The organism is Paralimibaculum aggregatum, assembly GCF_030270585.1.
Taxonomy (GTDB): domain Bacteria; phylum Pseudomonadota; class Alphaproteobacteria; order Rhodobacterales; family Rhodobacteraceae; genus Thermohalobaculum; species Thermohalobaculum aggregatum.
In genome coordinates this window covers 55,881-112,988 of the sequence record NZ_BSYI01000016.1, presented here as the reverse complement: position 1 = coordinate 112,988, position 57,108 = coordinate 55,881, and the positions used below count along the sequence as shown (strand labels likewise).

At 71.6% G+C, this 57,108-nt stretch carries 47 protein-coding genes (2 of these 47 running past the window's edge); 25 read left to right on the top strand and 22 right to left on the bottom strand.

What is annotated here, in order from left to right; genetic code table 11:
- Together QSJ97_RS11860 and lhpI are read right to left on the bottom strand one after the other, a co-directional pair.
- Window positions 1-991: part of a DEAD/DEAH box helicase coding region (locus QSJ97_RS11860; RefSeq protein ID WP_285671980.1), annotated on the bottom strand (this coding region is incomplete at its 3' end). The annotated region extends 639 nt beyond the left edge of the window; the window shows 991 of its 1,630 annotated nt.
- A 561-nt stretch (window positions 992-1,552) separates the two neighbouring features.
- Window positions 1,553-3,262 carry a cis-3-hydroxy-L-proline dehydratase gene (lhpI, locus tag QSJ97_RS11855; RefSeq protein ID WP_285671979.1) on the bottom strand — a complete coding sequence of 570 codons (1,710 nt, stop codon included), beginning with the start codon at window positions 3,260-3,262 and terminating at the stop codon, window positions 1,553-1,555.
- Between the two features lie 132 nt (window positions 3,263-3,394).
- On the opposite strand from lhpI, the gene QSJ97_RS11850 reads away from it, so the two are divergent.
- From QSJ97_RS11850 to QSJ97_RS24995, 6 genes are all read left to right on the top strand, one after another.
- Window positions 3,395-4,207 (top strand): transporter substrate-binding domain-containing protein, encoded by an 813-nt coding sequence (locus QSJ97_RS11850; RefSeq protein ID WP_285671978.1) that lies wholly within the window; start codon window positions 3,395-3,397, stop codon window positions 4,205-4,207.
- A gap of 59 nt (window positions 4,208-4,266) precedes the next feature.
- The gene (locus QSJ97_RS11845; protein WP_285671977.1) at window positions 4,267-4,929 is read left to right on the top strand and encodes an amino acid ABC transporter permease; all 663 of its coding nucleotides are present in this window, start codon (window positions 4,267-4,269) and stop codon (window positions 4,927-4,929) included.
- 10 nt (window positions 4,930-4,939) lie between these two features.
- On the top strand, window positions 4,940-5,602 hold the full coding sequence (locus QSJ97_RS11840) for an amino acid ABC transporter permease (protein WP_285671976.1): 663 nt from the start codon (window positions 4,940-4,942) through the stop codon (window positions 5,600-5,602).
- Complete coding sequence (locus QSJ97_RS11835; protein WP_285671975.1) at window positions 5,599-6,321, top strand: amino acid ABC transporter ATP-binding protein; 723 nt, start codon at window positions 5,599-5,601, stop codon at window positions 6,319-6,321. The genes QSJ97_RS11840 and QSJ97_RS11835 overlap by 4 nt, the downstream gene beginning before the upstream one ends.
- Window positions 6,322-6,330: 9 nt before the next feature.
- Window positions 6,331-7,362, top strand: coding sequence for a trans-3-hydroxy-L-proline dehydratase (locus QSJ97_RS11830; protein ID WP_285671974.1), 1,032 nt, complete (start codon window positions 6,331-6,333; stop codon window positions 7,360-7,362).
- Window positions 7,363-7,541: 179 nt separating this feature from the next.
- Window positions 7,542-8,534 (top strand): glycosyltransferase family 2 protein, encoded by a 993-nt coding sequence (locus QSJ97_RS24995; protein ID WP_352231080.1) that lies wholly within the window; start codon window positions 7,542-7,544, stop codon window positions 8,532-8,534.
- 730 nt (window positions 8,535-9,264) lie between these two features.
- Here QSJ97_RS24995 and QSJ97_RS11815 read toward each other — a convergent pair.
- From QSJ97_RS11815 to QSJ97_RS11790, 6 genes are all read right to left on the bottom strand, one after another.
- Entirely contained in the window at window positions 9,265-9,984 is a 720-nt protein-coding gene (locus QSJ97_RS11815) for a class I SAM-dependent methyltransferase (protein WP_285671972.1), read from the bottom strand.
- Window positions 9,985-9,994: 10 nt separating this feature from the next.
- Window positions 9,995-11,515, bottom strand: coding sequence for a lipopolysaccharide biosynthesis protein (locus QSJ97_RS11810; protein WP_285671971.1), 1,521 nt, complete (start codon window positions 11,513-11,515; stop codon window positions 9,995-9,997).
- 1,641 nt (window positions 11,516-13,156) lie between these two features.
- Complete coding sequence (locus tag QSJ97_RS11805) at window positions 13,157-13,372, bottom strand: hypothetical protein (RefSeq protein WP_285671970.1); 216 nt, start codon at window positions 13,370-13,372, stop codon at window positions 13,157-13,159.
- 1,251 nt (window positions 13,373-14,623) lie between these two features.
- A complete protein-coding gene (locus tag QSJ97_RS11800; protein ID WP_285671969.1) occupies window positions 14,624-15,844 on the bottom strand; it encodes an NAD(P)/FAD-dependent oxidoreductase in 1,221 nt (406 codons plus the stop codon).
- A 114-nt stretch (window positions 15,845-15,958) separates the two neighbouring features.
- Complete coding sequence (locus QSJ97_RS11795; RefSeq protein WP_285671968.1) at window positions 15,959-16,396, bottom strand: hypothetical protein; 438 nt, start codon at window positions 16,394-16,396, stop codon at window positions 15,959-15,961.
- A gap of 1,151 nt (window positions 16,397-17,547) precedes the next feature.
- Window positions 17,548-18,258: a 3-methyl-2-oxobutanoate hydroxymethyltransferase gene (locus tag QSJ97_RS11790; RefSeq protein ID WP_285671982.1), complete on the bottom strand. Its 711-nt coding sequence runs from the start codon at window positions 18,256-18,258 to the stop codon at window positions 17,548-17,550.
- A 266-nt stretch (window positions 18,259-18,524) separates the two neighbouring features.
- On the opposite strand from QSJ97_RS11790, the gene QSJ97_RS11785 reads away from it, so the two are divergent.
- The 4 genes from QSJ97_RS11785 (at window position 18,525) to QSJ97_RS11770 (ending at window position 24,674) form a co-directional block, all read left to right on the top strand.
- Complete coding sequence (locus QSJ97_RS11785) at window positions 18,525-18,689, top strand: hypothetical protein (protein WP_285671967.1); 165 nt, start codon at window positions 18,525-18,527, stop codon at window positions 18,687-18,689.
- Window positions 18,690-18,972: 283 nt separating this feature from the next.
- The gene (locus tag QSJ97_RS11780; protein WP_285671966.1) at window positions 18,973-19,458 is read left to right on the top strand and encodes a hypothetical protein; all 486 of its coding nucleotides are present in this window, start codon (window positions 18,973-18,975) and stop codon (window positions 19,456-19,458) included.
- Between the two features lie 2,581 nt (window positions 19,459-22,039).
- Complete coding sequence (locus QSJ97_RS11775; RefSeq protein WP_285671965.1) at window positions 22,040-22,678, top strand: cysteine hydrolase family protein; 639 nt, start codon at window positions 22,040-22,042, stop codon at window positions 22,676-22,678.
- Window positions 22,679-22,784: 106 nt separating this feature from the next.
- Window positions 22,785-24,674 carry a sigma-54-dependent Fis family transcriptional regulator gene (locus tag QSJ97_RS11770; RefSeq protein WP_285671964.1) on the top strand — a complete coding sequence of 630 codons (1,890 nt, stop codon included), beginning with the start codon at window positions 22,785-22,787 and terminating at the stop codon, window positions 24,672-24,674.
- A gap of 158 nt (window positions 24,675-24,832) precedes the next feature.
- Here the strand turns inward: QSJ97_RS11770 and QSJ97_RS11765 are convergent, their stop codons facing one another.
- The 10 genes from QSJ97_RS11765 to QSJ97_RS11720 all read right to left on the bottom strand — a co-directional run bounded on the left by QSJ97_RS11765 (window position 24,833) and on the right by QSJ97_RS11720 (window position 32,520).
- Complete coding sequence (locus QSJ97_RS11765) at window positions 24,833-25,135, bottom strand: DUF1330 domain-containing protein (RefSeq protein WP_285671963.1); 303 nt, start codon at window positions 25,133-25,135, stop codon at window positions 24,833-24,835.
- Between the two features lie 34 nt (window positions 25,136-25,169).
- Window positions 25,170-25,826 carry a VOC family protein gene (locus QSJ97_RS11760; protein ID WP_285671962.1) on the bottom strand — a complete coding sequence of 219 codons (657 nt, stop codon included), beginning with the start codon at window positions 25,824-25,826 and terminating at the stop codon, window positions 25,170-25,172.
- 99 nt (window positions 25,827-25,925) lie between these two features.
- Window positions 25,926-26,516, bottom strand: coding sequence for a VOC family protein (locus tag QSJ97_RS11755; protein ID WP_285671961.1), 591 nt, complete (start codon window positions 26,514-26,516; stop codon window positions 25,926-25,928).
- A 64-nt stretch (window positions 26,517-26,580) separates the two neighbouring features.
- The gene (locus QSJ97_RS11750; RefSeq protein WP_285671960.1) at window positions 26,581-28,158 is read right to left on the bottom strand and encodes a GMC family oxidoreductase; all 1,578 of its coding nucleotides are present in this window, start codon (window positions 28,156-28,158) and stop codon (window positions 26,581-26,583) included.
- A 13-nt stretch (window positions 28,159-28,171) separates the two neighbouring features.
- Window positions 28,172-28,762 carry a hypothetical protein gene (locus QSJ97_RS11745; RefSeq protein ID WP_285671959.1) on the bottom strand — a complete coding sequence of 197 codons (591 nt, stop codon included), beginning with the start codon at window positions 28,760-28,762 and terminating at the stop codon, window positions 28,172-28,174.
- A 32-nt stretch (window positions 28,763-28,794) separates the two neighbouring features.
- On the bottom strand, window positions 28,795-29,487 hold the full coding sequence (locus tag QSJ97_RS11740; protein WP_285671958.1) for a lipoyl protein ligase domain-containing protein: 693 nt from the start codon (window positions 29,485-29,487) through the stop codon (window positions 28,795-28,797).
- Entirely contained in the window at window positions 29,484-30,191 is a 708-nt protein-coding gene (locus tag QSJ97_RS11735) for a 2-oxo acid dehydrogenase subunit E2 (RefSeq protein WP_285671957.1), read from the bottom strand. Before QSJ97_RS11735 ends, QSJ97_RS11740 begins: the two co-directional genes overlap by 4 nt.
- Window positions 30,188-30,421 (bottom strand): biotin/lipoyl-containing protein, encoded by a 234-nt coding sequence (locus QSJ97_RS11730; protein WP_285671956.1) that lies wholly within the window; start codon window positions 30,419-30,421, stop codon window positions 30,188-30,190. The genes QSJ97_RS11735 and QSJ97_RS11730 overlap by 4 nt, the downstream gene beginning before the upstream one ends.
- 72 nt (window positions 30,422-30,493) lie before the next feature.
- The gene (locus QSJ97_RS11725; protein ID WP_285671955.1) at window positions 30,494-31,513 is read right to left on the bottom strand and encodes an alpha-ketoacid dehydrogenase subunit beta; all 1,020 of its coding nucleotides are present in this window, start codon (window positions 31,511-31,513) and stop codon (window positions 30,494-30,496) included.
- Between the two features lie 17 nt (window positions 31,514-31,530).
- A complete protein-coding gene (locus QSJ97_RS11720) occupies window positions 31,531-32,520 on the bottom strand; it encodes a thiamine pyrophosphate-dependent dehydrogenase E1 component subunit alpha (protein ID WP_285671954.1) in 990 nt (329 codons plus the stop codon).
- A gap of 927 nt (window positions 32,521-33,447) precedes the next feature.
- Here QSJ97_RS11720 and QSJ97_RS11715 point away from each other — a divergent pair.
- From QSJ97_RS11715 to QSJ97_RS11675, 9 genes are all read left to right on the top strand, one after another.
- Window positions 33,448-34,509, top strand: a complete 1,062-nt coding sequence (locus QSJ97_RS11715) for a Gfo/Idh/MocA family protein (RefSeq protein ID WP_285671953.1) — start codon at window positions 33,448-33,450, stop codon at window positions 34,507-34,509.
- A 10-nt stretch (window positions 34,510-34,519) separates the two neighbouring features.
- Window positions 34,520-35,389: an NAD-dependent epimerase/dehydratase family protein gene (locus tag QSJ97_RS11710; protein WP_285671952.1), complete on the top strand. Its 870-nt coding sequence runs from the start codon at window positions 34,520-34,522 to the stop codon at window positions 35,387-35,389.
- Window positions 35,390-35,474: 85 nt separating this feature from the next.
- Complete coding sequence (locus QSJ97_RS11705; RefSeq protein WP_285671951.1) at window positions 35,475-36,332, top strand: sugar phosphate isomerase/epimerase family protein; 858 nt, start codon at window positions 35,475-35,477, stop codon at window positions 36,330-36,332.
- The gene (locus QSJ97_RS11700; RefSeq protein ID WP_285671950.1) at window positions 36,329-38,116 is read left to right on the top strand and encodes a thiamine pyrophosphate-binding protein; all 1,788 of its coding nucleotides are present in this window, start codon (window positions 36,329-36,331) and stop codon (window positions 38,114-38,116) included. The genes QSJ97_RS11705 and QSJ97_RS11700 overlap by 4 nt, the downstream gene beginning before the upstream one ends.
- Window positions 38,113-39,552, top strand: coding sequence for an aldehyde dehydrogenase family protein (locus tag QSJ97_RS11695; RefSeq protein ID WP_285671949.1), 1,440 nt, complete (start codon window positions 38,113-38,115; stop codon window positions 39,550-39,552). Before QSJ97_RS11700 ends, QSJ97_RS11695 begins: the two co-directional genes overlap by 4 nt.
- A gap of 76 nt (window positions 39,553-39,628) precedes the next feature.
- Complete coding sequence (locus tag QSJ97_RS11690) at window positions 39,629-40,474, top strand: IclR family transcriptional regulator (protein ID WP_285671948.1); 846 nt, start codon at window positions 39,629-39,631, stop codon at window positions 40,472-40,474.
- A 120-nt stretch (window positions 40,475-40,594) separates the two neighbouring features.
- Window positions 40,595-41,593, top strand: a complete 999-nt coding sequence (locus tag QSJ97_RS11685; RefSeq protein ID WP_285671947.1) for a tripartite tricarboxylate transporter substrate binding protein — start codon at window positions 40,595-40,597, stop codon at window positions 41,591-41,593.
- A 64-nt stretch (window positions 41,594-41,657) separates the two neighbouring features.
- Window positions 41,658-42,182, top strand: coding sequence for a tripartite tricarboxylate transporter TctB family protein (locus tag QSJ97_RS11680; RefSeq protein ID WP_285671946.1), 525 nt, complete (start codon window positions 41,658-41,660; stop codon window positions 42,180-42,182).
- 28 nt (window positions 42,183-42,210) lie between these two features.
- Window positions 42,211-43,737, top strand: coding sequence for a tripartite tricarboxylate transporter permease (locus tag QSJ97_RS11675; RefSeq protein ID WP_285671944.1), 1,527 nt, complete (start codon window positions 42,211-42,213; stop codon window positions 43,735-43,737).
- Window positions 43,738-43,766: 29 nt separating this feature from the next.
- On the opposite strand, the gene QSJ97_RS11670 is transcribed toward QSJ97_RS11675, so the two are convergent.
- Window positions 43,767-44,780, bottom strand: coding sequence for a LacI family DNA-binding transcriptional regulator (locus QSJ97_RS11670; RefSeq protein ID WP_285671942.1), 1,014 nt, complete (start codon window positions 44,778-44,780; stop codon window positions 43,767-43,769).
- Window positions 44,781-44,931: 151 nt separating this feature from the next.
- Here QSJ97_RS11670 and QSJ97_RS11665 point away from each other — a divergent pair, with 151 nt between their 5' ends.
- Genes QSJ97_RS11665 through QSJ97_RS11650 form a run of 4 tightly spaced genes read left to right on the top strand, consistent with a single transcriptional unit; the run spans window position 44,932 to window position 51,127 of the window.
- Window positions 44,932-47,259 (top strand): DUF1989 domain-containing protein, encoded by a 2,328-nt coding sequence (locus QSJ97_RS11665; protein WP_285671941.1) that lies wholly within the window; start codon window positions 44,932-44,934, stop codon window positions 47,257-47,259.
- Complete coding sequence (locus QSJ97_RS11660) at window positions 47,256-48,311, top strand: quaternary amine ABC transporter ATP-binding protein (RefSeq protein ID WP_285671940.1); 1,056 nt, start codon at window positions 47,256-47,258, stop codon at window positions 48,309-48,311. The genes QSJ97_RS11665 and QSJ97_RS11660 overlap by 4 nt, the downstream gene beginning before the upstream one ends.
- Entirely contained in the window at window positions 48,308-50,131 is a 1,824-nt protein-coding gene (locus QSJ97_RS11655) for an ABC transporter permease (protein WP_285671938.1), read from the top strand. Before QSJ97_RS11660 ends, QSJ97_RS11655 begins: the two co-directional genes overlap by 4 nt.
- A gap of 45 nt (window positions 50,132-50,176) precedes the next feature.
- Window positions 50,177-51,127 (top strand): ABC transporter substrate-binding protein, encoded by a 951-nt coding sequence (locus QSJ97_RS11650; RefSeq protein WP_285671937.1) that lies wholly within the window; start codon window positions 50,177-50,179, stop codon window positions 51,125-51,127.
- A 67-nt stretch (window positions 51,128-51,194) separates the two neighbouring features.
- Here the strand turns inward: QSJ97_RS11650 and cysN are convergent, their stop codons facing one another.
- The 3 genes from cysN to QSJ97_RS11635 form a co-directional block, all read right to left on the bottom strand.
- Window positions 51,195-53,096 (bottom strand): sulfate adenylyltransferase subunit CysN, encoded by a 1,902-nt coding sequence (cysN, locus tag QSJ97_RS11645; protein WP_285671936.1) that lies wholly within the window; start codon window positions 53,094-53,096, stop codon window positions 51,195-51,197.
- A complete protein-coding gene (gene cysD, locus QSJ97_RS11640; RefSeq protein WP_285671935.1) occupies window positions 53,096-54,052 on the bottom strand; it encodes a sulfate adenylyltransferase subunit CysD in 957 nt (318 codons plus the stop codon). The genes cysN and cysD overlap by 1 nt, the downstream gene beginning before the upstream one ends.
- A gap of 368 nt (window positions 54,053-54,420) precedes the next feature.
- A complete protein-coding gene (locus QSJ97_RS11635) occupies window positions 54,421-55,437 on the bottom strand; it encodes a zinc-binding alcohol dehydrogenase family protein (RefSeq protein ID WP_434220911.1) in 1,017 nt (338 codons plus the stop codon).
- A gap of 133 nt (window positions 55,438-55,570) precedes the next feature.
- Here QSJ97_RS11635 and QSJ97_RS11630 point away from each other — a divergent pair, with 133 nt between their 5' ends.
- Entirely contained in the window at window positions 55,571-56,479 is a 909-nt protein-coding gene (locus tag QSJ97_RS11630) for a LysR substrate-binding domain-containing protein (RefSeq protein ID WP_285671934.1), read from the top strand.
- Between the two features lie 82 nt (window positions 56,480-56,561).
- On the top strand, window positions 56,562-57,108 hold the 5' portion of the coding sequence (locus QSJ97_RS11625; RefSeq protein WP_285671933.1) for an HD domain-containing protein. 71 nt of this gene lie beyond the right edge of the window; only the first 547 of its 618 coding nucleotides appear in the window; the start codon lies at window positions 56,562-56,564; the stop codon falls past the right edge of the window.

The window sequence follows — 57,108 nt, the reverse complement described above, 5'->3', positions numbered from 1 at the left end:
GGCCGGTGCGCCCGGACCGGTGCAGCAGCGTCTCCTGGTTGAGCGGCAGTTCCGCATGAACCACCAGGTCGAGATTGGGCAGGTCGATGCCCCGCGCCGCCACATCGGTCGCGACACAGACCCGCGCCCGCCCGTCGCGCATCGCCTGCAGCGCATGGGTGCGTTCGGCCTGCGACAGCTCGCCGGACAGCGCCACGACCGGGAAGCCGCGGTTGGAGAGCCGCGTCGTCAGGCGATTGACCATGGCGCGCGTGTTGACGAAGACGAGCGCGTTCGGCGCCTCGTGAAAGCGCAGCACGTTGATGATCGCGTTCTCGACATCGCGGGCCGGGACCGACATCGCCTGATACTCGATATCGGCATGCTGCGAGGTCTCGGCGGTGGTCGAGATGCGGATGGCATCCCGCTGATACCGCCTGGCAAGCGCGGTGATGGACCTCGGCACCGTGGCCGAGAACATCAGCGTCTGGCGCTCCTCCGGGGCTTCGCCAAGGATGAACTCCAGGTCCTCGCGAAAGCCGAGATCGAGCATCTCGTCCGCCTCGTCGAGGACCACGGCGCGCAGGTCACCAAGATCGATCGACCCGCGGGTGAGGTGGTCGCGCAGGCGTCCGGGCGTCGCCACGACGATATGGGCGCCGCGCTGCAGGCTCCGCCTCTCGTCGCGCATGTCCATGCCGCCGACGCAGGAGGCGATCACGGCACCGGCCTCGGCATAGAGCCAGCTCAGCTCGCGCTTGACCTGCATCGCCAGCTCGCGTGTCGGCGCGAGGATCAGGGCGAGCGGCAGGGCGGCCGGCGGGAAGGTCTCGTCGTCGCCGAGCAGGGTGGGCGCGACCGCCAGCCCGAAGCCCAGGGTCTTGCCCGATCCGGTCTGCGCCGACACGATCAGGTCTGCGCCGATCAGGTCAGGATCCGTGACCTGTTGCTGGACGGCGGTCAGCGAGGCGTAGCCACGGCGATCGAGGGCCTCTGCGAGAGCTTTTTTCACGGTTTCATTTTCTGTTGTTTCGACCCGCCCGGGGGCCCTGCGCACCGGAGCATTCCGGGCGATACGGCCCGGGCGTGCCCGTGCCATGGCAAAGCGATAGGCCGCTCTAGTGCCTTCGCGGGCGATTGTACAGTTCCGGCTCGCCATGAGTATCGGTGCAGGACGGTGCGCGGTGCAGGCGATCCGGCGCGCCGGGCGGGGAGGGGCCATGTCGGCTGCATGGCGGGGCGGTGCCCGTGGATCTGTCCGGCGGGCGGTTCCGGCCCGGCGCCTCGCCGGCGCGGCCCGCAGTGGCAACCGGGCGGGGCGGCACCGCTCCGGGGCCGCTCGATACCCTTCGTGCCGTCCGCCCCAGGCCGGCAGGCACCGCGATGCGGCGGCCAGGTCCGGCCACGCCGACACCCGGGAGGCGGCGCCGCGCTGCCGACAGGCGGGGCCGGCCGCGCGGCGCGGCGCGTGAGTCCGCCCGCAGCTGCCGGTAAGGGTCGGCCAGCCATGATCGGCCCGCAGCCCCCGGCTCTGGCCGCTGGGAGGGGCGCAGGGAGGGCGGTGGCGTCGCCGTCAGGCGGCGAGCCAGTCCGGCGGGGTGCCGTCCGCCATGCCGGTGACGGCGGCCTCGGCGCAGCGGGCGAGGCTGCCGAAGCGCACCTGCCGCCCCGAGAGGCCGGGCGCGTAGTGGGCGTACTTCCCGGAGTTCGTCATCAGCACCCGCGCCGCGGGCGGGAACACCGGCTCGGTGATCGAGCACCAGCAGAGATCCGGGATGATCCGCACCCCGGCCGCCTCGAGCCGGTCGGTCAGCCCCTCGGCGCGGGCCGCCGCCCGGATGGCCTGGCCGAGGGTGACGATGGTCGCCGTCTCCGGGTGGCAGCGCCGGCCCTCGAGCAGCGCCGCGAGGCGCCGGCATTCCTCCAGCGAGGCATGCGGGCTGCCGATGGCGACGAGGTCCACCCGCGCGCCGCCGGTGTTGAGCGCCTGCCAGGCCGCCGCGAGATCGGCCGCGGAGAGCGCCGCGCGGTCGGCATCCGGCGCGGCGGGCGCGTCCGCCTCCGGGGTCTGCCCGGCGACATGCAGCATCGGCGCGGCGGAGGTGGTGCCGAAGGCCGCGCAGAGCGCCTTCAGGTCGTCGCGCGTCGGGGCGGCGGCCTCGAGCCCGACGAGCAGCGGGATCCGGTCCGGCGCGCGCTGCCCGGCGAGCCATCCGAGCATCGGCCAGAAGGCGTCGTCGATCCCCGCCGGCAGCGCGACCTCGATCACCCGCCGCGCCCGGCGGTTCGCCGCGAGATAGACGCCGGCGAGCGGCGCGCGGCCGGTCAGCGCGATGCAGAGATCGAGATAGTCGGGGTGTTTCGCGGTGCGCGCGCCGAGCACGCTGTTGGCGAAGATCACGGCATTGGATTCCGACCAGCCGATGGCCTCGTCCCGCGCCGGCGGGTCCTCGAGCAGATAGGGCGCGCAGGTGAAGGTGGGCCGCGCGCCCATCCGCACATAGGCCTCGGCGAGCCGGCGCGCCTCGCGCCCGAAATCCGGCGCCACGCCGGAGCGCTGCCAGTTCTCGTAGTCGATCGAGATCGCGTTGATCGTGGTCGGGATCGCGACCCGGGCGCCCATCTCCATCATCGTCTCGGCGAAGATCAGGTTTGCCGGGCTGTGCAGGATGCAGCCGTCGATATGCCCGCGGCTGACATCGACGAGCGCCGGCGCGCCCTGCGCCGCGGCCATGGTGCAGAGGATCTCCATGGTCAGCCGGGGGGCGCGGCCGGCCTCGCCCGCGAGCAGCCGGCGGTCGCGGTCGGTCAGCGCCAGCGCGGCGGTGCCGAGCGGCGTGACCGGGAGGTCGAGCCCGGGGCCGGTGATCCGGTCGGCGGCGATGCGCGCCTCGGGCGCCGCCGCCAGCGCGGCGAAGGCGCCGGGCGACAGCCGCAGCACGGGAACGTTCCGGCCGAACATTCGTTCCGCCACGAGCGCGCCGAGCGTGAGAACCTCCTCGTCCTCCCGGAACACCAGCGCCGCCGGGGCATGGCCGTTGAGCGCCAGCTCGAGCAGCACGCCGCTGCCGCTGCAGGAGCCGCGCGAGGTCGGCATCGCGACGATCCGCCCCGCCAGCGCGGCGCCGCAGCGCGGGTGGTGGGCGTCGATGATGCGCCCGGTGGCCGGATCGACGCCGCCCCAGAAGCTCAGGCCCTCGGCGAGATGGAGAACCTCGCCCGCGGCCGTGCCGGGGGCGATGGCCAGCGCCGGCATCCGGGCGGTCTCGGCGGGTGCTGTCATCGGTATCCCTCGCGGCCTCGCCGGGCGCTGCCGCCCCTGCCGCCGCGCCGGTGTCGAGAAAACGATGGCAGCGGCATTGTGCTTCTAGTAGCGTGTCGAACCGCAATTACACGATAATCGACAGGGATCCCAATGAACAAAACGCTTTCCGCCGCGCTCGCCGTGGCAGGTCTCCTCATGGTCGGGACCACCGGTCAGGCACTGGCCGACACGCTCGACGACGTCATCGACCGCGGCACGCTGCGCTGCGGCGTGGTGCTCGATTTCCCGCCGATCGGCTATCGCGACGAGAACAACGAGCCGGCCGGCTTCGACGTCGATTACTGCGCCGATCTCGCGGCCGCGCTCGAGGTCGATCACGAGATCCTGCCGCTGACCTGGGCCGAGCGGCTGCCGGTCATCGTCACCGGCCGCGCCGATGTGGTGTTCGGCGCCACCTCCGACACGCTGGCGCGGGCCAAGACGGTCGGCTTCACGATCCCCTACGCGATCTACTACGCGCAGGGCGTGGTGCATGTGGACAGCGGCATCGAGAGCTTCGAGGACATGCGCGGCAAGCGCGTCGCCGCCGCCGTCGGCACGGTGCCGGAGCAGGAATGGCTGAAGATCGCCGCGGAATGGGGCGAGGAGGGCAACTACCAGGGCTATCAGTCGGAGAACGAGGTGTTCCTCGCGGTGGCGCAGGGCAAGGCGGATATCGGCATCACCACCAACACCGCGGTGAAGCCGATCACCGAGCAGTACGACACCATCAGGCCCGGCCCGCGGATGCCCTGGACCACCGACTACACCTCGGTGGTGGCCAAGCGCACCGATGTGAGCTGGCTCAACTATCTCAACCTCTTCGTCACGCACCAGGTCCGCTCCGGGCGCTATCAGGAGCTCTGGGGCAAGTATGTCGGCGGCGACGCCCCGGAGCTGCGCATCCCCGGCGTGATGTACTGACCCTGAAGGCATGAGACGGCCCCGCCCGGGCAAGGGGCGGGGCCGGCGGGGCCCGCAGAATGTTCGACTACAACTTCCATTGGCGGCCGGTCATCAAGAGCCTGCCGGAGCTGCTCGAGGCCGGCCTCGTCACGCTGCAGGTGGCCGCGCTGTCGATGGTCATCGGCATCGTCATCGGGCTCGGGCTGGCGCTGGCGCGGCTGCACCTGCGCGGCCCGCTGCGCTGGCTCGCCACCGCCTGGGTCGAGATCGCGCGCAACACGCCGGCGCTGTTCCAGCTCTTCTTCTTCGGCTTCGGCATGGGCGCCTGGGGCATCCATCTCTCGCCCTTCCTGATCGTGCTGGCCGGGCTCAGCTTCAACAATGCGGGTTATCTGGCGGAGAATTTCCGCGGCGGCTTCCAGGCGGTGCCGGAGACCCAGCTCCGCGCCGCCCGCAGCCTCGGGATGACGGTCTGGCAGGCCTATACCCGCATCGTGATCCCGCAGGTCTTCCGCATCGTCTACTACCCGCTGACCAACCAGATGGTCTGGGCCGTGCTGATGAGCTCGCTCGGCATGCTGGTGGGCTTCCGCGAGCTCTCGGGCGAGACGCAGTTCTTCGCCAGCCGGACCTACCGGATCTTCGAGTATTTCGCGGTGACCGCGATCATCTACTACGTGATCGTCAAGATCATCCTCGGAGCCTCGCGCCTCGCGGCGTGGCGGCTGTTCCGCTACTGAGGGGGGGGGCATGGAGCCTGCGATCAGTTTCTTCTCCGGCTTCCGGGCCGCCGATCTGTGGTTCATGGCCGAGGCGGCCTGGCGCACGCTGCTGATCTCGGGGGTCTCCATCGTCATCGGCAGCCTGCTCGGCATCCTGTTCGGCTGGATGCTGCACGAGGGGCGCCTGCTGGCCAGCCTGACCCTGGCGCCGCTGCTCGACGTCTTCCGCTCGGTGCCGCTGATCATCCAGCTCGTGCTGTTCTACAACTTCGCGCCGATCGCCGGGCTCTCGCTCGACCCCTTCGCCTCCGGTGCCGTGGTGCTGACGCTCTACTGCGCCTCGCTGGTGGCCAACGTGGCGCGCGGCGGGATCGCCGCCGTCGGCCAGCCGATGCGCCGCGCCGCGCGCTCGCTCGGCATGACCTACTGGCAGGACATGCGCCATGTCGTGCTGCCGATCGGCGGGCGGGCGGTGTTCCCCTCCTGGGTCGGCGTCGCGCTCGGGGTGATGAAGGACAGCGCGCTGGTCTCGGTGCTCGGCTATGTGGAGCTGCTGAAGGCGAGCCAGATCCTCATCACCCGCACGCAGGAGCCGTTCATGATCCTCACCCTGGCCGGCGCGTTCTACTTCGCGCTCTCCTATCCGATCTCGCGCTATTCCGCGCGGCTCGAGGCGCGGTGGGCGCAATGATCGAGATCCGCGGGCTGCACAAGTATTTCGGCGAGCTGCACGTGCTGAAGGGCATCGACCTCGACGTGCACAACGGCGAGGTGCTCTCGGTGATCGGCGCCTCCGGTTCGGGCAAGTCGACGCTGCTCTACTGCATCAACGGGCTCGAGCCGATCCAGCAGGGCCGGATCGAGGTCGATGGCACGGATGTCCATGCCCGCGGCACCGATCTCAACGCGCTGCGCCAGAAGCTCGGCATGGTGTTCCAGCAGTGGAACAGCTTTCCCCACCTGACCGCGCTCGAGAACGTCGCGCTGGCGCCGCGCATCGTGCGCGGGCTGCCGCGGGCCGAGGCGCGGGAGGTGGCCGAGCGCCAGCTCCGCCATGTCGGCCTCGGCGACAAGCTCGACGTCTATCCCAAGGCGCTCTCGGGCGGGCAGCAGCAGCGCCTCGCGATCGCCCGCGCGCTGGCGATGGAGCCGCGCTACATGCTGTTCGACGAGGCGACCTCGGCGCTCGATCCGGAGCTGGTCGGCGAGGTGCTCGACACCATGCGCCTGCTCGCCGAGGAGGGCATGACGATGATCTGCGTGACCCACGAGATGGGCTTCGCGCGCGACGTCTCCGACCGGGTCGCCTTCTTCCACCAGGGCGTGATCGAGGAGATCGGCCCGCCGGCGGAGATCTTCGGCGCGCCGGCCTCGGAGCATCTCCGCAAGTTTCTCGCCAAGATCCGCTGAGGGGGCGCGATGCGCAGCACCAAGGTCATCCATGTCGTCTCGGCCCATGCGGAAGGGGAGGTCGGCGACGTGATCGTCGGCGGCGTGGCGCCGCCGCCCGGGGCGACGCTCTGGGACCAGCGCCGCTGGATCGCCGAGGACGAGACCCTGCGCAACTTCGTGCTCAACGAGCCCCGCGGCGGCGTCTTCCGCCATGTCAACCTGCTGGTGCCGCCGAAGCATCCGGAGGCGCAGGCCGGCTTCATCATCATGGAACCGGCGGACACGCCGCCGATGTCGGGCTCCAACTCGATCTGCGTCGCCACCGTGCTGCTCGATACCGGGCTGGTGGCGATGCAGGAGCCGGTGACCGAGATGGTGCTGGAGGCGCCGGGCGGGCTGGTGCGGGTGCGCGCCGCGTGCCGGGCCGGCAAGGCGGAGCGGATCTCGGTGGAGAACCTGCCCTCCTTCGCCTGCCGCACCGATGCCGCGCTCGAGGTCGAGGGGCTGGGCACGCTGGCCGTCGACACCGCCTATGGCGGCGACAGCTTCGTGGTGGTGGATGCAGCGGCGCTCGGCCTCGCGCTCGATGCCGGCGAGGCGCGCGAGCTGGCCGAGCTCGGGATGCGGATCACCGCCGCCGCCAATGCGCAGCTCGCCTTCGAGCACCCCGAGCGGGCGGACTGGCGGCACCATTCCTTCTGCCTCTTCGCCGGCCCGATCGCGCGGGAGGGCGGGGCGCTGCGGGCGCGCTCGGCGGTCTCGGTCCGCCCCGGCAAGATCGACCGCTCGCCGACCGGCACGGCGGTCTCGGCGCGCATGGCGCTGCTGCATGCGCGCGGGCAGATGGCGATCGGCGAGCGGCTGACCGCGGTCTCGATCATCGGCTCGGAGTTCGAGGGCCGGATCCTCGGCACCGCGGCGGTCGGCGGGCGCCCGGCGATCCGCCCCGAGATCAGCGGCCGGGCCTGGATCACCGGCACGCACCAGCACATGCTCGACCCCGATGACCCCTGGCCGGCGGGCTATCGCCTGTCCGACACTTGGCCGCGCTACGCCTAGCCGCGCGGCCCGGCGGCCGGAGCGCCGGGCCGTGGGCATGCCGGCCCGGCGGCGCGGCGGCAGCCCGGGCTTGGTGTTCCGGCGGCCGGGATGATATCCAGCCAAGTTCCTGATCGTGGACCGCCGCCCCGGCCGGCGCCGCAGGACATGACGGGCGAGCAAGCGGGAGGGCGAGGCCGATGGCGAAGGTCGGAATTGTGATGCGCACCAGGGATCGCCCGGCGACGCTGGCGCGGGCGCTGCACAGCGTGCAGGCGCAGGGCTTCGGCGACTGGCGCATCGCGCTGGTCAACGACGGCGGCGACGGCGCGGCGCTCGAGGCCTATGTCGATCGCGAGGCGCCCGGCATCCGGGAGCGGCTGGAGATCACCCATCATGCCGAGCCGCGGGGCCGCTGGGCCGCGGCCAAGGCCGGGGTGCGGGCGCTCGACTGCGCGTATCTGGTGCTGCTCGACGATGACGACAGCTGGTCGCCGCGCTTTCTCGAGACCGCGGCATCGGCGCTCGACGCCGCCGGGCCGGGCATCGGCGGGGTCTGCTGCCGGGTCGTCGAGATCTTCGAGACCATCGGGAACGGCGCCATCGTCACGCGGCGGCAGACGCCCTACAACCCGGAGCTGACGGCCATCGGCATCGCCAACATGGCGCAGTACAACCTCATCGTGCCGAACAGCTTCCTCTACCGGAGCACGCTGCACGACGAACTCGGGCTCTATGACGAGACGCTGCCCGTGCTGGGCGACTGGGACTTCTACCTTCGGGTGATCCGCCATCACGACATCCGCCTGCTCGAGGAGGCGCTCGCCTTCTGGCACAAGCGGCTCGCCGCCGGCCCGGACAGCTATGCCAACAGCGTGACCGGCGGCGTGAAGCTGCATCACGAGACCGCCGCGCGGCGAGAAGCTGTTTCTCGCCCGGCGCCCGGGGCGATAGCCGGGCGTCAGCCGGCCCGGCCCCGGATCAGCCGGTTCAGCAGCCCGGCCGCCAGCCGCCGGCCGACCAGGCGGGAGCGGCGCAGCTGGGCCACGGCACGGGGCAGGCTCGCGGCCGCGGGATCGACGATGCGCATCTCGGCGAAGCTGAGGACCGGCTTGCCGCTCAGCCGGGCGATCTCGGCGGCTTGCTCGGGGTCGCTCTCGACGAACAGCCGCGTCACCGGGTCCGATGCGTAGATCCGCGCCTTGAAGGGCGCATGCATCCGGCCCTCGCGGCGTTCCTCGGCGGTGGTGTCCTCGAGCATGTCCAGCCGCTCGTAGGCGATGCCGTGGCGGGCGAGCCAGGCCTCGGTCTCGGCCCGGTAGGTGCCGAGCCGGGCGGTGACGATCCGCCGGAGCGGCTGGCCCGGGCGCCGCAGCGGCGCGACATCGCGCAGGAAGGCGCGGTAGCGCGGGCCGTCGTCGTTCTCGGCCCCGGACGGGTCGCGGCAGAAGATGCCGTCGAGATCGAAGCAGCCCTCGGCGCAGACCCAGGAGTTGAACAGGTTCCACTCGAAGATCCGCGGCATCGGGCAGACGTCGAAATGGATGTCGACGAAGGCGCGCGCCGGCGGGCTCGCGATCACCGCGAGCACCAGCGGCTCGAGATCCGGCCGCGCCGCCGCCACCCGCGCCTTCGCGGCGGCGATGCTCTGCCCGCTGGTCACGCTGTCGTCCACCAGCAGGACCCGGCGCACCGTGGCCAGGTCGGCGATCCGGCGGCCGAGCGGCCGGGTGGTGCCCTGGCCCGGCAGCCGGCCTGCGAGAAAGCTCTCGAGATCGAGCAGCGGCCTGTCCATGAGCAGCGCGATCATCGTCGCCGGCAGCATGCCGCTGCGCGGGATGCCGATGACGAGCTCGATGTCCTCCGGCAGCGCCGGGACATGGCGCCGGGTGATCTCGACCAGCTCGGCCAGGCTGCGGAAATTCATCGCCGGATGCCGGTGACGCCGAGGTTGATCCAGCCGTGATCGTATCCGCGCACGGCCTCGCGCGGCAGGCGCCGGCAGGCCTCGAACCCGGCATCCTGCAGCAGCCGGGTCAGGTAGCGCTCCGAGAACAGCCCGAGATGCCAGTTGAAATGGCCCGGCGTGCCGCGCCCGTCGCCATAGGAGAAGATCCGCCCGCAGGCCCAGACCGCCGGATCGCGGCCGGGGTTGAAGCGGTACCAGCCGTCCCGGTGGATCGGATCGGGCCGGCCGTCCTCGGCATCGACGAAGGCGCGCGCGATCTCGAGCCCGTTCGGCACCCAGATCTCGACCGCGCCGCCGGGGCGCAGCACCCGGTGCCACTCGGCCAGCACACCGGGCACCAGATACCAGGGCACATGCTCGAGCACATGGCTGGCATAGAGGGTCTCGAAGGTCGCATCGGGGAAAGGCAGGCCGCCGACCACGTCGTGGACATAGTCGACGCCGGGGCTCCAGACGATGTTGATCGCCTCGAACCCCTCGATCGGGCGATCGCCCGGCCCGATCTCGAGCCGGCGCGCCGTGCGGCGGGCGTTGCGCGCGCGGTTGACCGCGTTGAGGCCGAGCCGGTGCACCAGGCCGAAGCTGCGCCGGCGCAGGCCGAGCAGCCCGTGATAGACCGGCCGCAGGAGCCGCTTCCAGCGTGGCTCCGGCTGCCTCTCCAGCGCTGCATGCATCGCTCGCCTCCTACCCCCCGCCGCCGCGCAGCAGCGACACCAATTCGGCCATGCGCCGGATCGTCCTGCGATCGAGCGCATATGTGAAGCCCAAATAGAGCAGCACGAAGACCCCGGCACCGAGCAGCGCCGGGCCGAACGCCTCCGCCGGGGCGGCGGGCAGCAGCAGGCGCACCGCGAGATAGGCGGCAAGCGCGCCCGCCAGCGGCGGCGCCAGCGCCCGGCGCACCGGCGCCAGCCCGAAGCCGAGACCGCGCGCCGCGAACACGAGGCAGACCGGCGTCAGCAGGCAGATGCTCACCGCATAGCCCGTCGCCACCCCGACCGCGCCGAAGGGCAGCCCGGCGAGCATCGCGAGGACCATGAGCGGGATCGACCCGGCCGCCCAGCGCAGCATCGCCCGCGTCGCGCCGCGCGAGACCCAGAGCCAGCCGACCGAGCTCATCACCGGCTGCGCCAGGATGCAGAGCGAAAGCCGCGCGAAGATCTCCGAGGCCGGGTCCCAGCCGGGCCCGAACAGCAGGCGCACGATCTGCGGCGCGAGCAGCGCGAGCAGGATGGCGACGGGCGCCGCGACGAGCATCACGCCGCCGATCGCCCGGCAATAGAGCCGGAGCCAGGCCGCGGGGTCGTGCTTGATCCGGCTGAGAGCGGCAATCGCCACCGCGCCGATCGGCCCGCTGAGCAGCCGGATCGGCAGCATCATCAGCGCATAGGCGCGGTTGTAGAAGCCGAGATCCACCGCCCCCCAGCGCCAGCCGATCAGCAGGTCGTCGACCTGGCGGTGGATCTGGTTGAGGATCTGGAAGCCGGTCATGTCGAGCCCGAAGAGCAGCGCGCTGCGGGCCCCGCGCCAGTCGCGCACCCGCCCGGGCCGCCAGGGACAGGCCAGCCAGAGCAGCGCCGAGCCGAGCCCGGCGGCGATCAGGGGCTGCGCCGCCAGCGCCCAGTAGCCGGCCCCGCCGAGCGCGAGGCCGACCGCCGCCGCCGCTCCGACGGCCTGGGCGGCCAGGGCGGTGCCCTCGAGCGCGCCGAAGCGCATCCCGCGCTGCAACAGGGCGGCATGCTGCCGGCCGGCGGCCTCGAGCGGCAGGACCACGGCCAGCACCATCATGAGCGGGACCAGCCGCGGCTCGCCGAACATCCGGCCGACCAGCGGGCTCGCCGCGATCAGCAGCGCCATGGCGGCAAGCCCGCCGGCGAGATTGCAGCCGAAGAGCGCGCTCGCCAGGCTGTGGGTCAGCCGGTCGCGCTGCACCGCGGCGGCCGACAGGCCCAGATCGGTGAACATCGCGAGCAGTCCGGTACAGGCCAGCGCCATCGCCGCGAGGCCGAAATCGGCCGGTGCGAGCAGCCGGGCGAGGATCGCCATGGCGGCGATCTGCACCGCCATCCGCGCGGTCTGCGCGGAGACGGCGATGAGGCTCCCCCTGGCCGCATGCCGGCCGAGGCCCGCGAGCAGGTGATCGGTCTCGAAGACCTGCCGGCCGGCGCGGCCGGGGGGCGGTTCTGGCGGCTCGCCGCTGCTCATGCGGAACCGTGCATCCTTTCTGCGGGCCGGCGAGAGGCGCCCGCGGCATCGCCCGATCTGGTTTCGGCCGGACGGCGCCCGGCGCCCGTCCGGGCCCGGCGGCGACCCGCATCTCGGGGCACCAGCTTCGCCGCATAATCGCAACGGGCGGAACGGTCCAGCCGCTTGGGCACCGTGATGGCGGGCAAGGCAGTGGCCGGGCGACGCTCCGCGGGGCGACAGGGGCGCCCCCGGGCCGGCCGCTTCCGGCGCCGGCCGCGCTCGTGCCGGGCCGTGGCGGCCCTGCCGTTCGGGGCCCGGCATGCCGAGCTGCCGGCGTGCAGCCGGGCAGAACCGATCCTCCCGGCCAGCGCCCGGCGCGTGCTCACGGCGCCGCGGCCCCCGTTGCGGGAGGGGAAGCGGCCGTCCCCCCGGCTGCGACGGCAACCCCGAGACATCCGCCCCGCGCAGGCCCGGCAGCTCGGCGGGGACCGAAGGCCGCCGCGGCATCGGACGGCCGTGGTCTCCGGCGCAAGCCGAGGTCCTCGAGACGGCCGGGCAGATCCAGTCCGGGATGAGCGACGCGCGCGCGGGCGCCGCAGCGCGAGGGCATGGCGGCGCGCCGGCGCATGGCGGCGCACCCGCGCATGGCGGCGCACCGGCGCATGGCGGCACACCGATTGCCCGCCTTCAGAGGGGCCCCGCTTGCAATTTGGCCTTGGCCCGCCAGAAGCCCGGACAGCGAGCGCGTACGACCGCGCCGCGCGTTCGCCTCGACCGGCGCCCCGGCGACCGGCCACACAGCGTGAACGCCACCCCCGCCGCCCGCTGCGAGAACCGCGAGACGGTGGCCCCCCAAACCCTCTGCGACGGCAGCTCCGACAGAGGCATCCGCAAGAGGAACCGCGCGTCCTGCGCAGTCATCGTCCGATCGCGGCCCTGCCTTGCGAGATGCTGGGGGGAGCCGGAGCTCTGGGCAGGGAGGCGTTGGACGGATGCGGCTTTCATGGGCTCCGGGGTTTCGGGTGTCCCTGGGGCCGCGCGGAGGGTCAGGGCGGGCGTGCCGCAGTGGCAGTTGGCCCGGCCTGCCGACGGGGCCGGACCAGTCATGCACCAGGGCGGAGCGGTCCGGGGACAAGGCCAAGGCGGCGATCTCGGCGGAGTGGCCGGTGGGCGGGCTCCAGGCGGCGCGCTCACGAAGGCGGATGTCCTGCTGCGCCCCGAGATCGGCGCACAGCAGCGTCCCGCCCGGCAGCGCAAGGTGCACCGGTTGCGCCGGGCGCGTACGCCCGGCCAAGGGCAGGGCTGCGTGCGCCAGCCAGCGATCGAATGATCCGTCAGCGCCGGCGCGTGGGTGCCCGCTCGTGGACGGAACCGCCACGACCCGGCACGAGGCACGCCGCGCGGCGCGTGCCGCCGCTACTGGCCTCGCGGGACAGGCATACGCCGACGCGCCGGGGCGGGCCCGCCCACCGCTCGGAGACCGCCGCATCGAGACCGTACCGGCACAGGCCTCATCGGGGCCGCGACCCCCGGCCTCCTTGCGAGAGGCGACGCCGGCAGCGCGACCGGTGACGAGGCCCGCCAGCCGGCACCCCGCCCACCCTTCGCCGCAACCGTAGAGCGCGACGCCGCAATCCCCCATCCGCCCAGCTGAGGCTGTCAGACATATTCTCGACGGCCGCAGGGAGACCGGGCGCGGGTGCAGGCCTGCATCGGTCGGCGGCCATGGGCCGGGTCGCGAAGGCCGGTGATTGTGATCTTCGATGGACGGTTGGCGAGGCGGATCCAGGCGTCGCGGGACGGGGCATCATGGCTCCTGAAGCCACAGTTCGGGAGCCGCGTCTTGCGGTCGGACTGCTGAATGGTCTCGGCCATGTTCGGCTCCGGCGGGCGGACGCACAGGCGCGACGACGGCCCGGTTGGGGACGCCCACATGGTGGTTGCCGAGGGCGAGCCGGGCGCCGATCCCGGCGGGGTGAGCCGCTCCGGTCACCTCGGGGCATGGCCGGAGCGGCATTTCTGCCCGCCCCCGGGCGGATGGCACCGTTGGCGAGGCAGTGTCCGCCATCAGTCCGAGGGCAATGGCGGGCGGCCGACTTCCTGCGCTGATCGTGGGATGGGGGGCGCCGGGCCCGGCGGTGGGCGAACCCGTTCCTTTGCTAGTTGCGGGCCTCGCGCCGGAAGCACTGCGCTGTCTCGGTGCGCTCTGGGAGCGGAGGCCGGATCGTTGCCGGCAGGGCGGGAAGGCCTTCCCGGGGCGGTTGTGGGACGGCCTGGCCCGATCGCGCGGGGTGACTGATGTGTTGGCGCGGTACCGGCTGTGGGACGACCGCGATGGCGGTCTCCGGCGCCGGCGGCCGATATCCGTGCGCGCTGTTTTGGTGCCGGAGCCGATGCGCCGCCGGGGTTTGTGCTTCGCGGGGCATGAAGGAGATCCCGCCGTCCGGGAACTCGGCCCGATGCCGGCGAGCGGGCTCGGTGCCGTCGGGCTCCCCAGGGTGAAATCGGCTTGATACAGGCGGCCAGGTCGCCGGCGGCGGCGATCCGGCCGCGTATCCTCTCGGCGATGAACCTGCGAGCGGAGCCCATCGGCAAGGGGCAGGTCGCTGCGGCCACGGAGGGCTGTGGCGCGCCGATGCGGGGCTGCGCGCGGCCATCGCCGGCCCCGGTGCCTCCCGACGCGATGTGGCCGGGTGCCGCTATGGGGATGGTCTGTCGGGTCCGGCAACATGGCGGACCGCGCCGCGGCGGTGGTGATCGCCGCCGTCAGGCAGCGGATCTCTCGTCGAGTTCCGGCATCGGCGCGTTCGTGCTCCGCGCGCCGTGGGGGCGGGTTTTCGCCATCTGCGGCATGCATGTTCGGTCGCGGCACACGGGCCGGCTGCGGTGCCGGCCCCGCCGATCCTGCCGGCGCGCGATCCCGCCCGGCGCGTCATGATCCGCCGGCCCGAGGCGGGTGGTACCGCGCTCCGTGTCATCGAGGCCGGTCGGCGCGGCGCCCGTCCGCCCGGCGCGATGGGCCGCGAGGCCGGCGCGCGGGGCGCCGGCTCCGCTTCGCGGCAGCCGCCGGCCGGGCCTTGCGCCGCCGGGCCGGCGCGCCCCCTCCGCCCGTCGGAAGGCCAGAGCCTAGCGGGCGGCGGCCTTGAGCAGCGCCCTGAGGTCGGCCCCGGGGTCGGCGACCTGCGCCGGGTCCGCGGTCATGCCGCCCTCGATCAGGCGCTTGCCGACCATGTAGGCCCGCGGGTCGTTCATCGCGTCCACCGCGAGGAGCCGCTCGCCGGCGAAATACCAGAAGGAGACCGGCCCTTCCCCGGCCGCGCGGCGCGTCACCACCCGGTCATAGCCGGTGTTCAGCCCGGCGATCTGGAGCTTGACGTCGTACTGGTCGGACCAGAACCAGGGCTTCGGCACATAGGGCTCGCCGGCGCCGAGCATGTTGCCGGCGACGCATTCGGCCATGTCGATGGCGTTGGGCACGCTCTCCAGCCGCAGCCGGGCGCCGCCATGCGGGAAGCTGGCGCAGTCCCCCGCCGCCCAGATCGCCGGGTGCGACGTGCGGCCGAACGCGTCCACCCGGATGCCGTTCTCGATCTCGAGGCCGGCGGCCTCGGCCAGCGCCGTGGAGGGCTGGATGCCGACGCCGACGACGGCGAAATCCACCGCCAGCTCGCGCCCGTTCGAGAGCACCGCACCTGTCACCCGGGTCTCGCCGGTGAGCCGCTCGAGCCCGGTGCCCTCGAGGATCTCGACGCCGTGCCGCCGGTGCAGATCGCGGAAATAGTCGGAGGTCTCGGGGGCGGCGACGCGCTGCAGGATGCGCTCGGCCATCTCGACCAGCGTGACCTTCAGGCCCTTCGAGGCGGCCACCGCCGCCGCCTCCAGCCCGATATAGCCGCCGCCGACGATCAGCACATGCGCGCCCTCGGTGAATTCCGGCGCCATCGCGTCGACATCGGCGAGCCCGCGCACCTCGTGGACGCCCTCGAGCCTGCCGCCGATCGACGCCGGCAGCCGCCGCGGCACCGAGCCGGTGGTCAGCGCGAGCTGGTCGAAGCGCAGGGTCTCGCCGCCGAGGGCGAGGGTCTGCGCCGCCGGGTCGATCGCCTCGACCCGGGCACCGAGCCGCAGCGCGATGTCGTTCTCGGCATAGAAGCTCTCCGGGCGCAGATAGAGCCGTTCCAGCTCCATCTCGCCGAGCAGGTACTTCTTGGACAGCGGCGGACGCTGATAGGGCAGCACGGGCTCCTCGCCGATCAGGATAACCGGGCCCTCATGGCCCAGCTTGCGCAGCCCTGCGGCGAGCGAGCTTCCGGCCTGCCCGGCGCCTATGACGACGATGGTGCTCATGGTAATCCGTCCCTGCTGGCTGGCGTCGGCTTCAGTCGTCCAACGCGAGGTTGTTGATATGGGTGGTGAGGAGCGAGAGCAGCAGATCCTTGCCGCGGAATTCAAGCGCCCCGATCATCGCGGCCTGCCGCTCCACTCGTAGCCGCGGGCCCGCGCCGGCCGCAAAGGCAGCTTGCCGAAGGCGATGCCCCGATACCGCTCGCCGGCGAGGCCTTGGCGCGCGAGGCCGGTGCGGCTCCGATGCCATGCGCCGGCGAGGCTGCCCGATGCGGCCATCGCGCCGTTCCCGCGGTTGCCGGCAAAGCGGCGCATCCGGCTGTGGCGGCGCGTCAGCACCCCGATGCCGGCATCGGTGCGGCTGGCCAGGCCCGCCGCGATGGCGGAGGTCTCGACGCGCCCGCGGGCCGCGACGAACCGGCGGAACCCGCCCGGTGTCCGCTTCGGGGCGGCGCAGTCGCCGCGGCCGAGCACGATCCGCACCCGCCGCGGGGCAGGCTGCCGGGCCAGCGGCTCGCGCACCGGGATCATGCCGGCGCCGCGCCGGCCTGCCATCGCCCCGGTCCCGACATGCGGCCCTCGGCGCCGGCTCGCGGGCCACGACGGCTCGGCGGACCGGATCGAGGAGGCGATCCTCCGGGCCGGCCGGCCGGGTGCGCGTGCTGCTGTTCTTCGCCAAGGGGCTGCCTCGCAATCGGGAGAATGCCCGAGGGATAATGTATCCGGCTTGCCAGGCGCAATCGCCGCGCGCCGCCGGAACCGGCTTTCCCGCATGCCTGCCACCGGCCCGCAAGCTCCGCGGGGACAGGTCGCGGGCCGCGGCAGGCCCTGCGACGCCGCGCAGGTGCATGTCCCATCCCCGGGCTTTGCTGCCCGGCCCGACTGCCGTGGCGGCGTGCGGGGGCCGCGAGGCCGGGGCCATCCGCTGCCGTTCCGTCAATGCAGACCGGGGGCGGGGCGATGCGGGCATGGCGGCGCGCGAGCCAGGGAACCCGGTGCCGTTGTCAAGCACCGCCGCCCCGTCACCGGCGCCGTGGCTCGGCGCGATCGGCACGAGGACGATTCTGCGCTCCAGCCGCAGCGGGCTACCGCCAGCGGTCATGCTGCCGATCCGCCCGTCGCTCCCCGCCCCCAGGCCGAGCCCGACGTCAGGGGGCTACCGGCCCGACATCCCGGCGCCTGCCGGCCTCGCGGGCGGTGGTCTCGGGTCCGAAGCCGCGACTGCCACCCGCCAGGCGGAGCGCGGCGCCGCCCCGCTCCGAGAAGCCGGGTCGCACGGGCGTGAGCGGGCCCCCTTGATCCCGGCATCGGCGCTCCAGATGAATGTCGGCCCGCGCGCCCGGCCGCCGTAGATCGCAGCGACCGCCTCCTCCGCCTTCGCGTCTTGCACCGGCAGCGGCGAAAACCCCACCTCTCCGCGATGGCTCGTTCCAGGAGCAGGGCGTCGTTGCCAATGACCGGAAGCCGCAAGAGATCCTTCGCGGGCCTCGCCACTTCGGGATCGCCGATCGGCAGGCCGCGTCGGGCGCACAGGGGCAGGCGTCTCCCCCGGTCGACCGCGCATTTCGAGAGCTCGCGCGCGGGGCGACCGGCCCGGCGCGGCGGCATCCGGTCCGTTGACCTGCGCTGCGAGCACCCCGTCGACTTCCCCTTGCGCGACGCCGCTATGCAGGCCGTGTACCGCTTCGGGTTGCCATGGCAGACCGTCATCCGCATCCGGCTACACGGGGAGAAGCCGGCGACGCCCGATCACCGGCTTCTACAGGTGGAAGGCACCGATCGGGCGTAGCCGTCACGCATCCGGCAGGCACTGGCCGCGCCCGCAGCGGTCGAGACGATGTCGATCCCGGCGGCCGCGCCACCGCCCCGGCGGCCGCGGCGGGCAGCACCTCGATCTCGACCCCTAGGGCGCCCGCCTCCTCGATGGCGCCGACGGTGCCGAAGATGCACGGCGCGTTCCCGGCGCAGCGGCCCGGCATCCCGACGCCGCCGACGCGGAGCATTTGGTGCGGCAGGCCGACAGGGCGCATCACCGGCGCGCCTGCAGGGGCGGCCGCCTTGGTGATGCGGCCCTCCTCGCATCCGTTCCGCAGCGTCGCCGCATTGGTGCCGCTCTCCTGCATCGGCCTGACCGCGCTGGCTGCGGCGATACCGGGCGTCGCGCAGGAGCCATGGGGCCTTTGGGCGATGCAGAGCGTGTCGGGCGCCCCGGCGCGCAGCGCGCGAATGTGCCATATCGTCCGGACGAGGGCAGTGCGCAGCGCTTTCTGATGGCCGTGGTCCGTCATGCCGAGGCCGACGGCGACGCCGCCGATGTCCACGCCCGCCAGCTCGGCCTGGCGCACCGTCAGCACCCCGCACACGACCATTGCCGCCAGCCGCTCTCCCGCCGGCATCGTCGCGGCAAGGTCCCGGATCGTCGGCTTCCTCGGCGTTTAGCGCTCCGGGGCCTCCCTGATGATTGCATTTTGTACCGACCTCAGATGATGGCGCTGTCGGCGATCCTGGGGGGCGGATATCCGCTGGGGCACCATCCGCGCTGGCGAGGGTGGGAGCGAGCAGGCACGGCGCCCGCGCCGCCACAAGGCTGGAGGCACGCGGGCCTATGGGCTCGACGGCCGGGCCATGACGGGCGGCCAGCCGGCGGATCGGAATCGCCAGCGCCGGTGAGAGCAGGATGGACATGGCAACTGCGCACCGGACCCCCGGCATCGGCGCCGTCCGCACCACTGCCGGAGGCCGGGCCATCTGCAAGACCGGCATGGTTCGCCCGCCGGAGCCGGAGAGGTTGCGCCGCATCGCGCAGGAGCTCGCCCCGGTGATCGTGGCGCCGGAGCCGCCGGGCTGATCGAGGCCCTGGCGCGGGGGACCTTCCTTGACCGGCGCGCTCGCGCCCCTGCCGCGGGAGAATGGGGAGGAGCGCGGCCTCCCGCCGGCCGCCGCGAACACCGTCGGGCCCGGCTGCGCCCACGCGCGCCAACTCTGCGGCGGCCACCCGCACGAACGCCCCGCCTCGCCGACCCGAGGGGAGCGGCCATTCCGGGATCAGCTGCCACGCGATGGGCCGCTTCATGCACCCCGCCACCCTGCGCCGCCGAACGCCGTGTCGGGATGGGCGGCGAGGGCGCGCCTTGGATCGGCAAGGCATCGCCGTCGAAACGCGGACAGATATCCCGGAACCCCGGCGGCGGCACCTGCAAACGCCCCGGCTCATGGCAAACCGGGGCGCTTTGGCCGCCGGCGTTCACATCGCGAAAGGGCGCCTCTGCCACGACGCGGCGGCGTTGATCGGCGGGCAGCCCGATACAGGCGTGCGACGGCCGGTCTGGATCGTGGCAGGAATGCGGGGCACCGGGGGCGGTCCGGGCGGGCGCGCATTTGCTGGGTTGCCTGCGATCTCGGGCCTCCTGCCGGCCGACGGGGAGGCACTTCTCCGCAACACGACCGGTGCCGCGCAGGCCGGGCCGATGGAGGACCCGCCGAAGCGGGCGACCGTCGACCGCTGGGCCTGCAGGGGCCGCGGCGCTCCCGGCCTGCAGTCGCGCTGCGCGGCGTTCCTGCCGCAGAAGATGTCGCTCCGCATCGGGCGCGCCGTCGACCAGCCAGCCAGCAGATAGGCCCTTTCCTGCTCCAAGGCGGGCCTGCGCGAATGCCGCCACCGGCAAGCGCCTCACGCTGCGCATGCCGGAGACGGTGGCCGAGTCGGCGTCCGATCCACCGGAGTGGCGCATGCGCTGAAACCGGTGCCGTGGCGGGACGCGGCGCCGAAGCAATGCGTGCCGGAGGGCCCTCGCGCGCATCCCAACCATGGCAGGCATGGCTTTGCCTGCGCCGACATCCCGCTCGAACGAGGGTCAGAGGGGGTGGGCCATTGCACCTCGTTCAGGCCCAAGGCTGCCTGCGCCGGGTCAGGTGCTCTCCGAGGCCATCGACGTTGACGAGTGGCGCTCGAACGGCCTCGCCAGGCAGGTCGATATCGTACGGGGGCGCGCCGCCCACGCGCCGCCTCTTCCGAGTGGCGAAGCACCGGGCAGTGCCCTGGCAGACGAGGCGCGCGACGATCCCGATACCCTGCGCGGATCGCCGCCTGGACGGGGGAGGAGATCCCAGCCAGACGCGCAGGCCCGACTACCGGCAGCGCTCGATCCACATGGCTCGCCCGGAAAGGCTGCTGCCGGAGCGCTGCATCGCGATGCGGCGGGTCGCCGATCAGTTGCCCAACCGGCTGGACACCTCGTGCTCTCCTTGTGGGACATCGACGATTGCGGCCGTGCCGACTGTCTCGCTCCCCAGACGATGGGCGGTCACCATGCATCAGGCGGGCGCCGGCGATGGCGGCCCCGCCGTGGGGCGAAACCTGCATTTTCTCGACGAGGCGCGTGCCTTGCGGTGCTGCGGTGCGGCGCGAGCGTGCGGCACCGGGTGATCCGGATGGGCAGCGGCATCCCGTTCGAGCCGGGGGGCCGGAACTGCCCGGAGCGGGGCGGGGAGGATCGCGCGGTCGGCCCGCCCGCGATCGATCGCAGCCGGTGGGCCGAAAGCGGCAATGCCGCCTCTGGACTCGCATGGGAACGAGGGTGAGGCGGATGTTGCAAGGGCGCGTCGCCTCGGTGCCGGAGCGGCCGCCAGGCAGCGCGGGTATCCAGCCGGCCACGACTGTGCCCGGCACTACGTGCGGCGTGCCGCGGCTGGGCATGGCCAGGCGGCCCGGCGAGGGCATGTTGAAGAGGCTACCATCGAGACATGGCTGGCGCTGTGCCTCTGCCCATGATCGCGGCGGAGTGGGCTCATGCCTTGGTCTCGGACGATGCGTTCCGCAGCCCGATGCCGCCGCGGGTCGGTGCCGCGCCGATGGTGCCGCGGCCGCGTTGCGCCGTGAGCGATGGGGGCGCTGCCGGATCACTTAGTCCGGCGACCTGCGCGCGCTCGTGCGAAAGGGCATTGTCTTGGGCGGGCGAGACATGCCGCCCCGGCCCGCATGTCTCGCCCAGCCAGACCCTTCTTTCCCGCGATGCTGCCTGCCCCCTGGTACGGCGGTCGGCGGCTGGTCTCGCCCGGCGCCCGCGCTGCCCCGCCGGCACAGGGGAGGGCTCTCGCACTGTCGCGAAGGTGGAGATCGGGGCGGGCCTTGGACACAATGCAGATTGCCGCGTGCGGCATCGCCGGGCCGTGCGCCCCGACCGGCCTGAGCATGGCGGCCGGGAACGCGCTGATCGGCGTCTCTCTCTTCCGGGGGCGGGCCGGCGATTGGCAAGGGGTATCGCGCGGGCGGTGCGGTCCCACGCCGCGGACGGCGGCCTTGTCCGGGCCGGGAGGCTCGGGGCGATGGCCTGCCCTCGATCGCCGCGGTGCTCCTCGGCTTCGCCGCGCGCATCTCGATCGGCCTGCGGCTGCTTGCCGGCATGTCCGCGAGGCGGATTTCGGCACTGAAGTTGATCCTGCCGATCGGCGGCATTCGCCGGATCGGCCTGATCGGCTGCCCCTTGCGCCCCGGCGACGGGGTCGGCACGGGCATTGGCCGCGCCGCAGGGCCTCGGGCGTTCCCACGCGGCGGGCGCGGGGCCGGCATTGGCGGATGTGGCGCTTTTGGGGCCGGCTCGCCCCCCACTGCCGATCGCTGGGCGCTCTCACCAGATGCGGGCCGAGGCGGTGCCGCCGCTCCGGCGGGATCGAGGGTGGCGGATGTTTCATCCCGTCCCGCCACTCGTTCTTACGCGAGACGCCGCGTCTGGTGACGGATTTCCAGCGCAAGGGCATCCGCCTCTCCGGCCGCGGCAGGGCGCTTCGGTGAGGGCGCCCTTGGCGGGATCCGCATCGGCGCGACCACCGGGGAGAGGCTCGCCGGGCTTGGGCGCGGCGTGTCGGTCATCGGGGACATGGCGGCGCCGTTCGGCGCCATCCCGGCCGCTGCCGCCCAATGCGAAGGCGGTTCGCGGGCGGGGGCCGCGGCGACGGGGAAGCGCTGGCGTTGCCGGTCCGGAAGCAACCCACAGGCCCCGAACGACCTCATGACTGCCCGCAGGGCGCGATTCCCGCGCGCCGGAGCGCTGGCCGGCGCCGGGATGTCTCCGGCGGCGGTCGCCGCGCGTCCCGCCGGTGCCGCGCGGCCGGCGGGGGCTCGCCGCTGGCGCGGGGTTCGGCTAGCCTGCCCGGCAGCCGGGCGCCGAAGGCCGCCCCCGCCATGCAAGGAGCCTCGCCATGGCCAATGCCAAGCCCCCCGTCCGCGCCCTGATCGAGGGCAACCCGGCGCTCGTCGTCATCGACATCCAGGCCGGCACCTTTGTCGGGCAGGACGGCGACGCCCGCGCCATCGACCACATGCCGGGCTATGCCGGCCGGATGCTGGCCGCGCGCCAGGCCATCGACGCCGCGCGGGCGGCCGGCATCCCGGTGATCTTCATCCAGGAGGTGCACCGGCCCGACATGGTGGATTTCGGGCGCGAGCTCGACGGCAGCGAGGATGTCCACTGCCTCGAGGACAACCCGAACACCGCGCTCGCCGTCGCGCAGATGGGCGTGCGGCCGGACGACTACCACATCCGCAAGCGGCGCTACTCGGCCTTCTTCGGCACCGATTTCGAGATCCTGCTGCGCGGGCTGAAGATCGACACGCTGCTGCTCTGCGGCGGGCTGACCGATGTCTGCGTGCACTACACCTTCGTCGACGGGCACCAGTCGGACTATTTCTGCCGCGTGATCGAGGACTGCGTCGCCGGCTCCTGCATCGAGGCGCACGAGGCGGCGCTGCGGGCGATGGAATATCTCCAGCGCGGTGCGCGGCGGAGCCTCGCCGAGACGGTCGAGGCGATGCGCGCGCACGGCGCCCGGGCGGCCTGAGGCGCTCCGGGTCGCTCTGGGGCGGGCTGGGGCGCCCCGGGGCGGGCGGAAAGGACTTGGCGTGCTCTATCCGGCCGGCCTATGCTTGCCGCGAGGAAACCGCCCAATGAAAAGACCAATGATCGGACCCGGCTCGGAGACGGCAATCGCCGCCTCCTGGGAGCGCTGCGAGCGCAAGCACAACCTCGTGCGGGATGCCGCGCGGCCGATCCTGCGCCTGCAATCGACCGAGATCGCGCCGCGCTTCGCCGAGCTGGTCGAGCGCACCGGCGGGCGCCAGGGGATCATCCGCCAGCTCGCCGAGCTCGCCGTCGGCGCCGGAAGCTGCCTCGTGGTTGCCGATGCCGACGGGGTGCTGGTGCGGCTCGAGAGCCAGGACCGGGTCCGCGCGGATTTCGAGAGCTACGGCATCGCGCTCGGCTCCTGCTGGGACGAGCGGCTGGCCGGCACCAACGGCGTCTCGATGGCGATGGCGGAGAACGCGGCCTTCACGGTGGACGGGCGGGGGCACTACTTCTCGCGCCTGCGCGGCTTCGCCTGCACCGGGGTGCCGCTCTTCGACGCCGAGAACCGCCGGATCGGCGCGCTCGCGCTCTCCGCCTTCGACCGGGGCAACCCGGCCGAGCACGGCTTCGCCCGGCTGCTGCTCGGCACCGCGGCCGACCGGATCCAGCGCATCCTGTTCGAGCGGCGCTTCGCCGAGCAGATGATCGTCACCGTCTCGGCGCCGGCGGAGGGCGCGCTGCTGCAGGCCGAGGAGCTGGTGGCGGTGGACGAGGCCGGCACGATCCTCGGCTCGACCGCGCGGGCGCACCGGCTGGTGGGCATGGAGGCGCCCTCGGAGCTGCTCGGCCGCTCCTTCGAGATCGTATTCGGCGCCGATGCCGGGGCGCTCGACCGGGTGCCGGGCCGGGTGCTGAGCACGCGCTTCGCGGCCGGGCCGCAGCTCGGCCTCGCGGCGCGCCGGCCGCACGCGCCGGCCTGGCCGGGCCGCGGCTGGCAGCCGCCGGCCGGGCAGCCGGGGCCGGCCCGGCCGAGGCGCCGCCATCTCGCGCCGTCCTACCGCGAGCTCGCCATCGGCAGCGAGGCGGTGGCCGATGTCTGCGAGCGGGCGGAGGCGCATTTCCGCCGCGCGCTGCCCTTCGTGATCGAGGGCGAATCCGGCACCGGCAAGTCGGCGCTCGTCGCGGCGATCCGCGAGGCGGCGGGGCTCTCGCCGGCCGAGGCGGTGACGGTGGACTGCGCGCTGATCGGCGAATTCGACGACGACCGAACCTATGTTCGCACGGTCTTCCAGCAGGCCCGCGTGGTCGGCGCGCTCGACATGGCCGGGCCGCGGGTCGCCATGCTGGTCCTCGACAATGCCGACGAGATGCCGGCCTATGTCCAGGCCGGGTTGCGCAGCCTGCTGGCGGAGATCGAGGCCGAGGGCGGGCTCTGCACCGGCGAGGCGCCGGCCTCGGCGGTGCGCGTCGTCGCCACCTGCCGGCGGCCGCTGCGCGCGGCGGTGGAGGCCGGGGCGTTCCGCGACGATCTCTTCTTCCTGCTGGCCCATACCCGGCTGGTGCTGCCGCCGCTGCGCGTGCGGGCGCGGCCCGAGGCGCTGGTCCGGGCGCTGGCCACCCGGCTCGCCGGCGCCGAGGTGGAGATCGCGCCCGAGGCGATGGCGGCGATCGCGGCGCATGGCTGGCCCGGCAATGTGCGCGAGCTGCGCAGCGTGCTGCAGCAGGCGCTGATGGCCGGCGACGGGCGGCGCATCTCGCCGATGGAGCTGCGCGGCACCTCGGTGCTGGCCGCGGCGGATCGGCCGGCGCCCGAGACGCCCGCGGCGCCCGCGCCGGCATTGCCGCGGCCGGTCTATGACGAGCGCGCGATGCTGCTCGATGCGCTGACGGGGGCGCGCTGGAACGTCTCGCAGGCGGCGCGCACGCTCGGCATGAGCCGGGCGACGATCCACCGCAGGATGAACCGCCACGGCATCGCCCGGCCGAGCTGACCGACGGGGACGGGCAGGGGCGAGGGGCAGGGGCGAGCGGCGGGGCGGCGCCGGGATGCAAGGCGGGCAGGGCGGCGCCGGGATGCAAAGCGCCGGGCGCTCCGCTGCCGACAGGGAGATGCAGCGGGGCGCCCGGCCGAGGGCAGGATGGGGGTGCCTCAGGCGAGGTCGTCCCTGCCCTCGATCAGGAAATGCACGCTCTCCGAGCCCGCGGTGCGGGCGGCGAGCTGGGGTGCATAATCGGGGTCGTTCATGAAGGCGATCGCCGCCGCGCGCGTCGGCCATTCGAGGATGATGCGCAGGCCGGCCGGGCTCTCGGCGCCCTCGACCTGCTCGTGGCTCGCGGTGCGCGCCAGATAGCGCCCGCCATGCTTGGTGACGAGGGCATTGGCGATGGGCAGATAGTCCGGGATCCAGCCGTCATCGGTGGGCGTGACGGCCAGCACGGAATAATGGGCCATGGGTTCGGTCTCCGTTCTGCTGGGGGGCGGGCGGTCAGGTCCAGGGGCGCACGGGGTCGGAGCCGTCCCAGCTGCGGGCGGCCTCCTCGGTGCGGCGGAAGATCTCGCGATAGACCGCGCTGTCCTCCCAGAACTCGACATAGTGGCCGAGGGTGTCGAGCATGTCGAAATAGACCAGCGGCGAGCCGCCGATGGTGCATTCGAAGGCCGGCGCATGGCCGATCCCGATGAAATGCTCGCGGTTGGCGGCGTAGTCCTCGGGGATATAGCCGAAATGATGCAGGCCGCGGCGGCCGGCATCGGTCCATTCCTTGTAGACCGAGGGGGCGTCGTCGTGCTGCACCAGCAGCTCGACCTGCACGGCGCCGCTGTTGCCGAGGGCGAGGGTCACGTCCGCACCGGTCGGCTGGCCGCGATAGACCTGGTTCTCGAGCGGGGCGTGCTCGAACAGGAAGAAGGGGCCGACCTTGAGCTCCTCGGTCCAGTATTTCAGCGCGGCGTCGAGATCGTCGACCACGTAGCAGACCTGCTGCAGGGTGAAGACCGGCTGCGAGGGCCCGTGGATCGGCCCGTGCATCTGCGCCCGCGCGGTGCCGGCGGCCCCGAGCGCGCCGAGCGAGGCGGCGCCGCCGAGCATCAGATCGCGCCGCGAGGGCGCGGGCAGGGGCTGGGTCCTGCGGTTGTCCGTCATGGTTTCCTCCGTCTCCGGGCTTGTGGCTGAGGCATGGCGCACCCTTCGGCCCGGATGCTCCGGGCGCGCCGTCGGTCGTCGGGCGGTGCTGGCCGGGGGCTAGTCGAGCGGGCTCCAGAGCCGCCGGTCGGTGGTCTTCTCGTAGCCGAGCCCGTCCGGGTAGCTCAGGAACTCGATGTATCCGCCCCAGGGCGCCCGGGTGTAGATCCAGGAGAGGCCCTTCGTCGGGTGCCCCTCCCGCGTGTTGGTCTTGATCTCGCCGAAGACCTCGAGGCCCTTGCCGCGCAGATAGGCGACGGTCGCCGGCAGGTCGTCGACATAGAAGGCGATGTGGCTGCCGCCGTAATCGACGTTCTTCGGCATCACCCGGCGCTGGTCCGGCGAGCTGTACTCGAAGAGCTCGAGATTGGTGCCGTTTGCGCAGCGCACCCGGTGGTTGGTCAGCGAGGCGGCGTCGTTGACGTCGAGGTTCTCCATCATCCAGCCGTTGTCGAAGGGGCCGATGGCGTTGGAGAAGAAGCTCTCGCAGCCGATGACGTCGACGAAATAGTCCACCGCTTCCGCGATATCCGGCACGGTCAGGCCGAAATGCTGGATGCCGCGGAGCCCGGCGACCTGGGCGCCGGCCAGCGCCGGCAGGCAGAGCGCGAGCGCCGCGCCGGCGGCGAATCTGCGAATGTTCCCGAACATGGTGTCTCCCGGTTCGTTTCCCGTTGGGGGGCACGGCGGCGCGCCGGGCGCCGCCGCGGCGGTTTCAGATGCTGCCGGCGGCCATCTCGCGGGCGATGTGCTCGGCCTGGCGGATCGCCAGCGCGACGATGGTCAGCGTCGGGTTGCAGGCGCCGGAGGAGGTGAACTGGCTGCCGTCGGAGACGAAGAGATTGGCCACGTCATGCGCCTGGCCGAAGGCGTTCACCACGCCCTTCGCCGGGTCGGCATGCATCCGGTTGGTGCCCATGTTGTGGCTCGCCGGATAGGCCGGCAGCTCGTAGACATCGGTGGCGCCGACCGCCTCGTAGATCTCCGCCGTCGCCTCGAAGGCATGTGCCGTCATCGCGTGGTCGTTGTTGTGCGGTGTCTTGGCCACCAGCGGCACCGGCAGCCCGTGCTGGTCCTTCTCCTCGGGGTGCAGGGTGATGCCGTTCTTCTCCTGCGCCATGTCCTCGCCGCAGATCCAGACGCCGGACATCCGGTCATACTGCTCCATGGCGCCGGCGACGCTGCGGCCCCAGCCGGTGTTGCCGGGCTCGAGGAAGGCCGCCATGAAGGGCAGGCCGAGCGAGAGGAACTCGAGATAGTAGCCGCCGGCGAAGCCCCGCCCGGCGTCGTGGTTCACCTCGTCGCCGACGACCCCGGCCACCGAGGTGCCGCGATACATGTGCACCTTCTCCGGCAGCACCGCATAGCAGCCGGCGGTGGTGTGGGTCAGGTAGTTGCGCCCGACCTGGCCGGAGCTGTTGGCCAGCCCGTCCGGGAACATCGCCGAGGCCGAGTTGAGCAGCAGCCGCGGGCTCTCGATCGAGTTGCCCGCCACCGCGACCGCCCGCGCCTTCTGGCGGTGCTGCACCCCCTCGGCATCGGCATAGACCACGCCGGTGACGCGGCCCGCCCGGTCATGCTCGATGCGCAGAGCCATCGCCTCGGTGCGCACCTCGCAGTTGCCGGTGGCCTCGGCGCGCGGCAGCTCGGTATACATCGTCGACCACTTGGCGCCGATCGCGCAGCCCTGCATGCAGAAGCCGATCTGCTGGCAGGCCGGGCGGTCGTCGCGCTCCACCGAGTTGATCGCCATCGGGCCGGAGTTGTAGTCGGTCCGCCCGGTGCGGCGGCAGCCCTCGGCGAGCACGCGGAAGCCGTTGTTCCAGGGCAGGTGCGGCATGCCGGTGGTACGGCCGGTCACGCCCATCTTGCGCTCGGCCTTCTCGTACCAGGGGATCATCTCCGCCAGCGTGACCGGCCAGTCCTCGTTGTTGGCGCCGGGGATCGCGCCGTAGTGGCTGCGGGTGCGGAACTCGTGCTCGCGCAGGCGCAGCGCCACGCCGGCCCAGTGGATCGTCGAGCCGCCATAGCCCTTGACGATCCAGGCCGGCAGGTTGGGATGGTTGACCGCGCCGTGCCAGCCGCCGGTGCTGTAGCGCTTGTCCAGCCACGAGGTCTTGCTGAACATCGCCCATTCGTCGTTCTCGATGTCGCCGAGATCGAAGCGCTTGCCGGCCTCAAGCACCACCGAGCGGATGCCCTTCTGCGCCAGCTCGTTGGCCAGGGTGCCGCCGCCGGCGCCGGAGCCGACGATCACCACCACGCCGTCGTCGCTGAGATCGAACCGTGTCATTGCCAGCCCTCCCTCAGCCGCCGACCTCGGCCAGGCGCTGCTCGAGCGTCGGGCCGGCGGGCACGAAGGTGATGTCGGAGAAGCCGCGGTCGATATAGCCGCCATGCTCGACGGAGGAGCCGCCATAGCCGAAGCGCGGCCAGAGCGCCTTGTTGTCGTAGATCGCGAAATAGGCGGTCCAGCGCACGCCCTGGAAGAAGCCCTCGTGCTGGAAATGGCGCAGCAGCCCCTCGCGGGCATCCGGATCGGCGATCCCGGTATAGCCGGTGCCGTGCAGCGCGCGGGCCTGCGCCTCGATCCGGGCGAGCCCGTCGGTCAGCGCGGCGGCGTTCGCCGCATCGCCGGCCGCCTTGGCGGCGACGATCTCCACGATGGCCTCGTAGTGCGAGAGCTCCAGCAGGTCCGGATGGGGATAGATGTCCTGCACCATGCGCAGCAGCGTCGCGGACTGCCCGGCATCGAGCGCGGCGGCCCCGGACGCGCCGGCGATCCGCAGCATGCCGCCGGTGGTCACGCCGATCATCGCGGTGGAGAGCAGGAAGCGGCGGCGGCTGAAGCCCGTGCGGCCGCTCTCGGATGTCTGGCGGTGGATTGTTATGGTCATTGCTTTTTCCTCCCTTGGTGGGTGTGTCGCGGTCAGGCGGCGGGCGAGCTTTCGCCCAGCGCCGCGGCCAGGCGGTCCTCGGCGGCCCGGGCGACCGCGCCGATCAGCGCGCCCGGGCGCATCGTCCGCGGCAGGATCTCGGAGACCGCGAGATGGGCCTCCGGCTTCGGATCGACCCGCAGCCCGGCCGCGCGGTGGACATGGCCGAGCGCTTCCCAGAAGCGCGGCTCCGGGCGGTCGAGCAGCATGGCGGCATGGATCAGCGCGGTGCGGCGCCCCTCCGCAGCGCTCCAGCGCTGGGCGGTGCCGACGAGCTTGCGCCCGGCCACCGTCACGTTCCACCGGCCGTCGCAGAAGGCGCCCTCGACGGGGCCGGTGCCGGAGGCGATCTCGAAGCGGGTCAGCGCCTCGCGGAAGGCGCCGCAGATCAGCCCGTAGCCGGCCTCCAGCGTCAGCCCGGCGGCGGGCAGCACTATCGCGAGGTTGAGCACCGCCGGCCCCTGGGGCACGCCGCCGCCGCCGCTGGAGCGTGCCAGCACCGGCCAGCCCAGCCTTGCGCATTCCGCCCCGGCCTCGACGAAGCTGGCCCGGCGGGCCCAGGCCGCCGGCACCACCAGCGCCGGCGCTTCGGCCTGCCAGAGCAGCACCGCGGGCCGGCCGGCGGCGAGCAGCCCCGCCTCCCGCGCGATGCCCTCGGCCGCATCGGCAAGGCGGAGGGCGGTCATCCCGCGGTCCCCCCGATGCCCTCGATCTCCGTGCAGATCGTGCTCAGCACCTCGCCCGCCGGGGCGCCGTCGATGGCGCGGTGGTCGAAGGTCAGCGAGAGGCCGACGAAGGGGCGCATCTCCATGCCGCCCGCGGCCGACGGCATCGCCCGGTCGACGAGCCGCCCGATGCCGAGAATGGCGATCTGCGGCGCGTTGATGATCGGGGTGAACTGCTCGACCCGGGTGAGCCCGAGATTGCTGACGGTGAAGGTTCCGCCGGTCATCTCGGCGACGCTGAGCCGGTTGGCCCGCGCCCGGGCGGCGAGATCCTGCCGCGCGGCGCGGAGCTCGGACACCGCCATCTCGCCGGCGCCGAAGATCGCCGGCGCCACCAGCAGGTTGCCGGGCAGGGCGATCGCCACCGAGAGGTCGATCCCGGCGGCGAGATGCACCTCGCGCCCCTCCACCCGCCCGTTGATGTCCGGGTGCCGCTTCAGCGCCCGCACCGCGGCGAGCATCAGCAGGTCCTCGACCGAGGCCCTGGTGCCGGCCTCGGCCAGCCGGGCCTTCTCGGCGAGCAGCGCGGTCGCCTCCGCGCTGGCGTGATGGGTGAGCTGCGCCGCCGTGGCGAGGCTCTCCACCATGCGGTCGGCGATCATGCCGCGCACGCCCTTCAGCGGCACCACGCGGATATCGCTCGCGGCCTCGGCCGGGGCGGTCATTCCACCGTCCCGATCACGGCGCCCTTGGGCACCACCGCGTCGGCCTCCTCCTTGATGCGCACGATGCCCGAGGCCGGCGCGAGGATCTCGTACTGCACCTTGGCGGTCATGATCTCGGCGATCAGCGCGCCCTGCTCGACGCCGGCGCCGTCGTCGACCAGCCAGCTGGTGATGACGGCGTCCTCGTCCTCTTCCCAGAGGTCGGCGGGGATCTTGATCTCGGTGGCCATGTGGCACTCCTTCCCTGTCCGGAGCCGCCCCCGCGGCCCCGCTGCTGTGGTTCACTGATGTCGGCGATCGCCTCAGGCGGCGGTCATCTGCTCCCAGGCGGCGACGATCTTGTCCGGGTCGGGCAGGCAGAACTGCTCCATGACGCGGGCAAAGGGGATCGGCACATCGGGGAAGGCGACCCGCTTCGGCGCGGCCTTCAGCACCGAGATGTCGTGCTCGGTGACGCTGGCGATGATCTCGCCGGAGACGCCGTAGCTCATGTAGTCCTCGTCGACCACGATTAGCCGGCCGGTCTTGGCGACGCTGGCGCGGATCGTCTCGCGGTCGAGCGGCACGAGGCTGACGAGATCCACGACCTCGGCGCTCACCCCCTGCTCGGCGAGCCGGGCGGCCGCCTTCAGCGCGTGATGCACGCCGATGCCGAGGCTGACGATGGTGACGTCGCTGCCTGCGCGGGCAATCTTCGCCTTGCCGATCTCGAGCGCATAGCTCTCCTCCGGCACATGCACCGTGGCGCCCGGCTCGGTGCCGAGCCAGCCCATGCCCTGAAGGCCCTTGTGATACATGTAGACCACCGGGCTGTCGTCGCGCAGCGCCGCGGTCATCAGCCCCTTGGCGTCATAGGCGTTGGACGGCGCCACCACCTTCATCCCCGGCAGATGCGCGAAGGTGCCATAGACGCATTGCGAGTGCTGCCCGGCATCGGAATAGCCCCCGCCGGTCGAGGTCATCAGCACCATCGGCACCCTGAAGCTGCCGCCGGAGAAATAGATGTTCTTGGCCATCAGGTTGTAGATCGCGTCGAAGCAGACGCCGAAGAAATCGACGAACATCAGCTCGACCACGGGGCGCATCCCGTCCTGCGCCGCGCCGACGGCGGCGCCGATGAAGGCGGTCTCGGAGATCGGGGTGTCGCGCACCCGCTCGGTGCCGAACTCGTCGAGCAGCCCGCGGGTGTTGCCATAGACGCCGCCGAGCGCGCCGATATCCTCGCCCATCACGAAGACGGTGGGGTCGATCCGCATCTCCTGCGCGACGGCCTCGGCCATGGCGCGGGCGATGGTGAGCTTTCTCTCGTTGGGTTTGGTCATTCTCGTGTCCTCCGTGCTCAGGCGGCAAAGACGCGGGTCAGCGCGTCCTCGGGGGCCGGGTCGGCGCTCTCGCGCGCGAAGGCGATGGCGGCATCGACGCGGGCCGCGGCCGCGGCCTCGATCCCGGCGAGTTCGGCCTCGGTGGCGCTGCCCTCGTCCAGCATCCGCGCGCGCATCGCCGGGATCGGGTCGCGGGCGAACAGCGCGTCCTTCTCGCCCTCCGGCCGGTAGCCCTCGGCATCGCCCATGAAGTGCCCGGCGAGGCGGAAGGTCTCGACCTCCAGCAGGCTCGGCCCCTCGCCGGCCCGCGCCCGCGCGATCGCCTCGCCGGCGGCGGCATGGATCGCGTAGGGGTCGTTCCCCTCCACCCGCACGCCCGGAATGCCATAGGCGGCGGCGCGCACATGGTTGTGCGCCACCGCGGTGGAGGCGCGTTTCGACACCGAGATCCCCCAGGCGTTGTCCTCGATCACGCAGACGAAGGGCAGCTGCCAGACCGCGGCGAGGTTCATCGCCTCGTGCCAGCCGCCCTGGTTCACCGCGCCCTCGCCGACGAAGGCCACCGCCACCCCCGGCTTGCCCTGCATCTTGCGGCTCAGCGCGGCGCCCACCGCCGGGCCCATGCCCTGCGCGATGATGCCGGAGCAGGCGAAGTTCACATCCGCGTCGAAGATGTGCATGTGCCCGCCGCGCCCGCCGGAGAGGCCGGTGGCCTTGCCGAAGATCTCCGCCGCCATGCGGTCGAGATCCACGCCCTTGGCGATCGCCTGGTGGTGCGGGCGATGGGTGGCGGTCACCACGTCATGCGGCTCGAGATGCGCGCAGACGCCGACCGCCACCGGCTCCTGCCCGTCGGAGAGGTGCATCTCGCCGGGGATCGGCCCCTTGGCCATGTTGAAGACCGGCGTCTTGCCCTCGAAATAGATCTTCGCGATGGCCTCCTCGAACCGGCGGCTCGTGACCATCATGCGATACATCCAGTGCTGCTCGTCGCGTGTCGGTGACATGCGCCCTTCCTCCCGTTGCTTCCCAGCGGTGCGGCTATCGTTGCCGCGTTCCTGGCAGCGACGTTGGGGCGGCCATGCGCGGGGAACAATGCGGATCTTCCGCGGCCGGGCAGCCGGGGCCGCAACTGTCTCAGCCTGCGCCAGGGTGAGACAGGCTGCGACAGGGGCGGGCAGCGAGCGGACAGGCCAGGGCGCCGCCCGGCCGCGCGGCGGCTGCCTGATTCGCGCCGCCGGAGGGCTTCCGCGCGCGGCTTGGCGCGCCCCTTCCGGGCGCAGCGCGGTGCGGATGCCGATATGGCTGGCCCCCGCCCTTCGGAGCGGGTGCGGACCTGCGGGCGGCTGGTGGAGCTGGCTCGCAGGGCTGGCGCTGGCGCGATCTCCCCGTCCGATCCCGCAGGGCCTGGAGGAGGCTCGCGGCCGGTCATGCGTCGCGGTCCCGGCTGCCCCGCGGTGCAGGGCCTCATCGCCCTGTGCCTCGGCGGGGGGCGTCGTCGAGACGGGCGGGATCGCGGCTTTGCTCAACGAGCAGCAGGTCGCGCAGGGGTTTGCAATTATATCCCATAATGTGGGATATGCTTTCCGAATCACGGGAGCGCGCCGCAGGGCGCTCGGATCGCGCCGGTTCGCCCTGCCCTGGAGTGGAGGGTGCGAATGCGCGGCTTTCGCCACCTGATCGGGAATTTTGCACCGCAATACAGGCGCTTCCCGGTTTGGGAAATGCCCATGGTGCCGGCATGAACCACCTGAAGGCACGGCATTCTTGCCCTGCAAAGCCGGAACCCCCTCACGCATTCCTCCGGGCTGGCCATGCCGTGTTGCCATCCCTAGCTGGCATCTATCCTGCATTTTCAGATCATATCCCATATTATGGTTTGACATGCCGCGATCTCGTCCCGTATCACGGAGTCACAGGGGAGGAGACAGCCAATGACCCGTCTCAAGGTCGCCACCGTCGGAGCCGGATTCTTCAGCCGCTATCACTATGATGGCTGGGTCCGGATCGCCGATGCCGAGCTCGTGGGCCTTGCCTGTGCCCGCGACAGGGCTCGGGCCGAGGCGGTCGCCAGGCAGCACAATGTCGGGAAGGTCTTTCAGGATGTCGAAGAGATGCTGGAGGCAACCCGCCCCGACATCCTCGACATCATCACCCCGCCGGCGACCCACGAGCGCTTCGTCGAGGCCGCCCTCGCGCGCGGCATCCATGTGATCTGCCAGAAGCCGCTGGCGCCCGATCTCGCCGCCGCCCGGCGCATCGCCGCCCGTGCCGAGGCCGCCGCCCCGCGCGTGGTCGTGCACGAGAACTGGCGCTTCAAGCCCTGGTTCCGCGAGATCCGGCGGCTGCTCGAGGCCGGCGAGATCGGCGAGGTCCATGGCGCCGCGTTCCGCCTCCGCACCGGCGACGGGCAGGGGCCGCGCGCCTATCTCGATCGCCAGCCCTATTTCCAGGAGATGCCGCGCTTCCTGATCCACGAGACCGGCATCCATCTGATCGACTGCTTCCGCTTCCTCTTCGGCGAGATCGCCGCCGTCAGCGCAAGGCTGCGCCGGCTGAACCCGGCCATCGCGGGCGAGGATGCGGGCATCGTGCTGATCGACTTCGCCAGCGGCGCCGCCGGCATTCTCGACGGCAACCGCCTCGTCGACCACGAGGCCGAGAACACCCGCCTCACCGCGGGCGAGATGCTGGTCGAGGGCGCGCATGGCCAGATCCGGCTGCTCGGCAGCGGCGATATCGAGATCCGCAAGCCCGGCGCGCGGTTCCGCCGCCACGCCTACACTTGGGAGAACCGGGGCTATGCCGGCGACTGCGTGCATGCGCTGCAACGCCATGTGACGGCGCATCTGCTGCACGGCGCGCCGCTCGAGAACACGGTCGCGGACTATCTGCCGAACCTGCATGTCGAGGAGGCCTGCTACCGCTCGCACGCCTCGGGCCGCAGGGTGGAGATCGGCGAGATCGCGGCAGAGGAGAAGAACCATGCCCAATGAGGGAGAGACAATGCCACTGAAGACCCTGATCACCGGCGGCGCGGGGCGGCTCGGCCGCTATGTCACCGCGGAGATGACGGCGCATGCCGAGGCCACGGTGATGGACCTGAAGCCACCGCATCAGGAGGTCCCTTTCGTCGAGGGCTCGGTGCTGGATTTCGACCTGCTGAAGCGGAGCTTCGCCGGCCAGGAGGTGGTGGTTCATCTCGCGGCGATCCCGAACCCGCGCACCGCGCCGGCGGACGTGACCTTCCACACCAATGTGCAGGGCAGCTGGAACGTGCTGCAGGCGGCGGAGGAGGCCGGCGTGCGCCGGGTGGTGATGATCTCCTCCGATGCCGTCACCGGGCTGCACTACAACCCCGAGAACTGGGGGCCGCAATACCTGCCGGTGGACGAGGCGCATCCGCTGCGCCCGACCGAGTTCTACTCGCTCAGCAAGGAGGTGGGCGAGGTGATGTGCCGCTGCTATGCCACCCGCGGCAAGCTGGAGATCGTGGTGATCCGGCCGGGGCACATCGTGTTCCCGCAGGAATATCCCGAGCTGGCCGACCGCGGCAGCGACCCGGACAATTACCATATCTGGACCTATGTGGCGCCCGAGGACGTGGCGCAGGCGATCCGCCTCGCCGCCACCGTGCCGGGGCTGACCTACGAGACCTTCTTCGTGCTGGCCGGCGATCTTTTGGGCGAGGAGCCGACGCTGGAGCGCGCGAAGCGCCGCTTCGGGCTGACCGACGCGCAGATCGCCAGGCCCGAGCTCTATGCCGCCGATCCGCTGGCCGGGATCTTCGACATCTCCGCCGCCAGGGAGAAGCTCGGCTATGCGCCGAAGATCGGCTGGCGCGAGATGTTCGCCCGCGCCGAGGCCGCCGAGTGAGCCGCGACCGGGACACCGGACAGGGCCGGCGAGACGGCCAGCGACAAGACCCGGGGCAGGGCCCGGGACAAGGGGAGACCACGTCATGCCGACAGCCGATTACGGGCTGAACCTCTATGGCTACACCTTCGGCCACACCGCCGCCGAGGCGCTGCGCGCGGCCGCCGCGATGGGCTTTCGCCGGGTGGAGCTGATGATGTTTCCGGGCCATCTCTGGCCACCGGAGATGGGCGCTGCCGACCGGCGCGCGCTGGCCGGCGTGCTGGCCGAGACCGGGATCGCGGTCACATCGGTCAACCAGCCCAATATCGACATCAACCTGGCCGCGGCGGCGCCCGAGGCGCGCGAGCTCTCGCTCACGCTGGTGCAGCGGATGATCGAGACGGCCGGCGAGTTTGGCGGGCGCTACGTGATCCTCGGCCCGGGCAAGATCAACCCGCTGATGCCGATGCCCAAAGGCGAGCGGCTCGGCCATTTCCACCGGGCGCTCGACCGGCTGCTGCCGATTGCCCGCGGCCACGGCGTGCAGGTGCTGGTGGAGAACATGCCCTTCACCTTCCTGCCCGACGCCGCGGGGCTGATGGATGCGGTGGAGGCCTACGGCTCGGACGAGCTCGGCGTGATCTACGACGTCGCCAACGGCTTCTTCATCGGCGAGGCGCTGGCGCCGGCGCTGGCGCGCATCGGCGACCGACTGCGGCTGGTCCATGCCTCCGACACCGGCCGCAAGGTCTATCGCCACGATCCGGTGGGCCGCGGCGAGATGGATTTCGCCGCCATCGGCGAGACGCTGGCCGCCGCCGGCTGGGCCGAGCAGCCGGTGCTCGAGATCATCGGGCTCTCCGACAACCTGGATGCCGAGATGCTGGAGAGCGCCGCCGCGCTGGATGCCGCCGGCTGGGCGCGCTTCGCCGCCGCCGGAGAAGAGAGGAACGTGGCATGAAACGCATGAAGGGTGCGGACGTCATCGCCGACGTCCTCGTGCAGGAGGGCGTGCCCTACGTCTTCGGCATCTGCGGCCACGGCAATGTCGGGATGATCGACGCGCTGCACGAGCGGCAGGACCGGATCACCTTCGTCTCGCCGCGGCACGAGCAGACCGCGGGGCACATGGCCGACGCCTATTTCCGCGTGGCGCACAAGCCGGTGGCGACGCTGACCAGCTGCGGGCCGGGCTCGGCCAACATGCCGATGTCGCTGGCCTGCGCGCAGGCCGACAGCTCGGCCTTCCTGGCGATCACCGCGAACGTGCCGACCTCGCAGTTCAACCGCGGGCCGTTCCAGGAGAGCTACCACCACTACCAGGCCGATTTCCCCTCGGTGGTGCGGCCCTATGTGAAGCGCAGCTTCCAGCCCTCGCGGGTCGACATGCTGCCGGTGGCGATGCGCCAGGCGATGCATCTGATGACCTCGGGGCGCCCCGGGCCGGTCAATCTCGACGTGCCCTACAACGTCTTCCAGGAGGAGGATGCGGTCACGCTGCCGGCGGTGCGCGGCGGCGCGCCGGTGAACCGGCTCGGCGCCTCGCCCGAGGACGTGGCGCAGACCGCCGGGATGCTGCTGTCGGCCGAGCGCCCGCTGATCTTCATCGGCCACGGCGTCACGCTCTCCGAGGCCGGGCCGGAGCTCACCGAGCTGGTCGACCGGCTCGGCATCGCGGTGGTGATGTCGCCCAACGGCATGGGCGCGCTCGACATGGCGCATCCGCTCAGCCTCGGCTTCATCGGGCGCAACGGCACCTATGCGGCCAACGAGGCGGGGCGGCGCTGCGACGTGCTGCTGACGCTGGGCGCGCGCTTCGACGACCGCTCCTCGAGCTCCTGGAAGCAGGGCTACAGCTGGAACATCCCGCCGACGCGGCTGGTCCAGGTGGATATCGACGTCGCCGAGATCGCGCGGAACTACGACCCCGCGCTCGGCGTCTGCGCCGATATCCGGACCTTCCTGCGCCAGCTGCTGGCGGAGATCGAGGCCCGCGGCGGGGCCGATGCGGCGCGCCGCCGGGGCGCCCACTGGCGCGAGCGGATCGCCGGCTGGAAGGCCGAGTGGGAGGCCCATATCCGCCCCGCCTTCCTTGCCGACACCTCGCCGATGCGGCCCGAACGCGTGGTGCGCGAGGTGCAGGGCGCGCTGCCGGAAGATGCGATCCTGGTCTGCGACAGCGGCGTGCATCACAACTGGTTCATGCAGTTCTGGCAGGCCCGCCGGCCGCAGCGGATGCTCAACACCTGGGGCTTCTCGGCGATGGGCTTCGGGGTGAGCGGGGTGCTCGGCGCCAAGCTCGCGGCGCCGCAGAGCCCCTGCGTCGCGGTGGTCGGCGATGGCGGCTTCACCATGACCCCGCATGTGCTCTGCACCGCGGTGGAATACGACATCCCCGTGGTCTGGGTGATCTGGAACAACTACGCCTGGGGGGCGATCCGCGACCTGCAGCTCGGCCCGTTCGGCGGGCGGGAGCTCAACACGAGCTTCACCGCGGGCGACAACCAGGCGCCCTACAACCCCGATTTCGGCGCGATGGCGCGGGCGCACGGCGTCGAGGGCGTCAAGGTCTCGAGCGCCGGCGAGTTCGGCGATGCGCTGGCCCATGCGATCGCCGCCAACAAGCCCTTCGTCATCGACGCCGAGGTCGACGTCAACGTGAAACCCCAGTCGGTCGGGACCTGGGAGCTGCCGCCGCTGCGCCACCCCGAGCCCGCCTTCGGCCTGCCCTGGAGCCCGGCATGACCAAAGCGATGCAGGACGTGATCGACGTCCGCCACCTGATCGCCGGCGAGTGGATCGCCAGCCCCGCCACCGATGTCACCACCGATCCCTATCGCGGCACCGCGGTGGCCCGGGTCGCCCGCGGCGATGCCGGGGTGGTGGACCGCGCCGTCGCCGCCGCCCGCGCCGCGGCGCCCGGGGTCGCCGCGATGCCGGCGCATGAGCGGGCCGCGATCCTGCACCGGGCGGCGGCGCTGATCGTCGAGCGTGCCGGCGAGATCGGCGAGACCATGGCGCGCGAGACCGGCAAGGCCCTCGGCGATGCCACCGGCGAGGTGCGCCGCTCGCAGGACACCATGACCCTCTCGGCGGAGGAGGCGGTGCGCATCGAGGGCAGCCACGTGCCGCTCGACGCCTCGGCGATGGGGTCGGGCAAGATCGCCTTCATGCTGCGCTTCCCGGTGGGGGTGGTGGGGGCGGTGACGCCCTTCAACGCGCCCTTCAACCTAGCCTGCCACAAGATCGGGCCGGCCTTCGCCGCGGGCAATGCCTGCGTGCTGAAGCCGCCGCCGCAGGCCGCGGCCGTGGTCGACCGGCTGGCGCGGATCTTCGAGGATGCCGGGGCGCCGCCGGGGGCGCTGAACGTGGTGCATGGCGGGGCCGATGTCGGCAGGGCGCTGGTCGCCGATCCGCGGGTGGATTTCGTGACCTTCACCGGCTCCTCCGGCGCCGGCGCCGCGATCAAGGCGGCCACCGGGCTGCGCCACGTGGCGCTCGAGCTCGGCGGCGCCGGGCAGACCATCGTCCATGCCGACGGCGATCTCGAGCGTGCCGCGCCGATGGTGGCGCGCAACGCGATGCGCCTGGCCGGGCAGAGCTGCATCTCGGTGCAGACGGTCTATGTCCACCGCTCGGTGCTCGCACGCTTCACCGAGATGGTGGTGGCGGAGGTCGAGCGGCTGGTCACCGGCGACCCGCTGGCCGAGGGCACCGATATCGGCACGCTGATCGACGAGGCGGCGGCGCGGCGGGTCGAGAGCTGGATCGCCGAGGCCCGCGCCGGCGGCGCCCGCATCCTGACCGGCGGCACGCGGCAGGGCGCCGCCGTGACGCCCACGGTGATCGCCGATCCGCAGCCGACCGACAGGGTGGTCTGCGACGAGGTCTTCGGCCCGGTGGTCAGCCTTGTCGGCTATGACGACATCGAGGCGGTGTTCCGCAGCGTGAGCGAGAGCCGCTATGGCCTGCAATGCGGGATCTTCACCGCCTCCAACGCGGTGATGCTGCGCGCCTATCGCGCGATCCGCACCGGGGGGCTGATCGTCAACGGCACCTCGACCTGGCGCACCGACCAGCTCGCCTATGGCGGGGTGAAGGACAGCGGCATCGGCCGCGAGGGCCCGCGCTATGCGATCCGCGACATGACCGAGGAGCGGATGATCCTGTTCAACATGTGATGCGCCGGCACGCAGCGGAGCCGGTTTCCACCGCCGGCCCGGGCCGATATCGTGAGATCCGATCTGGAGATATGGAATGAGGGACGCTTTGGACAACAGCGACACAGCCGCGAAACCGGCGGGCAAGCCCCGCGAGGCGAAGAGCGAGACCGGCGTCCAGTCCATCGCGCGGGCGGCGACGATCCTCGAGACCGTTGCGCTGGCGCGGGAGGGGATCGGGCTTGCCGATCTCTCCAAGGCGGTGGGCCTGCATTCCTCCACCGCCTTCCACATCGCCAAGACGCTGCACATGCAGGGCTTCCTGCGCCAGGACCCGGAGACCAAGAAGTACCGCATCGGGGCGCGGCTGTTCAGCCTCGCCGCCGGCGCGCTCGACGAGCAGGAGCTGTTGCAGATCGCGCGGCCCTTCCTCAAGGAGCTCAGCCGGCTGAGCGGCGAGGGCAGCCATGTCGCGGTGCGCGTCGGCGAGGGGGTGGTGATCGTCGACACGGTGGAGGGCGGCGCCTCGGTGCGCATGGCCGAGCGGGTCGGCGCCCAGCGGCCCTGGCACGCCACCGCGATCGGCAAGGTGATCCTGACCGGGCTGTCCGAAGCCGAGCTGGCGGAATACCTCGCCACCGCCCCCTTCGAGAGCTTCACCGCCAAGACCATCACCGAGGCCGAGGCGCTGCGCCAGGAGGTCGAGACCGTGCGCGCCAGGGGCGTCGCCTTCGACGATGGCGAATTCGACCCCGAGGCGCGCTGCCTCGCCGCCCCGGTCATCGACTTCCGCGGCCGCGTGATCGCCGCCGCGGGCATCACTGCCCCGGTCTGGAGGCTCAGCCTCCAGAAGCTCGGGGAGGTGACCGAGATCCTGCAGGACGTCGCGAGCCGGCTGTCGCTGGCCTGCGGCCATACGCCAACCCAGCGGAAAGGAGACTGAGCCCCCGGGGCGCCCGCGCGCCCCGCCAGCGCCCGCCGGTTCCGGCCGGGCAGAGACAAGCAACGGAGTCGATCTCCAGGCGCGGGCCGTCGCCATCAACGGCCACCAAGGGAGTACACCATGAAACGACTGCTTCATGCCGCCGCGGCGGCAGCCGCCCTCCTCATGCCTGCCGCACCGGCCGCGGCCGACGGTTTCCCGGCCCGCGCGATCGAGGATTCGGTCTTTGCCTCGCCCGGCGGCGCCACCGATTTCACCAACCGCCTGGTGATGGCGAAGATGGAGGAGATCCTCGGCACCACCATCGCGGTGCAGAACCGCACCGGCGGCGGCGGCGCGGTGGCGATGCACCATGTCTGGTCGCGCCCGCATGACGGCTACAGCCTGCTCGGCGCCTCCGAGGCGATGCAGTCGGCGGCGGTGCTCGGCTTCGTGCCCTGGACCTCGAAGGACTGGCACTGGTTCATGGTGGCCGGGGCGCCGGGCACCATCGCGGTGCGCGCCGACTCGCCCTATCAGACGCTCGACGAGCTGATCGCCGCGGCGAAGGCGAACCCCGGCACGATCAACGTGGCGCATGCCAATATCGGCTCGGTCTGGCACCTGAAGGCGCTGGCGCTGGCGCGCGCGGCGGGGGTGCAGTTCAACTCGGTGCCCTATGAGGGCAGCAACCCGGCGCAGATCGCGGCGCTCTCGGGCGAGGCCCATGCGGTGATCTCGGGCATGTCGGAGCAGGCGGAATACCTGCGCGGCGGCGAGATGCGCGCGCTGGCGGTGATCGAGATGGAGCCCTTCCAGCTCGACGACATCGCGATCCCGGCGGCCGGCGACAGCTTCCCCGACATCGCGAAGATCCCGGCCAGCCAGTGGGTCGGCTTCGCGGTGCCGGCGGATATCCCGGCCGAGGCGCTCGCGGTGCTCAACGCCACCTTCGACGCCGCCATGCAGGACCCGGAGCTGCGCAAGACGCTGACCGACCGCGCCATGGGCATCATGGGCCATCGCGGCGAGACGGCGATGGCGCGGCTCGTCGCCATGGAGAGCGCGGTGGGCTGGACGCTGCAGGACCTCGGCATCGCCGCGGTCGATCCGGCGAGCCTCGGCATCGCCAAGCCCTGACAGCGGCGGCGGGAGGGCCCTGCGCGCCCTTCCGCCCGCCATGCAGAAACGACAAGGAAACACCATGGGAAGCCGCGAAAACCTGCGCCGCGCCGATCTCGTCACCGCGCTCCTGCTGATCGTGCTGGGCGGCGCGGTGCTCTGGCAGGCGCTCGAGATGCCCTGGACCAAGAGCTTCGGGATGCCGACGAAATGGTATCTCTCGCCCGGACTGTTCCCCGCCATCCTCGGCGTGCTGCTGATCTGGTTCGCGGCCCAGGTGGCGCTGCGGGCGCTGCGCGAGGGGGCGCTCCGCGGCTTCGGCCCCTGCGTGCTGCAGCTGCTGGCCGGGCTGCCGCGCAACCGCGCGGTCTGGCGCTCGGCGCTCGCGCTCCTGCTGATCGGCGCCTATGTGCTGCTCGGCCTCGGCAAGCTGAACTACTATCTCGCCACCTCGCTCTTCTGCCTCGCGATGATGGCGGCCTTCCACCGGCCCGGCGGCAGGTTCTTCGACCTTCGCGGCTTCGGCCTGATCCTGGCGGTGAGCCTGCTCGGCCCGCTCGCGGTCGGCCAGGTCTTCAGCCGCGCCTTCCAGGTGCCGCTGCCCTGAGGGCGGCCGCGAAGAGGGGGACACCGCAATGTACATCTTCGACATGCTGCACGAGATCGCCGGCATGCTGTCGCCGGTGCCGATGCTGGTGATGTTCGCCAGCACCGCGCTCGGCATCGTCTTCGGCGTGCTGCCGGGGCTGACCGCGACGCTGGCGGTGGCGCTGCTCAGCACCATCACCTTCCGGCTGTCGCAGGAGACCGCGCTGATCGCGCTGATCGGGGCCTATGTGGGGGCGGTCTACGGCGCCTCGCAATCGGCGATCCTGATCGGCATTCCCGGCACCTCGGCGGCCGCCGCCACGGTGCGCGACGGGCACCGGCTGGCCAAGCAGGGGCGCGGCGGCGAGGCCATCGCCAACGCCACCTTCGCCTCGATGATCGGCACCATCTTCGGCCTTGTGGTGATGATGCTGGTGATGCCGCTGATGGTGCGGCTGGCGCTGCAGTTCACCTCGATCGAGTTCTTCCTGCTGGCGCTGTTCGGGGTGCTGATCTGCGGCTCGCTGACCTCGGAGGACATGGCCGCCAAGGGCTGGATCGCGGGCATCCTCGGGCTGCTGGTCTCCACCGTCGGCATCGAGACGATCCAGGGCTACAACCGCTTCACCTTCGGCGTGCCGGAACTGATGGGCGGCATCGAGTTCGTGCCGGTGATCCTCGGCGCCTTCGCGATCCCGCAGATCGTGCGGGGGCTGCGCGACCTCGACCCGCAGACCGCGGGGCGCCTCGAGATCGGCAAGCTGCTGCCGGATTTCGGCTTCCTGCGCCGCTGCAAGGCGCTGATCGCGCGCTCCGGGCTGATCGGGGTGGGGATCGGCTCGATCCCGGGCGTGGGCGAGGATATCGCGGCCTGGGCCTCCTATGACGCCGCCAAGCGCGCCGACGACGATCCCGACAGCTTCGGCCAGGGCAACATGCGCGGCGTGATCGCCCCGGAGGTGGCGGCCAATTCCTGCATCGGCGGCGCCATCATCCCGGTGCTGACGCTCGCGGTGCCGGGCTCGCCGCCGGCGGCCATGCTGCTCGGCGCGATGTGGCTGCACGGGCTCCGCCCCGGCCCGATGCTGGCCAGCGAGAACCCCGAGATCATCGCGCAGATCGGCGCCTATCTCTTCTGGGGGGCGATCGCGATCTGCGTCTGCGGGCTGATCCTGGTGCGCCTCACGGTGCTGGCGCTGCGGGTGCCGGCCTCGATCTTCCTGCCGATGGTGGCGGTGGTCTCGGTGCTCGGCTCCTATGCGCTGGGCCTCAACACCTTCAACGTGATGCTGATGTTCGCCTTCGGCGCGGTGGCCTATCTGCTGGAGGAGATGAAGTATCCGGTGGCGCCGCTGGTGATCGGGCTGATCCTCGGCAACATGGCCGATGTCGGGCTGCGCCGGGCGCTGCTGACCACCCAGGGCGACGTGCTGGCCTTTCTCGAGCGGCCGGTGGCGCTGGTCTTCCTCGGGCTGATCCTGCTCTCGCTGTTCGGGCGGGCGGGCTGGCTGAAGGGCCTGATCGGCGCCGGGCGCCGGCGGATCGGGATGCGGCCGCGCAGCTCCGGCAAGTGAGCCCCGCGGCCCTCCCCGGAAGGGGAGGGTCAGCCGCCGCGCCGGCGGGTCGATTCGCGGATCTTGAGGGCGGTGGGCAGGCAGATCGGCCGGGCCGGGACCTCGTTCTCCACCCAGTCCGCCATCGCCTCGGCGGCGCGCCGGCCCATCTCCTCCGCCGGCAGATGCACGGTGGAGAGCCGGGGTGCCGTCACCGCCGCGCTCGGCAGGTCGTGCAGCCCCATCACCGAGACTGCCTCCGGCACCGCGATGCCTGCCCGCTGCAGCTCGAAGAGCACGCCGAGGGCCTGCACGTCGGAGGCGCAGAGGAAGGCGTCGAACGGCGCGCCGGAGGCCAGCGCCATCGCCGCCGCCCGCGCCCCGCCGGCCACCGTGAGCGCGCTCTCGAACCGGGTGAGCACGACATCCGCCGGCGCGCTCTCAAAGCCGGCCAGGCGCTCGCGCGTGCGGTCGTTGTGCTCGGCCGGGTTGTGCACCACGGCGATCCGCCGGTGGCCGAGCCCGACGAGATGCGCCAGCGCGATGCGGCCCGCCTCGCGGTTGTCGTAGCCGATCGTGGGCAGGTGATAATTCGCGTCGTAATACGAGATCACCACCGCCGGCACCGCGGTGTGCTCGATCAGCGCATGCAGGGTGTCGTGATGCGTGATCCCCGAGAGGAACAGCCCCTCGACGCCGATATCGAGCAGGCCCTGCGCCTTCCGGGCCTCGACCTCCGGGTCCTCGCCGGTGGTCGCGACCACGAGCGACAGCCCGAAATCGCCGAGCCGGCTCTCGATCGCGTCGATGGTGCTGGCGAAGATCGCGTTGTCGAGGGTGGGGATCAGCGCGCCGAGGATCTTCGAGCGCCCGGTGTTGATCGCCCGCGCCGCGGCGCTGCGCACGAAGTGCAGCTCCGCCATCGCCGCCTCGACGCGCCGCCTGGTCTCGGCCTGCACCACATCCGGCGTGTTGAGCACCCGCGAGACCGTGGCGACGGACACCTCCGCCGCCCGGGCCACATCGCGCAGATTGGCCCGCTTCTTTCCGCGTCTGACTGTCATCGGGCAAGTGTAGTCCAATTATGTAACCGGTTTCAAGAAATCCTTGACAGCAGGGGGGAGGCTGCGTTGAAACTGGTTACATGAGCGTCACGGGCCGCTTCGCCAGAGGAGCCCGCGGCGCGGTGGCAACCGTCATGCCCCGGGGGAGCAGGTGTTCGACAAGGCCGTCAATCGCGAGTTCCGCAATGTGGGATATGCCGGCGCGCGCCGGGCCTTCCCGGGGTTTCCGCCGAGATCCGCGGCGCTGCGCGAGCTGCTGGCGCCGCGGGCGCTGCTCCGCCTCGACATGGCGGAGGGCGACATCCTCGCCGCCCAGCCGCTCGGGCAGGGGCAGGCGCTGGCGCTGCTGGTGCTCGACCGGCGCGGGCAGCCGCGGCCCGGGCTGCTCGGCCTCGCCGCCGATGCGCCGCTCGCCGCCGATAGCTTCGAGAGCGCGCCGCTGCTCGGCTGGATCGCCGGCCAAGGCGGCGCGGCGGCGGTGCCGCTCCGCGCGGCCGAGGTGCCGCTGGCCGGGCTCGCCGTGCTGAAGGCGGCGGCGGCCTGCACGGTCTGGGCGATCCGGCCCGTCGCCGCGGCGGAGCTGGTCGGCGCCGCCTCCGCCGGGCTCGTCGAGATCTCCCTCAAGCGCGCGGCCGATGGCAATGGCGTGCCGCTGCCGCCCGCCCTCGGAGAGGTGCGCGAGGAGTTCACCGTGCGGCGCGGCACCGCGCGGGCCTACGAGCTGGAGCCGGGCGAGATCGTGCAGATCATCGACATCGAGGGCCAGCAGTGCTCGGACTTCATGGCGCTGCGCCGCGATCCGCTCGAGACCGGCGCCGAGATGATGATCGACACCACCGCGACCCGCTCGATGGTGCGCGGCGCCTATCCCGCGCCGGGGCTGCTCGACAAGTTCTTCGACCGCGATCTGCGCCCGATGATGAACCTGGTGCAGGATACCTGCGGCCGGCACGACACCTTCGGCATGGCCTGCACCGCGCGCGGCTACGAGGAGCGCGGCTTTCCCGGCCATCTCAACTGCTCGGACAACATCTCCGGCGCGCTCGAGCCCTGGGGCGTGGGCCATCGCCCGGCCTGGCCGGCGATCAACTTCTTCTGGAACACCTGGATCGACGCCCGCTCGCACGGGCTGATGACCTCGGAGAGCCATTCCCGCCCCGGCGACTATGTCGCGCTCCGGGCGATGGACCGGCTGGTCTGCGTCAGCACCGCCTGCCCGGACGATCTCGACCCGATCAACGGCTGGAACCCGACCGATGTGCATGTGCGCATCTACCGACCCGACGCGCCGATCCGGCGCGCGATTGCGTTTCGCGAAAAGGAAGACGCGGCGATGTCGATCAGCCAGGAGAGCGCCTTTCACCCGGCGACCTCGAAGCTCACCACCCACTTTGCCGCGGCGCGCGATCTCTGGGCGCCGGTGAGCTATCCCGGCCTCGGCACGCTCGGCGAATACTGGGCCTGCCGCGAGCGGGCGACGCTGCAGGACATGTCGAGCCTGCGCAAGTACGACATCGTCGGCCCGGATGCCGAACGGCTGCTGCAGCGGGCGATCAGCCGCGACGTCTCGCGCCTCGCGGTCTGGCGCGGCACCTATGCGCTGATCTGCGACGAGGCCGGCGCGGTGGTGGACGACGGCACGCTGTTCCGGCTCGGCCACGAGCTGTTCCGCTGGTGCTGCGGCTCCGAGGAGAGCGGGCGGGTGCTGGCCGCGATCGCCGAGGCGGAGGGGCTGCAGGCGCGCATCCACGGCATGGGCGGGGCGCTGCCCAACCTGGCGCTGCAGGGGCCGCGCTCGCGCGACATCCTGCGCGAGATCGTGTTCACGCAGCCCACGGTGCCGGCGCTCGAGCATCTGAAATGGTTCGGCGTGACGGTGGCGCGGCTGAACGACCGCGACGGCATCCCCTTCATGCTGGCGCGCTCGGGCTATACCGGCGAGCTCGGCTACGAGCTCTTCTGCGCGCGCAGCGATGCCCCGGCGCTCTGGGACGCGGTGATGGCGGCGGGCGCGGCGCATGGCATCGCGCCGATGGGCTCGGCGGCGCTCGAGACGATCCGCATCGAGGCCGGGCTCGCCGCGGCGGGGGCGGAATTCGCGCCCGGGGTGGACGCCTTCGAGGCCGGGCTCGGCTTCGCGGTCAGCCTCGCCAAGAGCGATTTCACGGGCAAGGCGGCGCTCGCCCGCAATGCGCGCGATCCGCGGCGGATGCTCAGGGGGCTGATGCTGGCGGGCGACGAGGTGCCGGCGCATGGCGATCACGTGCTGGCCGGCGAGCGCCCGGTGGGCGCGATCACCTCGGCCACCTGGTCGCCGATCCACGAGCGCGCCATCGCCATGGCGCGGATCGCGGTGGAGCATGCCGATACGGGGACCGAGCTTTCGGTGGGCCAGCTCGACGGGCGCATGAAGCGCCTGCCGGCCACCGTCTGCGACATCCCCTTCTTCGATCCGAAACGCGAAAGGGCACGGGCATGAGCGATGCGGTCGTCGAACTGGAAGGTGTCTGGAAGGTCTTCGGGAGCCGCGCTGCCGAGGCCATGTCGGCGATCCGCGCCGAGGGCATCGGCAAGCCGGAGGTGCTGGAGCGCTATGACGCGGTGGTCGGCGTCAAGGATGCCAGCTTCTCGGTGGGCGAGGGCGAGATCTTCTGCCTGATGGGGCTCTCGGGCTCGGGAAAATCGACGCTGGTGCGCCACATCAACCGGCTGATCGAGCCGACGGCGGGCACCATCCGCATCCTCGGCGAGGATATCGGCCAGATGCGGACCGAGCCGCTCAGGGCGCTGCGGGCGACCAAGATCGGCATGGTGTTCCAGAACATGGCGCTGCTGCCGCACCGCTCGGTGCGCGACAATATCGGCTTCGCGCTCGAGCTGCGGGGCATGGACGCCTATCACCGCGCGCAGCTCGCCGATGTGGCGCTCGAGAAGGTCTCGCTGCACGGCTATGGCGACCGCCTGCCCTCGGAGCTTTCCGGCGGCATGCAGCAGCGCGTCGGGCTGGCCCGGGCGCTGGCGGCGGACCCCGAGATCCTGCTGATGGACGAGCCCTTCTCGGCGCTCGACCCGCTGATCCGGCGCAACCTGCAGGACGAGTTCCTCGGCCTCTCGGCCAACCTGAAGAAGACCACCGTCTTCATCACGCACGACCTCGACGAGGCGATCCGCATGGGCGACCGCATCGGCATCATGAAGGATGGCGAGATCGTGCAGATCGGCACGGCGGAGGACATCGTGACCGCCCCGGCCGACGACTACGTGGCCGATTTCGTCGCCGGGATCTCGCGGCTCAAGCTGGTCTCGGCGGCCAAGATCATGGTGCCGCCGGGCGCCTTCGAGGCGCAGCACGGGCCGCTCGACCTCGCGCGTGACCACCCGGTGGCGCGGCCCGAGGACGATCTCGACCGGCTGGTCGAGCTCAGCACCCATGCCGATCTGCCGGTGCTGATCAAGGCGGAGGACAAGGTGCTGGGGGTGGTCGACAAGAACACCCTGCTGCACGGCCTGCAGGGGAGCAGCACGGAATGAGCATCGCCCAGGGAACCGGCGCCGAGCAGCGCATCACCGACGACCGCGACGTCTCGGTCGGCGCCTTCACCGGCAGCGAGGAGCGCTATTTCTCGCATGCCTTCGAGCATATCCAGCGGGGCGACCTGCCGCGCTGGCATCTCAACCTGCCGGCGCTGCTGGTCCCCTGGTTCTGGGCCGCGTTCCGCGGTGTCTGGCTGATGTTCTGGATCGCGCTGGCGGTCGACGTGATCGCCGTCACCTGCCTGATGCAGGTGGTGAAGTTCGCGCCGCTGCTGGCCGAGGCCGAGGCCAATCCGGCGGAGAACACGGTGCTGATCGAGCGCTACTCGCGCTGGATCGCGACCTATGGCACCGCCGGGGCGATCATCTTCGTGGCCGGGCGGCTCTGGCTCGCCAGCAGCGCCAACCGCTGGTACTACGCGCAGTATACCCGCTGGCGGATCCGCCCCGAGGTCTCCAGCGGCACCAGCACGCGGCGGGTGGTGCTCGCGGCGCTGATCATGGCGCTGGTGGTGCCGCTCACCACCTACCGCGCGACGCAGCAGCGGCTCGACGAGCGCGCCTGCCTCAAGCAGATCCGCTCCGTCGAGGAGCTCGGGAAGATGCTGGCGGCCAGCGGCGCCGCCGATGCCGCGGCGCTGCGGGCGGGGCTGGCGGCGCAGGCCGAGACGCTCGCCGGCGAGCGGGCCGCCATCGATGCCCTGGCCGAGCGCACGCAGGCGCAGAAGGCGCGCCGCGCCGCCATCCGCAAGGAGCTGCGCGGGGTCAACCGCGACATCCGCACCATCGACGAGGTTGCCGGGATCTCGCTGAAGGACCGCTTCGACTGCTGGTTCATCGACGATTTCCCGACGCTGGCACGGATCGAGCCGCCGGCCGACGTGATCTATCGCCGGGTGCCCGACGAGGCCGCCATCGCCGCCGGCGACACCGGCGCCACCATGGTGCTGCGCGAGGTGAAGCCGCCGGTCGAGGGCAGGGTGGTCAACATCTTCACCTACAGCGCCGAGAGCATCGACATCTCGATCAACTATCTGCGCGCCTCCTTCGCCGGGATCTTCGATGCGATGACGCATGTGCTGCGCCAGTCGCTGATCCTGGTCGAGACCGCCTTCATGCAGACCCCATGGCCGGTGATCGCCTTCCTCTTCATCGCGCTGAGCTGGGCCTATACCGGGCCGGGCACGACGCTCTTCGTGGCCTCCTCGCTCGGCTTCCTCGCGGTCTTCGAGCTCTGGCAGGTGGCGATGCAGACCATGGCGCTGGTGGTGGTGGCCACCGGGCTCTGCGTGATCATCGGCCTGCCGGTGGGGATCTGGATGGCCAAGAACAAGTGGGCGCGCTGGATCACCGAGCCGATCCTCGACGTGATGCAGACCATCCCCTCGCTCAGCTACCTGGTGCCGGCCGTCGCCTTCTTCGGCATCTCGCAGCCGCCGGCGGTGATCGCCACCGTGGTCTTCGCGATGCCGCCGATGATCAAGCTCACCGCGCTCGGCATCCTGCAGGTGCCCGAGACCACCAAGGAGGCGGCGATGGCCTTCGGCGCCTCGGAGCGGCAGCTGCTCACCAAGGTCGAGCTGCCGATGGCGGTGCCCTCGATCATGGCCGGGCTCAACCAGACGATCATGCTGGCGCTCTCGATGGCCACGATCTCGGCCTTCATCGGCGCCGAGGGGCTGGGCGCCATCGTCACCGCCGCGCTCGGCGATGCGCAGGCCGGCAAGGGCCTGCTCGCCGGCATCGCCATCGCCCTGGTCGCGATGATGATCGACCGCATCCTCAAGGGGATCCGGGCCTCGTTCAGCCGGATCTGACGCAAGACCCACGGCAACGACGACAACGACAACAAGGAGTATCACATGAAGACCATCAGCAAGTATGCCGCGATCGCCCTGCTGGCCGGCACCAGCCTCGCCGGGGCGCAGGAGAAGGTGATGATCTCGGATCTGAGCTGGAACGGCGCCCGCGCCATCGGCCATGTGCTGGCGGCGGTGATCAACGGGCCGATGGGCTCGCAGGCGGAGATCGTCACCGGCATGAACCAGCAGCCGGTGATCTTCGCCGGCATGGACAAGGGCGACGGCTCGATCGACGTGCACACCGACATGTGGATGCCGAACTGGCAGGCCGCCTGGGACCAGTACATCGTCGACAACGAGACGGTGGACCACAACCAGCCCTACAAGGGCACCTCGAACCTCTACGTGCCGTCCTACATGGCCGACCGGGTAAGCTCCATCGACGACCTGAACAACCCCGAGATCGCGGCGATGTTCGACACCGACGGCGACGGGCTCGGCGAGTACTGGGCCGGCGACGTGACCTGGGCCTCGACCAAGCGCTGGCAGATCAAGTTCAAGTCCTACGGGCTCGACGGGCTCTGGGAGCCCAACATCGTCTCGGCCGACACCTTCAAGGCCGGGCTCGCCGCGGCCTATGCCTCGTCCAAGCCGCAGCTCTTCTACCACTGGACCCCGGAGGCGCTGCACGTGCAGTACGACCTCACCGCGCTCGAGGAGCCGGAGCGTTTCGATGGCTGCGAGGATGTCGATCTGGACGCCGAGAACTGGCTCGAGGTCTCGCATTTCGAATGCGTGATCGCGCCCAACGACATCTATGTCGCCTTCTCCAAGTCGCTCTGGGAGCGCAACCCGGCGGTGGCGAAGATGCTGAAGAACGTGCAGTTCAACGGCAACGAGATCAACGGCTGGATCGTCGAGATGTTCACCAACAAGCGCGACCCGCAGGAGGTCGCCGAGGAGTGGATCGAGGAGAACCCGGACATCGTCAACGGCTGGATCAACGGCTGACGGGCCGGGCGGCAGGCAGGGGGCCGCGGCGCGCGGCCCCCGTTCTCGCGGCCCCTGATGCCGCGGATCAGATCCGGCCGGTCTGGCGCAGATGCGCCACCACGCGCTCGGCCAGCTCCTCGGGGGCGGCCTCGGCGCTCTTCAGCGTGACCTCCGGGGCGAGCGGGCGCTCGTAGTCGGAATCGATCCCGGTGAAGTTCTTCAGCTCGCCGGCGCGGGCCTTCTTGTAGAGCCCCTTCGGATCGCGCGACTCGCAGACCTCGAGCGGCGTGTCGACGAAGACCTCGATGAACTCGCCCTCGTCCATCATCGCCCGCGCCATCTGCCGCTCCGAGCGGAACGGCGAGATGAAGGAGACCAGCACGATCAGCCCGGCATCGGCCATCAGCCGCGCCACCTCGGCGACCCGGCGGATGTTCTCCACCCGGTCCTGGTCGGTGAAGCCGAGATCCTTGTTGAGCCCGTGGCGGACATTGTCGCCGTCGAGCAGATAGGTACGCTTGCCGGCGGCGTGCAGCTTCTGCTCCACCATGTCGGCAACGGTGGACTTGCCCGCGCCCGAGAGCCCGGTGAACCAGAGCACGCTCGGCAGGTGGCCGCTGGCGCGGATGCGGGCGGCCTTGTCCACCTTCATCTCGTGCCATTCGATGTTGCTCGCCCGGCGCAGCGCGAAGTCGATCACCCCGGCGCCGACGGTGGCGTTGGTGTAGCGGTCGATCAGCACGAAGGAGCCGGTCTGCCGGTTGGCGCCATAGGCGTCGAAGGCGACCGGCCGGTCGAGCGCGAACTTGCAGTAGCCGACCTCGTTGAGCTCGAGCGTCTTCGCCGCGAAATGGTCGAGCGAGTTGACATCGACCCGGTGCACCAGATCGGTGATCTGCGCGGTCGCCGAGGCGGTGGCGAAGCGGACCAGATAGGGCCGCTCGGGCAGCATCGCCTCGCCGTCCATCCAGATCAGATGCGCGGCGAACTGGTCGGCCACCTGCGGCTTCGGATCGCCGGCGGCCAGCAGGTCGCCGCGGCTGATGTCGATCTCGTCCTCGAGCACGACGGTCACCGCCTGGCCGGCGGCGGCGCTGTCGAGATCGCCCGAGGGGCCGAGGATGCGCGCGACCCGGCTCGCCTTGCCGGTGAGGCTCGCGGTCACCTCCATGCCGCGATGCACCCGGCCCGCGGCGATGGTGCCGCTGAAGCCGCGGAAATCGAGATTGGGGCGGTTGACCCACTGCACCGGCATCCGGAACGGGGCGTCCACCGCGGCGCGGCGGATCTCCACCGTCTCCATGATCTCGATCAGCGGCGGGCCGTCATACCAGCCCATCTCGGTGCCCCGGTTGAACACGTTCTCCCCGGTCAGCGCCGACAGCGGCACGCAGCGCACGTCCTCGATGCCGAGGCGCTCGGCGAAGGCGCTGTAGGTATAGGCGATCTCCTCGAAGGTGCCCTGGTCGTAGTTCACCAGGTCCATCTTGTTCACCGCCAGGATCACGTGGCGGATGCCGAGCAGCGAGACGATGAAGCTGTGCCGCCGGGTCTGGGTCAGGATGCCCTTGCGCGCGTCGATCAGGATGATGGCGAGCTCGGCGGTGGAGGCGCCGGTGGCCATGTTGCGGGTATACTGCTCGTGGCCCGGCGTGTCGGCGGCGATGAACTTGCGCTTCTCGGTCTCGAAATAGCGATAGGCGACATCGATGGTGATGCCCTGCTCGCGCTCGGCCTGCAGCCCGTCGACCAGCAGCGCGAGGTCGATGTTCTCGCCCTGGGTGCCGAACTTGCGGCTCTCGGTCTCGGTGGCGGAGAGCTGGTCCTCGAACACGGTCTTGCTGTCGTAGAGCAGCCGGCCGAGCAGGGTCGACTTGCCGTCATCCACCGAGCCGCAGGTCAGGAAGCGCAGCTGGTCCTTCTTCTCCTGCTGCGCGATGAAGCCGTCGAGATCGAAGGCGGCGGGCGCATTCTTGCGGTCCAGCATCAGAAATACCCTTCCTGCTTCTTCTTCTCCATCGAGCCGATCTGGTCCTTGTCGATGACCCGGCCCTGGCGCTCGGAATGGCGCGACTGCAGGAGCTCCACGATGATGTCGGAGACGCTGGCGGCGGCGGAGTCCACGGCCCCCGTCAGCGGGTAGCAGCCGAGCGTGCGGAAGCGCACCTGGCGCATCTCGGGCGTCTCGCCGGGCTCGAGCGGCAGGCGCTCGTCGTCGCGCATCACCATCACCCCGTCGCGCATCACGATCGGGCGCTTCGCGGCGAAATAGAGCGGGACGAGGGGGATGTTCTCGCGGCGGATATACTGCCAGATGTCGAGCTCGGTCCAGTTCGAGAGCGGGAAGACGCGCACGCTCTCGCCCTTGGCGATGCGCGTGTTGTAGAGGTTCCAGAGCTCCGGGCGCTGGTTCTTCGGGTCCCAGCGATGGGCCTTGCTGCGGAACGAGAAGACGCGCTCCTTGGCGCGGGATTTCTCCTCGTCGCGCCGGGCGCCGCCGAAGGCCGCGTCGAAGCCGTACTTGTCGAGCGCCTGCTTCAGCCCCTCGGTCTTCATCACGTCGGTGTGCAGGCGCGAGCCGTGGCTGATCGGGCCGATGCCGCGGGCCACCCCCTCCTGGTTGATGTGCACGATCAGGTCGAGCCCGAGCCGCGCCGCCGTCTCGTCGCGGAAGGTGATCATCTCCCGGAACTTCCAGGTGGTGTCGACATGCAGCAGCGGGAAGGGCGGCTTGCCGGGGGCGAAGGCCTTCATCGCGAGATGCAGCATCACCGCGCTGTCCTTGCCGATCGAGTAGAGCATCACCGGGTTGCGGAACTCCGCCGCCACCTCGCGGATGATGTGAATGCTCTCGGATTCGAGCCGGTCGAGATGGGTCAGGCCCGCCGAGCCCGTTCCCCCTGCCGCCCCGGCCTCGTCGTGGTCTGCCTCGGTGATCTGCATCGGTGCTTCCCGTCCGGTGAATGTTCTGCCCCGCCGCCGCTGTTCATGGCCGCCCGACGCGGTGCGCGGTCCTGCTCGTAAAGCGGCCGGGCGGTTTCGTAAATCTCTATGACCCGGCGCCATGCTGTCGAGGCCCCGATATATGTGGCCTGCCTTCGCTTAAAACCGTCTAAACCACACAAATTTACGCGGTATCAATATATTTCCCGCAGGTCGCGTGCCATTGAGCAACCGAATCTCCCGTCCGGCGGTCTCTCCGAGTGATGTTGCGGCGCAGCATAATCATGCCGGCGCCGCGTTGTCACGGGGGCGGCGCGCGGCCCGGCGATGGCCGCGCGCCCGGGCCCGGAAGCCGGGGGCGGGCGGCGTCAGGCGATCGCGCCGAGCACGGTCTTGCCGATGGCGCGGCCGCTCTCCTGCTTCCTGTGCGCCGCGCGCAGGCTCTCCACCGTCAGCGGCCCCAGCGTCTCGTTGGCGGTGGTGACGATCCGGCCGGCATCGACCAGCGCCGCCACCCGGTCGAGCAGCGCGTGCTGGGCATCCATGTCGGCGGTCCGGAACATCGAGCGGGCGAACATGAACTCGATGTGGAAGGAGAGCGCCTTGGGCTTGATCTTCATGATGTCGAGGCCCTGCGGATCGTCGATCATGCCGATCTGGCCGCGCGGGCGGATCATCTCGACGATGGCGTCGAAATGCCGGTCGGTGGCGGTCAGCGCCGCCACGTGGTCGGGCTGCACGCCGAGCGCGGCGAGCTGCGCCGGCAGCGGCGCGCGGTGGTCGACGATGTCATGCGCGCCCATGCGGCGGCACCAGTCGCGGGTCTCGTCGCGCGAGGCGGTGGCGATCACCCGGAGCCCGGTGAGCTGCCGCGCCAGCTGGATCAGGATCGAGCCGACCCCGCCGGCGCCGCCGATCACCAGCAGGCTCTGCCCGGCGCCGCCGCCCTCCGGGATGCGGAAGCTGTCGAACAGCAGCTCCCAGGCGGTGATCGCGGTGAGCGGCAGCGCCGCCGCATCGGTCATCGAGAGGCTGGCGGGCTTGGCACCGACGATGCGCTCGTCCACCGCGTGCAGCGCCGCGTTGGTGCCCTGGCGCGTGACGTCGCCGGCATAGAAGACCGCGTCCCCCGGCCGGAACAGCGTCGCCTCCGGCCCGGCGGCGCGGACGATCCCGGCGGCGTCGAAGCCGAGGATCTTGTGGCCGCTCTCCGGCTCGGCGCGCATCCGCACCTTGACGTCCACGGGGTTGACCGAGACCGCCTGCACCTCGACGAGGAGATCGCGCGGGCGCAGCTCGGGAACCGGGATCTCCACGGCCTCGAGCGCCTCCGGCGCGTCGATCGGGCGGCTCCTGGTGTAGCCGATCGCCTTCATCATGGTCATGTCGGGGCTCCTTCCCTCGGGGGCCTGGCGGGGCAGGCGAGTGCCATTGGCAGCGCTCATGGATCATTGCGCTCCGATGAGCGATATGGCAGCCTGCCGGTGATCAGTGAAACGAGTTGTGCCAATTCGACCGATGAGCGACGCCAATAGATCTCCCTTCCGCCTCGATGTCGATCTCATCACGCTGCGGGCGCTGGTGGCGATCGCCGACACCGGCAGCTTCTCCGCGGCGGCGGAGCGGATCGGGCGCACCCAGTCTGCCGTGAGCCTGCAGATCGCCAAGCTCGAGGAGCGGCTGCAGACGCGCCTGCTCCGGCGCTCGAGCCGCCATGTCAGCCAGACGCCGGAGGGCGAGCTGCTGATCGGCTATGCCCGGCGCATCCTCGCGCTTGCCGACGAGGCGGCCACCGCGCTCACCGCGCCGGAGGCGGCGGCGCCGTTCCGCGTGGGCTTTGCCGACTATCTCGCGCCGGACCATCTGCACGCGCTGCTCGGCCGCTTCCGCCAGGCGCATCCGAAGCTGGTCTTCGAGCTGCGCCTCGGCACCGGGCTGATGCTGCGCGAGGCGCTGGCCTCCGGCGCGCTGGATGTCGCGGTGGCCGGGCCGGATGGCGGCATGGGCGCGGATGACGGGGAGGTGCTGCTGACCGAGCCGATGGTCTGGGTCGCCGCGTCGCAGGGGGCGCCGCAGGGGGCGCCGCTGGCCGAGCCGGTGCCGCTGGTGCTGATGCAGCCGCCCTGCAGCTTCCGACGGGTGGCGCTCGAGGCGCTCGACCGGGCCGGGCTCGGCTGGCGCGTCGGCACCGAGGCGAACGCGATCCAGGCGGTGCGCTCGGCGGTGCAGGCGCAGCTCGGGGTCTCGGCGGTGGCGCGCTCGGCGGCGGCGGGAATGCGCATCCTCGGCGCGCCGCTTCCCGCGCTGCCGGAGACCGCGATGGTGGCCTATCGCGGCCCCGGCGGGCACCCGCTGACCGACCGCTTCATCGCCTTCCTGAAGGACGGGCTGGCGGCCCCCGGCGCCGCCGCGCTGGCGGCGGAGTAGCCCTGCGCCGGCCGCGAAAACGCTTCACATGCCGCGCCGCTTGCGCCAGCATCGCCGCCAGCAGCAGCAGAGGAGAGCCGGCATGGACGACAGCGCGCAGCCCGTGGTGTCCTTCACGCAGATGAAGGACGGCACGCGCGAGGATTACGAGCTGCTCGAGCGTTTCGAGAAGCCCTTCACCGCGGGCACCGCCGACCGGCTGCTGAAGGAGCTGGCGATGCAGGCCGACGAGACGCTCTCGGGCTACCGCATCACCCGGCTCGAGCACGGGCTGCAGGCCGCCACCCGCGCGCGCCGCGACGGTGCCGACATCGACTGGGTGGTGGCCGCCCTGCTGCACGATATCGGCGACCGGCTGGCGCCGAAGAACCACGACCGCATGGCCGCCGAGATCCTCCGCCCCTTCGTGCGCGAGGAGGTCGCCTGGGTGGTCGAGCATCACGGCCTGTTCCAGACCTACTACTACGCGCATCACTATGGCCGGGACCCGGAGGAGCGCCAGCGTTTCGCCGGGCATCCCTGCTTCCGGAGCTGCGCCGATTTCTGCGAGCGCTGGGACCAGTCGAGCTTCGATCCGGACTATCCGACCGAGCCGCTGGAGAGCTTTGCCGAGGCGGTGCGCGAGGTCT

Bases quoted from the DNA above. Each gene is read 5' to 3' on its own strand.
- lhpI (WP_285671979.1), bottom strand. From the start codon at position 3,262: ATGACAGCACCCGCCGAGACCGCCCGGATGCCGGCGCTGGCCATCGCC.
- QSJ97_RS11850 (WP_285671978.1), top strand. From the start codon at position 3,395: ATGAACAAAACGCTTTCCGCCGCGCTCGCCGTGGCAGGTCTCCTCATG.
- QSJ97_RS11845 (WP_285671977.1), top strand. From the start codon at position 4,267: ATGTTCGACTACAACTTCCATTGGCGGCCGGTCATCAAGAGCCTGCCG.
- QSJ97_RS11840 (WP_285671976.1), top strand. From the start codon at position 4,940: ATGGAGCCTGCGATCAGTTTCTTCTCCGGCTTCCGGGCCGCCGATCTG.
- QSJ97_RS11835 (WP_285671975.1), top strand. From the start codon at position 5,599: ATGATCGAGATCCGCGGGCTGCACAAGTATTTCGGCGAGCTGCACGTG.
- QSJ97_RS11830 (WP_285671974.1), top strand. From the start codon at position 6,331: ATGCGCAGCACCAAGGTCATCCATGTCGTCTCGGCCCATGCGGAAGGG.
- QSJ97_RS24995 (WP_352231080.1), top strand. From the start codon at position 7,542: ATGGCGAAGGTCGGAATTGTGATGCGCACCAGGGATCGCCCGGCGACG.
- QSJ97_RS11815 (WP_285671972.1), bottom strand. From the start codon at position 9,984: ATGCATGCAGCGCTGGAGAGGCAGCCGGAGCCACGCTGGAAGCGGCTC.
- QSJ97_RS11810 (WP_285671971.1), bottom strand. From the start codon at position 11,515: ATGAGCAGCGGCGAGCCGCCAGAACCGCCCCCCGGCCGCGCCGGCCGG.
- QSJ97_RS11805 (WP_285671970.1), bottom strand. From the start codon at position 13,372: ATGGCCGAGACCATTCAGCAGTCCGACCGCAAGACGCGGCTCCCGAAC.
- QSJ97_RS11800 (WP_285671969.1), bottom strand. From the start codon at position 15,844: ATGAGCACCATCGTCGTCATAGGCGCCGGGCAGGCCGGAAGCTCGCTC.
- QSJ97_RS11795 (WP_285671968.1), bottom strand. From the start codon at position 16,396: ATGGCAGGCCGGCGCGGCGCCGGCATGATCCCGGTGCGCGAGCCGCTG.
- QSJ97_RS11785 (WP_285671967.1), top strand. From the start codon at position 18,525: ATGGCAACTGCGCACCGGACCCCCGGCATCGGCGCCGTCCGCACCACT.
- QSJ97_RS11775 (WP_285671965.1), top strand. From the start codon at position 22,040: ATGGCCAATGCCAAGCCCCCCGTCCGCGCCCTGATCGAGGGCAACCCG.
- QSJ97_RS11770 (WP_285671964.1), top strand. From the start codon at position 22,785: ATGAAAAGACCAATGATCGGACCCGGCTCGGAGACGGCAATCGCCGCC.
- QSJ97_RS11765 (WP_285671963.1), bottom strand. From the start codon at position 25,135: ATGGCCCATTATTCCGTGCTGGCCGTCACGCCCACCGATGACGGCTGG.
- QSJ97_RS11760 (WP_285671962.1), bottom strand. From the start codon at position 25,826: ATGACGGACAACCGCAGGACCCAGCCCCTGCCCGCGCCCTCGCGGCGC.
- QSJ97_RS11755 (WP_285671961.1), bottom strand. From the start codon at position 26,516: ATGTTCGGGAACATTCGCAGATTCGCCGCCGGCGCGGCGCTCGCGCTC.
- QSJ97_RS11750 (WP_285671960.1), bottom strand. From the start codon at position 28,158: ATGACACGGTTCGATCTCAGCGACGACGGCGTGGTGGTGATCGTCGGC.
- QSJ97_RS11745 (WP_285671959.1), bottom strand. From the start codon at position 28,762: ATGACCATAACAATCCACCGCCAGACATCCGAGAGCGGCCGCACGGGC.
- QSJ97_RS11740 (WP_285671958.1), bottom strand. From the start codon at position 29,487: ATGACCGCCCTCCGCCTTGCCGATGCGGCCGAGGGCATCGCGCGGGAG.
- QSJ97_RS11735 (WP_285671957.1), bottom strand. From the start codon at position 30,191: ATGACCGCCCCGGCCGAGGCCGCGAGCGATATCCGCGTGGTGCCGCTG.
- QSJ97_RS11730 (WP_285671956.1), bottom strand. From the start codon at position 30,421: ATGGCCACCGAGATCAAGATCCCCGCCGACCTCTGGGAAGAGGACGAG.
- QSJ97_RS11725 (WP_285671955.1), bottom strand. From the start codon at position 31,513: ATGACCAAACCCAACGAGAGAAAGCTCACCATCGCCCGCGCCATGGCC.
- QSJ97_RS11720 (WP_285671954.1), bottom strand. From the start codon at position 32,520: ATGTCACCGACACGCGACGAGCAGCACTGGATGTATCGCATGATGGTC.
- QSJ97_RS11715 (WP_285671953.1), top strand. From the start codon at position 33,448: ATGACCCGTCTCAAGGTCGCCACCGTCGGAGCCGGATTCTTCAGCCGC.
- QSJ97_RS11710 (WP_285671952.1), top strand. From the start codon at position 34,520: ATGCCACTGAAGACCCTGATCACCGGCGGCGCGGGGCGGCTCGGCCGC.
- QSJ97_RS11705 (WP_285671951.1), top strand. From the start codon at position 35,475: ATGCCGACAGCCGATTACGGGCTGAACCTCTATGGCTACACCTTCGGC.
- QSJ97_RS11700 (WP_285671950.1), top strand. From the start codon at position 36,329: ATGAAACGCATGAAGGGTGCGGACGTCATCGCCGACGTCCTCGTGCAG.
- QSJ97_RS11695 (WP_285671949.1), top strand. From the start codon at position 38,113: ATGACCAAAGCGATGCAGGACGTGATCGACGTCCGCCACCTGATCGCC.
- QSJ97_RS11690 (WP_285671948.1), top strand. From the start codon at position 39,629: ATGAGGGACGCTTTGGACAACAGCGACACAGCCGCGAAACCGGCGGGC.
- QSJ97_RS11685 (WP_285671947.1), top strand. From the start codon at position 40,595: ATGAAACGACTGCTTCATGCCGCCGCGGCGGCAGCCGCCCTCCTCATG.
- QSJ97_RS11680 (WP_285671946.1), top strand. From the start codon at position 41,658: ATGGGAAGCCGCGAAAACCTGCGCCGCGCCGATCTCGTCACCGCGCTC.
- QSJ97_RS11675 (WP_285671944.1), top strand. From the start codon at position 42,211: ATGTACATCTTCGACATGCTGCACGAGATCGCCGGCATGCTGTCGCCG.
- QSJ97_RS11670 (WP_285671942.1), bottom strand. From the start codon at position 44,780: ATGACAGTCAGACGCGGAAAGAAGCGGGCCAATCTGCGCGATGTGGCC.
- QSJ97_RS11660 (WP_285671940.1), top strand. From the start codon at position 47,256: ATGAGCGATGCGGTCGTCGAACTGGAAGGTGTCTGGAAGGTCTTCGGG.
- QSJ97_RS11655 (WP_285671938.1), top strand. From the start codon at position 48,308: ATGAGCATCGCCCAGGGAACCGGCGCCGAGCAGCGCATCACCGACGAC.
- QSJ97_RS11650 (WP_285671937.1), top strand. From the start codon at position 50,177: ATGAAGACCATCAGCAAGTATGCCGCGATCGCCCTGCTGGCCGGCACC.
- cysN (WP_285671936.1), bottom strand. From the start codon at position 53,096: ATGCTGGACCGCAAGAATGCGCCCGCCGCCTTCGATCTCGACGGCTTC.
- cysD (WP_285671935.1), bottom strand. From the start codon at position 54,052: ATGCAGATCACCGAGGCAGACCACGACGAGGCCGGGGCGGCAGGGGGA.
- QSJ97_RS11635 (WP_434220911.1), bottom strand. From the start codon at position 55,437: ATGACCATGATGAAGGCGATCGGCTACACCAGGAGCCGCCCGATCGAC.
- QSJ97_RS11630 (WP_285671934.1), top strand. From the start codon at position 55,571: ATGAGCGACGCCAATAGATCTCCCTTCCGCCTCGATGTCGATCTCATC.